Here is a 56,739-nt window from a genome sequence, read left to right as displayed (position 1 = left end):
GCCTATAACGGCGGCGAAGGCCGTGCCGACGGGCTGGTGGCAGGCTCGGGCGGGCTGGCGCGCGAAACCGTCGATTATGTGCGCATCATCACCGGACTGCCTGCCGAGATCTGGCGCGACGCCCCGCCCGAGGCGCCGGATTTTGCGCTGCAGCCCGATCTGCCCTTCGCGCAGGCCTGTCACGATCTGGCCCGCAACCGCCGCCTGACCGCCTATCCCGACGCGCCGCCACCGCGCAAGCCATGGGGCATCCAGATGGCGTTTGGCACCACGCAGGACCGCGCGCTGGCGCAGTTCCGCGAGCGCGCCCGCAGCTGTTCGGCGCTGGTGGGGTCAGAGGATCCGGATCTGATCTGGCAGAAAAGCCGCGCCAGCCCGGCGGGCGGCTACTGGATGGCCCGTCTGGGCCGCGACGGGCGCGACGAGGCATGGCGGCTCTGCACCCGGCTGAAGGCGCAGGGCTGCGTCTGCGCGGTCTATCGCAATGACTAGCCCGTCACCCTGCCTTAACCGGACCGGGCGCAGACTGTCAGCAGCCCCCGCCTGCAGGAGCCCCGCGCCATGATCCGCTTTGCCACGGCCACGCTGCTGGCGACCGCCCTGCTGGCGGCGGCGCTGATCCATGGCGGCGCCGCTCTGGCCGGTCTGGCGCTGGCCTATATCACCGTGCTGACATGGGCGCTGGATCATGTGGCAGCCCTCGCCGCCCCCGATCTGCCAGAGGCGGAGTTTCCCGCAGGCGACGGGCTGGCGCTGCTGCTGGGTCTTGCCCATCTGCCGCTGCTGTATGGCGGGGTCGCGGTGCTGGCCAGCCCCGAGACCCCGGCGCTGACCCGCGGGCTGCTGTTTCTGGCGCTGGGGCTCTATCTGGGGCAGGTCAGCAATTCCGTCGCCCATGAGCTGATCCACCGCCCCGGGCGCGGGCTGCGCCGTCTGGGCACGCTGGTCTTTGTCTCGCTGCTGTTCGGGCATCACGTCTCGGCGCATCTGCGGGTGCATCACGTCCATGCCGCAACGCCGCGTGATCCCAATTCCGCGCCGCTGGGACAAAGCTGGTATCGCTTCGCCCCGCGCGCCTGGATCGGGTCGTTCCGCGCGGGCTATCGCGCCGAACAGCGCCTGCGCGCCGGAGGCGCGGGCGGGCTGCATCCTTACGCGCTTTATCTGGGCGGCGGGCTGGCCTCGCTGGTCCTCGCGGCGGGGTTGGGCGGCGGCGGCGGGGTTCTGGCGCTGCTGGCGCTCTGCGCCTATGCGCAGGCGCAGCTGCTGCTGTCGGATTACGTGCAGCATTACGGGCTGCGGCGGCGGCAGCTTGCCCCGGGCCGCTACGCCCCGGTGGGGCCCGCACATAGCTGGAACGCGCCGCAGGGCTGGTCGGCAGCGCTCATGGTCAACGCACCGCGCCATTCGGACCACCACACCAGCCCCGCCCGCGCCTATCCCGGGCTGCGGCTCGACCGGCAGACCATGCCGGTCCTGCCCTATGCGCTGCCGGTGATGGCGGTGATTGCCCTGATCCCGCCGCTCTGGCGCCGCCTGATGGACCGCCGCGCCCGCGCCCTGCGCCCGGACGGGCCGCAGGGCGCGGGCCCCGGATCTGGCTGAAAGGCTGGCTGAAAGGCTGGCTGAAAGGCTGGCTGAAAGGCTGGCTGAAAGGCTGGCTGAAAGGCTGGCTGAAAGGCTGGCTGAAAGGCTGGCTGAAAGGCTGGCTGAAAGGCTGGCTGAAAGGCTGGCTGAAAGGCTGGCTTCCGGAGCGTCCAGTCATGGCTGGCGAGCTGGCGGCACCCGATCCGGGCGCTGGGCTTGCTTGCTGGCGTCTGACACCACTGCTAGACCTTCTCGCGCGGCAGGTCAATTTAATTCTTGCAAATCAAATAGTTGACTAAATTTGTCATCATCTCGCCCGACCACCTGCAGCGGAAACCGCCGCCACCGCCGCAACAGGGCTTTTCCCGCGCGCCAAGCTCTGCCATGGTCGCCGCATGCGCGCATTCCTGATCCCGGCCCTTCTGGCCCTCGCCGCCCTGCCCCTGGCCTCCCGCGCCGACGAACCGCTCGCGGCGCCGGAGTTCGAAGCCTATGTGCAGGGCAAGACGCTGTATTTCGGTCTGGGCGGCCAGCCCTACGGCGCCGAGGAATACCTGCCTGACCGCCATGTGCGCTGGTCCTTCCTTGACGGGCGCTGCAAGGACGGGCGCTGGTACGAAGAGGCGGGCATGATCTGTTTCGTCTACGAAGACACCTCCATCCCGCAATGCTGGAGCTTCTTCCGCGAAGGCAACGGGCTGCGCGCCGTCTTCGAAAACGACCCCGCCAGCACCGTGCTTTACGAAGCGCGGCAGAGCGACGAGCCCATGATCTGCATGGGCCCCGACGTCGGCGTCTGACCGGATCCTGCGCTTCCAGCGGCCCCAAATATCCCGGGGGAGTCCGCCTCCGGCGGACGGGGGCAGAGCCCCCTGCCTGCACTTCCCGGCCCGCCGTCACCCAGGCAGGCCTTCCGATGCACTCAGAACAGGCTGCCCTGTTCGGGGGGCTTTGCCGCCCTGCGCGCGGACTTGACCCCGACCGTGCCGCCGCCCGCCTTGACCCGGCCATCGGCAAATTCGATCTCGAGCGCCGCCGCCGCCTGCGCCTCGGCCTGACGGGTCAGCACCTGACCGTCCTCGCCGCGCACCACCGCATAGCCGCGCGCCAGCGTGCCCTTGTAGCTCAGCGTCTGCAGCAGCCGCTCCAGCCCCGCCAGCCGGTCACGCGGCATGGCGATGCGCCGCGCCCCCGCCTCGGCCAGCCGTTCTGCCAGCACCTCCAGCCGCGCGCGGCCCTGCGTCAGGTCGCGCTGGATCGGGCGCAGGCTCAGCCGGTCGGCCCGCCGCCCCAGCGCCTCGCCCCGCAGCGCCAGCAGCCGCGTCAGCAGCCCCGGACGCAGCGCCCCCGCCGGCCCAGAAAGCGCCAGACGCCGCCGGTCGACGCCACGGATCAGCGCCTGCGGCAGCCGGTCCGCCAGCAGGTCAAGACGCTGGCGCGGCCCCTCCAGCAGGGTCTCCGCCCGGGGCATCACCCGCACGAGATCGCGCAGGCGCTGGCCGCGCACCTCCAGCCGCTGGCCCTGCGCCCGGGTCAGGCGCGACTGCGCCTCCGCCACCCGCGCCAGCAGATCCATGCGCACCGGCACCGCCATTTCCGCCGCCGCTGTCGGCGTCGGCGCCCGGCGGTCCGACACGAAATCGATCAGCGTGGTGTCGGTCTCATGCCCCACCGCCGAAATCAGCGGGATCGCCGAAGCCGCGGCGGCCCGCGCCACGCTTTCCTCGTTGAACCCCCACAGATCCTCCACCGACCCGCCGCCGCGCGCGACGATCAGCAGGTCGGGCCGCGGCAGCGCGCCGCCCGGGCGCAGCCGGTTGAAGCCTTCGATGGCGCGCACCACCTCGGGGGCGCAGTTCTGCCCCTGCACCGCCACCGGCCAGATCAGCACCTTGCGCGGGAACCGGTCGCGCAGCCGGTGCAGGATGTCGCGGATCACCGCCCCCGTGGGCGAGGTGATGACCCCGATCACTTCGGGCAGAAACGGCAGCGGCCGCTTGCGGGACGGATCGAACAGCCCTTCGGCCTGCAGCAGCGCCTTGCGCTTTTCCAGCATGGCCATCAGCGCGCCCAGACCGGCGGGCCGCATGTCCTCGATGATGATCTGGTAACGGGACTGGCCGGGATAGGTGGTCAGCCGCCCAGTGACGATGACCTCCATCCCCTCCTCGGGCTGCACCTCCAGCCGCTGCGCCACGCCGCGCCAGATGATGCCGGACATGACGGCGCTGTCATCCTTCAGATCCAGATAGACATGGCCGGATTTGGGGCGCGAGATGCGGCCCAGCTCGCCCCGCACCCGGACAAAGGAAAATTCGCCCTCGATCACCTTCTTGACCGCCCCGGACAGCTCCGAGACGGTGAATTCCGGCGTGTTGCCCGTCTCTGCGGGCTCGAATAGATCGGACATGCGCGCTCGCTTGCTCTTGGCCTCGCCCGACCTTAGAACGCGCGGCAACAAAGGCCAAGGCGGGAGAGCCCTCATGAACATCCTCATCCTCGGCGGTGGCGGGCGCGAACACGCCCTCGCCTGGGCCGTGCTGCAGAATCCCAAATGCGGCAAACTGATCGTGGCGCCGGGCAATGCGGGCATCGCGCAGATCGCGGAATGCGCGCAGCTTGACATCGAGGATGGCGGCACAGTGGCGGAATTCGCCGAAAGCCAGTCCATCGATCTGGTCATCATCGGACCGGAGGCGCCGCTCGCCGCAGGGGTGGCCGACCGGCTGCGCGAGGCAGGGCTGCTGGTCTTCGGCCCCAGTCAGGCAGCGGCCCGGCTTGAAGCCTCCAAGGCCTTCACCAAGGAAATCTGCGCCGCCGTGGGCGCCCCCACCGCAGGCTATGGCCATTTCACCAAGGCCGAAGCCGCCCGCGCCCATGTGCGCCAGACCGGGGCGCCGATCGTCATCAAGGCGGACGGGCTGGCCGCAGGCAAGGGCGTGATCATCGCCGAAACCGTGGCCGAGGCCGAGGCCGCGATCGACGACATGTTCGGCGGCGCCTTTGGCGGCGCGGGCGCCGAGGTGGTGATCGAGGAATTCATGACCGGCGAGGAAGCCTCGTTCTTCGTGCTGGTCGATGGCGAGACGGTGCTGCCCATCGGCACGGCGCAGGATCACAAGCGGGTCGGCGACGGCGATACCGGCCCCAATACCGGCGGCATGGGCGCCTATTCCCCCGCCCCGGTGCTGAGCGACGCGGTGGCGCAGCGCGCGCTGGACGAGATCGTGAAACCCACCATGGCCGAGATGGCGCGCCGCGGCATGCCCTATCAGGGCGTGCTTTATGCCGGGCTGATGATCAAGGACGACGCGCCAAGGCTGGTGGAATACAACGTGCGCTTCGGCGATCCGGAATGTCAGGTGCTGATGATGCGGCTTGGCGGACAGGTGCTGGATCTGATCGTGGCCTGCGCCGAAGGACGGCTGGAGGAGGCCGGGGTCACATGGGCCGAAGATCATGCGCTGACCGTGGTGCTGGCCGCACGGGGCTATCCCGGGACTTACGCCAAGGGCACCGAGATCCGGGGGCTGGAAAGCCTGCCCGAGGACAGTTTCCAGCAGATGTTCCATGCGGGCACCGTGATGCGCGAGGGGCACATGCTGGCCAATGGCGGGCGGGTGCTGAACGCCACGGCCCGCGGGGCGACACTGGCCGAGGCACAGGACCGCGCCTATGCGCTGGCCGATGCGCTGGACTGGCCGGAGGGCTTCTGCCGCCGCGATATCGGCTGGCGCGCGCTCTGACCCAGACCATCCCCGCACGGCGCGGATGAGGCAGGACAGCGGGGCGCCAGACCCCGTTCCCGGGGGCGATGCGCGCATCGCCCCCCTGCTGACGTCACGCGGCGGGCGGGAGCAGCGGGGGCTCTGCCCCCGTCCGCTGACGCGGACTCCCCCGGGATATTTGGGGCCGCTGGAAGCGCATGTCTCGGCGCGGGAGCCGCGAAGCGCCACCTGCGGGCACAAAATGGGCGGCTTTCGTGTTCAAAAACCAAGCGGCCTCCGGAAGGGAGGCCGCTTTTTCTGTCTTGAGAGGCAGGTCAGGCGGATTTGGGGCTGTTCGAGCCGATGAACCATGCGTCCTTGTCGGCGGCGCGGATCACTTCGGTGAATAGATCGGCGGTACCTTCGTCGCCGGCCTCGTCGGCGGCCTCGATCGCTTCGCGCAGCTTGGTGCTGTAGGCGCCGAAGCGGTCCACAAGCGCTGCGATGTGATCGTCGATCTCGGTGATGTCGGTGGGATAGGGCTCCAGCCCGCTGGCCTTGGCGGCGACCTCCACGGTGCCCTGCGCCAGACCGCCGAGGATCGCGGCGCGTTCGGCCATCAGGTCGGCGCCGTCGCGCAGGTGGTCCGCCACATCGTCCAGCAGCTCATGCACCCCGATGAATCCGCGCCCCTTGAGGTTCCAATGCGCCTGCTTCACCGCGTTGGTCAGCGCGATGGTGTCGGCAAGGCGCGCGTTGAGCACCCCCACCATGTCCTTGCGGGCGTTTTCCTTGAGATAGGGGACAAAACTCTGCGGCATGAATCTCTCCTGTGATGCAATCCGGTCCCGGTCGGGACCGTTCTGCCCCCAAACGCAGCCAAGGCGGCGCGGGTTCCCTCAGCGCGGGGTCAGGATGCCGCTTTCCGTCACGATCAGATCCAGCGGCGCATCGGTGGGCTCCAGCGGCAGATGATCCGCCTCCTGCGCCGCATAGGCAAAGCCGAGCGCCAGCACCGGGCCGCTTTTGCGCAGCGCGTCCAGCGTGCGGTCGTAAAAGCCGCCGCCATAGCCCAGCCGGGCCCCCGCGCGGGTGAAGGCCAGAAGCGGCACGATGAGGATTTCCGGGGTCAGAACCTCGGGCCGGGCCGGGATGCGGGCGCCATAGGGGCCCTCGACCAGCGGCATGTCGGGCTCCCACCGGGCAAAGCGCAGCGGCTGGCCGGGGGCCTCGATCACCGGGATGGCGACGGGGCCATGGGCTGCGGCCTCCGCCATGGCGGGCAGCGGGTCAATCTCCGTCCGGATCGGCACGTAGCCCGCCAGCGGCACGCCGCGATAGCCCGCGAGGAGCGACGAGAGCATTCCCGCCGCCTGCCCCGCATCGGCGGCATGGGCCGCCGCACGGCGGGCGGCGGCGGCGCGGCGGGCTTCCGCCTTGATCGCGGCCAGATCGGTCACAGCAGCACCAGCACGGCGAGGCCCAGAAAGGCGAAGAAGCCCACCACATCGGTCACCGTGGTCACGAAGGCCCCCGAGGCCAGCGCCGGATCGACGCGCAGCTTGTCGAGCACGACCGGCACCACGATCCCCGCCAGCCCCGCCACCACAAGGTTGATGACCATGGCCGCCGCGATCACCCCCCCCAGCGCGGGCGAGCCGAACCAGAAGATGCCCACCAGCCCCATGACCAGCGCGAAGGCCAGCCCGTTGACCAGCCCCACCATCACCTCGCGCCCGATCACCCGCCAGACGTTCGATCCGGTCAGGTCGCGCGTGGCCAGCGCCCGCACCGCCACGGTCAGCGCCTGCGTCCCGGCATTCCCGCCCATGGAGGCCACGATGGGCATCAGCACCGCCAGCGCCACCACCTGCGTGATCGCCGCCTCGAACTGCGCGATGACCAGCGAGGCCAGCACCGCCGTCACCAGATTGACCGCCAGCCACGGAAAGCGCTGCCGGGTGGTTTCCAGCACGCTGTCCGACAGGCGGCTTTCCTCGCCCACCCCGGCCAGACGCAGGATGTCTTCCTCGTGTTCCTCGTCGAGCACCGCCATGGCGTCGTCGATGGTGATCACCCCCACCAGCCGGTCGTTCTCATCCACCACCGGGGCCGAGATCAGGTGATACTGGTTGAAGGCATAGGCCACTTCGGATTCGGGCCGGGTCACCGGGATGACATGGAAGGTCTCTTCCAGCAGCGAGGCCAGCGCCACCTCGCGGCGCGAGGACATGAGCTTGCCCAGCGTCACATTGCCCACCGGGCGCAGTTTCGGATCCACCAGCACGATGTGGTAGAACTGTTCGGGCAGATCCTCGGTGCGGCGCAGATAGTCGATGGCCTCGCCCACGGTCCAGTGCTCCGGGGCCATCACCACCTCGCGCTGCATCAGGCGGCCTGCGGAATATTCCGGATAGGTCAGCGACTGTTCGACGGCGACACGGTCGCTGTCTTCGAGCACATCCAGAATCGCTTCCTGCTGCGCCTCGTCCAGATCCTCCAGCAGGTCGACCACGTCATCCGAATCAAGCTCGCGCACCGCATCGGCCAGAACCTCGGGGTTCAGGGTGCGGATCACCTCTTCGCGGATCGACTCGTCGAGTTCGGTGAGGATCTCGCCGTCGAACTCCCGGTCATAAAGCTTGATCAGCCGCATCCGGTCGAAGGCGTTGATCTGTTCCAGAAGGTCGGCGATGTCGGCGGGGTGCAGCGGCTCCATCAGCTCGATCAGACGCAGGCGGTCGCCCACATCCACGGCATACAGGATCGCCGTCACCACCTTGCGTTCAAGCGGGTTGGTCATGTCCTCGCGCGCGTCGTCATCCGCCGTGGTGCCGGTGTGATCGGTCATGCCCTGCCCCGTTGCCTCTGGTTCCGGCCAAATCTAGGGGATCACGGGATAAAGCAACAGGGCGCATTGCGGTAGGCGGTGCGGCGCTGCATCTTCGGCACAGAAGAGGGACCATATATGACCGACATGCTGCATCTGGGACAGACGCTGAGCTTCGCAGGCTCGCCCTTCGATCTGGGGCCGGAGGCCGTGCGCCATGACCGCCATGGCGCGCTGCTGGTCTCGGGCGGGCGCATCGCCGCCATGGGCGCCGCCGATACCCTGCGCGCGGCGCATCCGCAGGTGCCCGTGGTGGATCACGGCACGGCGCTGATCGTGCCGGGGTTTGTCGATGCCCATACGCATTACCCGCAGACCGGCATGATCGCGAGCTGGGGCAAGCGGCTGATCGACTGGCTCAACGACTACACCTTCCCGACCGAGGCGCGGTTTGCCGATCCCGCCCATGCCGCCGAGGTGGCGGGGCGCTATCTGGATCTGCTGCTGGCGCATGGCACCACCTCGGTCTGTTCCTATTGCACGATCCACCCTGCCTCGGTGGAGGCGCTGTTTCAGGCCGCCGAGGCGCGCGGGATGCGGGTGTTTGCGGGCAAGACCTGCATGGACCGCGACACCGCCCCCGCCTTCCTGCGGGACAGCGCGCAGTCCGCCTATGACGACAGCGCGGCGCTGCTGGCGCGCTGGCACGGCAAGGGGCGGGCGGAATATGTCATAACGCCGCGATTCTCGCCCACCTCGACCCCGGCCCAGCTGGAGGCGCTGGGGGCGCTCTGGGCCGAACATCCCGGCTGCCTGATGCAGACGCATCTGTCGGAACAGACCGACGAAATTGTATGGGTGCGCGGGCTTTACCCGCAGGCGCGGGATTATCTGGATACTTACGAGGCGCATGGGCTGCTGGGGCCGCGCGGGCTATATGGTCATGCCATCCATCTGGAGCCGCGCGAACGCGACCGGCTGCGCGAGGTAGGCGCGGCGCTGGTGCACTGCCCCACCTCCAACACCTTCATCGGCTCGGGGCTTTTTGACATGGACGGGCTGACGCGTGCGGGTCTGCGGGTGGGGCTTGCCACCGATACCGGGGGCGGGTCGTCCTTTTCCATGCTGCGCACCATGGCCGCCGCCTATGAGGTGGCGCAGCTGCGCCACCGCGCGCTGCATCCAGCGGAACTGCTATGGCTTGCGACCCAAGGATCGGCGCGCGCGCTGGGGGCAGAGGACCGCATCGGCAATCTGGCCCCCGGGCTGGAGGCGGATTTCACCGTGCTTGATCTCGCCTCCACCCCCGCCATCGCGCAACGCGTGGCCGAGGCGGAAAGCCTGTGGGAGGTGCTGTTTCCGACCATCATGATGGGGGATGACCGCGCCATCCGCTCCACCTGGGTGGCGGGGCGGCAGGCGCGTTAGCGCGGCTTGCCCAGCACCAGCGTCCAGTATTGCCCCACCTGCGCCAGACCAAAATCGCGCAGGTCGGGCCGCAGCATCGCCTGCCGATGCGAGGGCGATTTTTCCCAAAGCTCCATGGCGCTGTCGATGCCGAATGGCGTCATGGCAAGGTTTTCGGCCACATGCGAATAGGTGTAGCCCGCGCGCTTCGCCCTGTCACCGACGCGGCTGCCATCGCTGCCCTGATGCGCCATGCGCCCGGTGCGGGCCATGTCGCGCGACTGCACCTCTGCCGCCTGCTGCAGACGCGGGTTGCGATGCAGGGGCGACAGGCCGCGCGCCTGACGCCAGCTGTTCAGCGCCTGTGCCGCGGCCTTGGGGCTGGTCTGGGTGATCCGGTCCGGCGCCGGGCGCAGTTCGGAAATGGAGGCGTCGCCCGACTGGGCCAGTCGGACATCGCCGCGCGTGTCGGCGCAGGCAGCCCCCGTCAGCAGCAGGGAACAGAGAACAAGAGCGGCTCGCATGGCATTTCTCCTTTGGCACCGCTCCCTAACCTGCACCGCGACGCGGCTTCGGCAAGGGGCGGCGCCCCGGATCAGCGGGTGCCCGCCACCACCATGGCCCAATAATTGCCCGACTGCGCCAGCCCGTATTCACGCACCCGGGGCATCAGCATGTTGGCGCGGTGCGGCGGCGAGTCGATCCAGATGCGCATCGCCGCGTCCAGCCCGCCCCGGGTGACGGCGATGTTTTCCGCCCCCGCCCGCAGCCGGTAGCCGCTGCGCTGGATGCGGTCGCCGATGCTGCTGCCATCACTGCCGGTATGGGTCATCTCGCCCCGCGCCGCCATGTCCCGCGCATGGGCGGCGGCCACCTCCTGCAGCACCGGCGAAAAGCTCAGCGGCGCCATGCCGTTTTCCGCGCGAAAGGCATTAAGCTGGGCGCCGCGTGCATCCTCCACAAAGGTCTCCGGCGCGGTGCTGCCCGAGGATGAGGGCAGCGGCACCGGCACGCAGGCGGGCGCAAGCAGCAGCAAAAGCGGCAGGCAGAGTCTGGCAACGAACATCAGGAATGACCTCCAATCTTCTGATTTACTTCAAAATTCCGAAAGCGTGCGCGCAAGGCGGTTCTGGCGCGCCACCACCGTGGGCAGATCCAGCGTCGTGATCTGCCCGTCGCGCACCACCTGCCGTCCCTCGACGAACAGGTGCCGCACCTTCTGCGGCCCCGCCAGCAGCAGCGCCGCCGGATCCCAGCTGCCCGCGCTTTCGATGCTGCTGACATCCCACAGCGCCAGATCGGCGCGCATCCCCACCGCCACCTGACCGCAATCATGGCGGCCCAGCACCTCGGCCCCGCCGCGCGTGGCCAGCCGCAGCGCCGCACGTGCGCTCATCGCATCCGCGCCCTGCGCCACGCGCTGCAGCAGCAGCGCCTGCCGCGCCTCGGCGATCAGGTTGCCCATGTCATTGCTGGCCGACCCGTCAACGCCCAGACCCACCGGCACCCCCGCCTCCAGCATGGCGGCCACAGGGGCGATGCCCGAGCCAAGTCGGCAGTTGGAACAGGGGCAATGCGCGACGCCGGTTCTGGATCGTGCAAAAAGATCAATCTCTTGCGCGTCAAGCTTCACGCAATGCGCGTGCCAGACATCCGGCCCGGTCCAGCCCAGATCCTCGGCATATTGCCCCGGAGTGCAGCCAAAATTCGCCAGCGAATAGGCCACGTCTTCGGCGTTTTCGGCCAGATGGGTGTGCAGCATCACGCCCTTGTCGCGGGCCAGCAGGGCCGCCTCGCGCATCAGGTCGCGCGACACCGAAAACGGCGAACAGGGCGCCACGCCGACGCGGATCATCGCGCCTTCGGACGGGTCGTGAAAGGCGTCGATGACGCGGATGCAGTCGGTGAGGATCGCCTCCTCGCGCTCCACCAGACTGTCGGGGGGCAGGCCGCCCTTCGAGGCGCCGATGCTCATGCTGCCGCGCGTGGCGTGAAAGCGCAGGCCGATATCCTCGGCGGCGGCGATGGCATCATCGAGCCGCGCGCCGTTGGGATAGAGATAAAGGTGATCCGAGGTCAGCGAACAGCCCGACAGCGCCAGTTCCGCCAGCCCCACCTGCGCGGAGGTATAGATCTCTTCGGGGCCGAACCGCGCCCAGATCGGATAAAGCGTTTTCAGCCAGCCGAATAGCAGCGCGTCCTGCCCGCCGGGCACGGCGCGGGTCAGCGTCTGGTAAAGATGGTGATGGGTGTTCACCAGCCCCGGCGTCACCACGCAATGCCGCGCCTCCACCACCTCGCCCGTGGCGGGCAGCCCCTCGCCCATGGCGGCGATCACCCCGTCGCGCAGCAGAATGTCGATGCCACCCGGTTCGGTGGCGTCGTCATCCATGGTCAGCACGGTGCGGGCGTTGCGGATCAGCGTCTCTGTCATGGGTCTCTCCGGCAGGTCTGGGACCAGACTGCCCCGGGAACCGGCCGAAGAAAACCCGTCTCAGCCGTTCAGACGCGCCAGAGCTGCGGCATGAACCTCGGCATTGGCGGCGGCCAGCACCTGCCCGCCCTCATGCGCGGGGCCGCCCTGCCAGTTGGTGACGATGCCCCCCGCCGCCTCGATCACCGCGATCGGAGCCATCACGTCATAGACATGCAGCCCCGCCTCGATCACCAGATCGATCTGCCCGGCGGCGAGCAGCGCATAGGCGTAGCAGTCCATGCCATAGCGCACCAGCCGCACCTCTTGCGCCACACGCGCAAAGGCCGCGCGTTCCGCAGCGCTGCCAATCTCGGGAAAGGTGGTGAACAGCGTCGCCTGATCCAAGGCGCGCGGCGCGCGGGCCGCCAGCGGGCCCGCACCGTGGGGCGAGCGCCACGTGGCGCGGCCCAGCCCGCCTTCGAACCGTTCGCCGGTAAAGGGCTGATCGATCAGGCCCAGCCTTGCGCCGCTCTCATCCGCCACGGCGATCAGCACGCCCCATGTGGGCGTGCCGCTCATGAAGCCGCGGGTGCCGTCGATGGGATCAAGCACCCATGTCAGACCGCTCTGCCCCGGCTGCGGGCCGTATTCCTCGCCCAGAATGCCGTCCTGCGGGCGGTGAACCGCCAGCAGGTCGCGCATGGCGCGTTCGGCGGCCCGGTCGGCCACCGTCACCGGATCAAACCCGGCCGCCCCCTTGGATTCGGTTTCCAGCCCCGCGCTGCGGAAATGCGGCAGAATGGCCGCACGCGCCGCATCCGCCAGCACTGTGGCGGTCTGCCACAGGTCGTCGGCCAGTTGTGGTGAAATTGCTGCCATCCCGGGCCCCCTGCCTGCGCCTGATCCAAAGATCAGCTATCGCAGCGGGCGTCCCGGCTCAAGCCACGTCGGACAGAACGCGGGCCAGTTCGAACAACCGGCGACGCTGGTTTTCGGGGATTGCATAATAGGAGCGGACCAGATCCAGCGCTTCCTTGTCGCCAAGGATGTCGGTGGGCATGGCGCTGGCTTCGCCTGCGGCCTGCTCCGTCTCGATCCCTTCGAAGAAAAAGCTGACCGGCACTTCCAGCGCATCCGCGATGTCCCAGAGCCGCGACGCGCTGACGCGGTTCGCGCCGGTCTCATATTTCTGAATCTGCTGGAACTTGATGCCGACACGCTCTGCAAGCTGCTGCTGGGTCATGCCCACCAGCCACCGGCGGTGGCGGATACGTTTTCCAACGTGAACGTCAACAGGATGCGTCATCGGGTGTTCCTTCATCACTCGCCCATAATGGAGCACAAAAACCGTCCGCAAAGGGGACGCACGGAAGATACCTCGCTCAAGTCGGACGGACGCTACATCGGAACTATGACCAAAATCAAGCTGTTTGCGCCCCTCACGCTGAACAGGGTTAAATGAATGCTCTTCATGGTTGTGCCAGGGAGCCCCACCTTTGCGATCATTGGAAAAATTCATTCAGCATCTGATATATTTGGCAAATCCGAAAGAATCGCCGCCCCTGAACAGTGAACTATGACCAAAATCAAGCTGTTTGCGCCCCTCACGCTGAACAGGGTTAAATGAATGCTCTTCATGGTTGTGCCAGGGAGCCCCACCTTTGCGATCATTGGAAAAATTCATTCAGCATCTGATATATTTGGCAAATCCGAAAGAATCGCCGCCCCTGAACAGTAAGGAAGACCCCCGATGCGCGCCTTTCATCTTCTGACCGGGGCAGAGGCTCCGGCCCTGCTGGATCTGCCCGTGCCTGCCCCGGCAGAGCATCAGATTCTGCTGCACATCGCCGCCTGCGGGCTCAACTTCGCCGACCTGCTGATGATCGAGGGGCGGTATCAGGACACGCCCGACCGGCCCTTCACGCTGGGGATGGAAGTGGCGGGCACCGTGGCCGCCCTGGGGGCTGGCGTGACCCATCTCGCGGTCGGTGACCGGGTGGCGGTGTTCGGAGGCTCGGGCGGGCTGGCCGAATGGGGCACCTTTGACGCCGCGCGTGCGGTGCCCCTGCCCGACAGCATGACCGAGGAGACGGCGGCGGGCTTCCAGATCGCCTATGGCACCAGCCATCTGGCACTGGATCACCGCGCCCGGCTCTGCCCCGGCGAGACGCTGCTGGTGCTGGGGGCGGCGGGCGGCGTGGGGCTGACGGCGGTGGAGATCGGCAAGCTGATGGGCGCGCGGGTGGTGGCCTGCGCGCGCGGTGCCGACCGGCTGGAGGCGGCGCGCGCCGCCGGGGCCGATCACCTGATCGATGCGGCCACGCAGGACATCCGCACCGAGATGAAGGCGCTTGGCGGGGCCGATGTGGTTTATGACCCCGTGGGCGGCGACCAGTTCGAGGCCGCTTTTCGCGCCTGCCGTCCCGAGGCGCGGATCCTGACCATCGGCTTTGCCAGCGGCAGCGTGCCGCAGATCAAGGCCAATCACCTGCTGGTCAAGAACATGACGGTGATGGGTCTTTACTGGGGCGGCTATCTGGGCTTCCGCCCCGAGGTGCTGACCCGGTCGCTGGCCACGCTTTTCGACTGGCACGCGGCGGGGCGGCTGCGCCCGCATGTCAGCCATGTGCTGCCGCTGGAGCGCGCCGCCGAAGGGCTCGACCTGCTGCGCCGCCGGGCCGCCACCGGCAAGGTGGTGATCCGGATCTGACCGCTATTGCGCGGCCATCTCTGTCCCGCGCGTGCCAAGCGCGCGGAATTCGGCGCGCAGCATCTCCAGCACCGGGGCGAGGATCTGCGGCTTGGCGGCAGAGCCGTAAAGGCAGATTTTCTGCACCCCCAGATCGGGCAGCACCCCGCGCGGGATCAGGTCGTAATGCGCGGGCGCGTGGCCTTCCAGCACCGGGGTCACCGCCAGATCCGCCGTGACCGACACTTCGATGATGCGGTCGCTTTCGGAGTCCACCGCCAGTTCCCAGTCGATGTCATGCTGTTCCATCATCGCCGCCGCCACCGGGCGGAAGCCGCAGCGCCGTGAAAAGGCGATGCGCAGCGGCCGGGATTTCCACGCGCTGCCCCCCGCCGCGCCATACCAGCGCAGCGGCACGTCCAGCAGCGGCTCGCCGCCCTCGGCGGGATCGGCCTCGGTGGTCAGGATCACGTCCACGGCGCCCCGGGCGAACTGCTCTTTCAGCTCGGCGGTGTAAGAGCTGATGAGCTGCACCCGCACCCGCGGCATGTCGCGCCCCATGCGTTTGATGATCCGGGGGATCACCGGATAGACGATGTCATGCGGCACCCCCAGCACGATCTCGCCCTCCCAGTCCTGCCGGGTCAGGCGGGCATAGATCTCGTCATTCAGGTCAACCATGCGGCGGGCGTATTTCAGCAGCTGTTCCCCCGCCGGGGTCAGCGCCACGCCGCGCCCCGATCGGTCCAGCAGCGCAAGGCCAAGACCATCCTCCAGCCGCTTGAGCTGCATCGACACCGCCGACTGCGTGAGATTGAGAAACCCCGCCGCGCGGGTCACGCCGCCCGCATCGGCCACCGCGACGAAAGAGCGCAGCGTGGTCAGGTCAAGATTGCGCATGGATCACGTCCCGTGATGGAGCCCGTCAAGAACATTCGTTTTACAGATCAGTCCCGCAGCAGCATATCCATCACCAAGGCCCATGGAAATGGGGAAACACATCAACCTTTGTGAAGGAGACCGTCATGATCCGTGATCTCGTCCTGAGCCGCCGCCACAGGGCCCGTCCGCCGCTTCTGGCAAGGCTTTTCGCCATGGCCGCCCTCGCCCGCCAGCGCCGCAAACTGGCGGAACTGGACGAGGCGGCGCTGAGCGACCTTGGCATCTCCCGCGCGGATGCGCTGGCCGAGGCGCGGCGCAGGCCGTGGGACGCCCCCCAGCACTGGCGCGGCTGACCTGCGGCGGGCCCGTCCCGAGGTTTTCGTGCCGAAACAGCGCGTTTCGCGGTTTCGTGTTCTTGAAATGTGGCGCCACTCTGCCAATATCGGAAGCGAGGGGAAATAACTCCCGAACCTGTACAACTTGGAGGACTCGATGGCTCAATACAGAACAATCCGGACCGCTGGCGCAGCCGGCGCCCGCTCGGCCCAGATTGATGAAGGTCTGCGCGCACATATGAACAAGGTCTACGGGACCATGTCCGTGGGCATGCTCCTGACCTTCGCTGTGGCTTGGGCGGTCGGCACCAGCCCCGAGCTTCTGGCCGTGTTCCGCGACCCCGCGACCCTGCGGCCCAACATTCTGGGCTGGATCGTGATGTTCGCCCCGCTGGGCATGGCCTTCGCCTTTGGCGCGGCCATCAACCGCCTGTCCGCCGCTGGCGCGCAGCTGTTCTTCTACGCCTTCGCGGCGGTGATGGGCCTGTCGCTCTCGTGGATCTTCGTGGCCTTCACCGGCATGTCCATCGCGCAGGTCTTCCTTGTGACCGCGATCTCCTTCGCGGGCCTGTCGCTCTGGGGCTACACCACGAAGAAGGACATCTCCGGCTGGGGATCGTTCCTGATCATGGGCGTGATCGGCATTCTGGTCGCCTCGATCGTCAACATCTTCCTTGGCTCGCCGGCGATCCAGTTCGCCATCTCGATCCTCGGGGTGCTGATCTTCGCGGGCCTGACCGCCTATGACACCCAGAACATCAAGAACACCTATATCGAACATGCCGCCCATGGCGACAGCGAGTGGCTGGGCAAGGCCGCCATCATGGGCGCGCTGAACCTCTATCTCGACTTCATCAACATGTTCATGTTCCTGCTGCAGCTTTTCGGCAACCGCGAATAAGCGGCCGCTCCGGACAGCAGAAGGCCCCGCTTCGGCGGGGCCTTTTTTATGGGCGCGGATCGGGCAGCGCGCCGGGGCGCAGATCCGCTGCCATCAGCCCGCGCAAGGCATTGCCGATCCAGATCCGCCGTGCCGCCAGCAGATCGGCGCGGGTCACCACCGCCTCGGCGAACCTGTCCAGCAGGCTTGCGCGCAGCACGCCCGGAAGCAGGCCGCAGATTGCGGCGGGGGTGACGCAGCGCCCGTCGGCCCGTTCCAGAAACACGTTGGTATAGGCGCCCTCGCACAGCTCGTCGCGGCTGTTGAAAAACAGCACCTCCGCCAGATCGGCGGGCTTGTGGCGCAGCGCCGCATCATAGAGCGCGCGGCGGGTGGTCTTGATCCGCAGGAACGGATCGCCGGGGTCAAGCCGTACCTCCGACAGCGCCACCACCACCCGCGCGGGCACCGAGGCGGGATCAAAAGGCGCATGGGTCAGATCCGGCACCCCGTCCCGCCCGAGGGTCAGGCGCAGCCGTGCGGGCCCCGCTGCGGCAAAGCCGTCCAGCGCCGCGTCAACCGCCCCCGCCTCAAAGCCAAAACCCAAGCGCGCGCAGGTCGCCCGCGCCCGTGCCAGATGTGCGTCGCGCCGGGCAACGCCGCCCCCCGGCTGCCAGAGCATCGTTTCGATCACGCGCAGGGCGGGATCAGTCCGGTCACGAAACGGGATTTCCACAGCGCCTCCTGATATTCCGCGTCCGCCTCGCTGTCCATGACGATGCCGCCGCCCACCCCCATGCGGGCGGTGCCGGGGCCGGTGACGGTCAGCGTGCGGATGGCGACGTTGAACGAAGCCCGCCCGTCCGGGGCCATCCAGCCCATGCTCCCGCAATACATGCCGCGCCGCCAGCCCTCCAGCCGGTGGATCGCGCGCATGGCGGCAATCTTCGGCGCGCCGGTGATGGACCCGCAGGGAAACAGCGCCCGCATCAGATCGGGCAGCGCTGCAGCTCCGGCCAACTGGCCTTCGACGCGCGAGATCATCTGATGCAGCGTGGCGTAAGTTTCGACTTTCAGAAGCTCCGGCACCCGGACCGAGCCCACGCGGCAGATCCGCGACAGGTCGTTGCGCATCAGATCGACGATCATGATGTTTTCGGCGCGGTTCTTGATGTCGCGCCCCAAGGTTTCGCGCAGCGTGGCATCCCGCTGCGGGTCGGCATCCCGCGGGGCGGTGCCCTTCATCGGCGCCACTTCGGCTCGGCCCTGCGCATCCAGCCGGAAGAACAGCTCTGGCGAGCGCGACAGCACGGTCTGCCCGCCAAGGTTCAGCAGCCCGCCATGCCCCACCGGCTGCAGCGCGCGCATCGCCCCCCACAGCCCCAGCGGCGTGCCGTCAAACCCCACCTCCACCGGCAGGGTCAGATTGACCTGATACAGATCGCCCGCCGCCAGCATCTCCTTGATGACATGGAACCGCGCGGCGTGATCGGCAGGCGACCAGAGCGGCGTGACATGGCGCAGCCGCACCTGCGCCGCCTCCTGCGCGGCCTGCGCCAGCAGCGGCGCGGGATCGGCGGGGCCGTCAAAAATGCCGAACCTCAGCAGCGGCTCGGGTCCGGGGGTCAGCAGATCCGCCACCGCCGGGTCCAGCGCGAATCCCAGCTCATAGGCGGCAGCCCCGGCGATCCATGCGCCCGCGCGCCGCGCCTGCTCCAGCCGGTCAAGCGCCGCCAGCGCCTCGGGGCCGGTATGGGCCACCACCCGCTCGCGCGGCTCGGCGAACAGGACCGGCCCGCGGTCGGGGCCCTCTTCCAGCAGCACATGATCTCCGGTCACGCCCGTTCCCCGCCGCAGCCCCCGCTTCGCGCCGTCTTAGCAGCATCAAAAGCCGGGCTCCAGACAGCGCAAGGGCCGCCCCCTGCGGGACGGCCCTGCCTTGGCATCATGGACAGGTCAGTTCAGCGCCAGATCGGTGCTGGTGCGCGCAGAGGTCACCGAGACCCCCTCGCCCGCCCGTTCGAAGCGGTAGACGGTGCCGGTGACGCCGGGCAGGCCAAAGGTGACCTGCTCGCCCTCAGCCAGACGCAGCGCCAGCCGCGCCGGGGTGGCATCGGGGCGGTCGGTGTAGAACGCGACCACCTCGGCGGCGCCGTCGACCGGGGTCCAGTAGACGGACAGGTCGACGCTGTCGGCATGCAGCGTGCCGCCCGACAGCGGCTTCGGCAGCAGCAGCGTGTCGGCATGGGCAGTGACGGGGGCAGCGGCCAGCGCCGCCAGCAAAGCAAGGGTTTTCATGGGTGTCTCATCCGGTTGGGGCGCGGCATCAGCAACGCGCATCATTCTGCATTGCAGCATATGTCGCGGCAGGGTTCCCCGAAACTGCCGAAGCGGAATAGCCGTTATGCAGCAATATCAATGGCTTGTCGGCATACCACGGTAGACCGGGGCAGTATCCCGCCCCGCAACGCCTTTTCGCTGCTGCAGAAATCGCGGTCAGGCCAGCTCAAACCGGGTCCGCAGCCGCTCCGCCGTGTCCGCGATCTCGGTCCGGGGGGCGCGGGGCGGCAGCGCAAAGGGCACCTCGTCCAGCGGGATGTAGCGGCGCGAGGTGATGTCGGTCGGCTCCACCATGGGCACCAGATGGGCATGCACATGCGGCACGTCATGGCCGGTGATGACAAACCCAACGCGAGGCACGTCATATTCCGCCTTCAGCAGCCGCGCCATGGTCTGACCCAGCCGCATCAGCCCGCCCGCCAGCACCGGCGACAGATCCTCGAAACAGGCGCAGTGGTGACGCGGCAGCACCAGAAGATGGCCGGGACGGATGGGGGCGGGATCGGCCATCACCAGATGGCTGCGGGATCTGCAGATCACCTCGGCCGGGCTGCGGCCCGACAGGATGTCGCAGAACAGGCAATCGGGAAACATCGGGCGACTCCTCCGGCCCTCATCGGGGCGCGGGGTCTCCGGAGCTGTCCAGCAGGGATCCTGTCCATGCAAAAGGCCGCCCGGAGGTTCCGCGCGGCCCAGTCACTGTCCCAAGACAAGGAAGGCTTACTTGATCTTGCCTTCTTTGTATTCGACGTGCTTCCGCACAACCGGGTCATACTTTCGTACGGCCATCTTCTCGGTCATGGTGCGGGCGTTTTTCTTGGTCACGTAGAAATGGCCCGTCCCGGCGGTCGAGTTCAGGCGGATCTTGATGGTGGTCGGCTTCGCCATTCTTCTTCTCCTGCAACGGGGGACGTACGCCGCCCGCGAAATCCTTGAAGCCCGCCTTTTACCCACACCCGGCCCGAAGTCAACAGGCCAAAGCGACAGAATTTGCGTGGAGGGCCTGTAAGCCGGATTCTGTTGTCGGATGGGTCACCCCATCCTCAGACGACCATTCCTCTAGGCCACATGTTGCCATGTGGCTCAAGCTGCCAACCCGGACCCCTCGGGCTGAAGCGGCCCTGCGGCGATATCCCCGAAGGGATCATGCCCCGCGCGGGGTCCCTATGCGGCATTGCTCCCGGTGGGGCTTGCCATGCGGACGCTGTTGCCAGCCCCCCGGTGGGCTCTTACCCCACCGTTTCACCCTTACCGCCCGATGGGCGGCGGTCTGTTTTCTGTGGCGCTTTCCGTCAGGTTGCCCTGCCCGGGCGTTACCCGGCACCGATGCTTCAGTGAGTCCGGACTTTCCTCTCCGGCGGTTGCCCGCCGCAGCGGCCGTCCGGCCCTCCACGCAGCTTCCCAGTAGAAGCGTGCGCGCGCGGGGTCAAGCGCCGCTCAGCGCAGCGGCATCGGCCAGCGCATCCAGTCGCGGATCGCGTCGCTGACCGCGTCGGGATGTTCGAGCACAGGCAGATGGCCCGCCTCGGGGATCACCTGCAGCCGGGCGCCGGGAATGAGTTCGGCCATGAAGCTCTGGCGCTTCTCGGGGTAAAGCGTGTCATGCGCCCCGCAGAGCACCAGCACCGGCACCCGCAGCTTGCGCAGCGATCCCTGCTGATCGCGGCGACGCTGCAGCGCGCGGATCTGGCGCACATAGGTTTCCACCCCCAGCCCCTGCGCCATGTCCTGCACCAGCGCCAGCACGTCGCGCCGCCACGGACCGGGCGCCAGACAGTCGGCGGGGAAAAGCGCGCTGACCGCCGCATCGAGCCGCCCGGCGCGGGCCTTGATGATGGCGGGGTCACGTTCGGCGGCCTGCTGCGGCGTGTCCGCCAAGGGCGAGGTGCCCATCAGCAAGAGGCGGCTGACCCGGTCGGGGGCGCGGCGCTGCACCTCCATCGCGACCATGCCGCCAAAGCCCAGACCTGCCAGCGCGAACCGCCGGGGCAGCACGTCCAGCAGGCTGGAGGCGATTTCCTCGATCCGTTCCCCCAGATGCACGGGCGCCACCATCACCGCCATGTCGCGCGACAGATCGGCGATCTGCGGCCCGTAAAGCCGCGCGTCACACAGCATCTCGGGCAACAGGACCAGCGGTTCAGCCATGCCCCGGATCCCTGCCCTTGCGGGCCTGCCTGCGGTTTCTGCGATGCACCCCGCGCCCTCTGCCTGCTCTTGCGTTGCGCCCTGCCCGCATGGTGCCAGCACTGCCTGCACGCGGGTCTTTCCCGCAAGGGATGCGGTCCGGGGGCCTTTGGCCAAAGCCTAGCCCCCGCAGCGCGCAAGGGAAAGCGGGAAACCGCCCGCGCGCCCTACTCTGCCGCCATCAGGCGCGGCGCTGCCGCCTGAGCGGCACCAAGCCCGGTGGCGCAGTGGATCTGCATCCAGACCGCCGCCTCGTCATAAAGCGTCCATTCCCGGCGCAGGCCTGCGGGGCCGAATTCGGCGTGGCTCATGCCCATCACATGCACCTCCGCCCCGCTGGGCCGCCCGAAGGGGCCCCAGCCGTCATGCCGCCCCGTCAGCGACCAGCGCAGCGCGGCACGCGGCGGCATCAGCCGGTCCTCCACCCCGATCTGGTGATGGATGACGAACTGCGCCGACGGAAAGGCAGCGCGCAGCCCCAGCCAGAACCGCTCTGCCCCGCCATGGCCATGCGCCGGATCGCCGCCGGGATAGGCCATGCGCGCGGCGGCATCATATTGCGCGGGGATCACCGAAAATTCCGAGGTCATGAGCGTGCTCAGCAGCGCGGCAAAGGCCTGCCCCCACTGAGTGCCATTGCCGCGCCCGGTATAGGGGCCGGGCTGGTCGATGGCGGGGCGGAACGGTTCGGTTTCGGCATCGCGCCCGCTGATGCGGTAGCGCGCCCAGTCCGAGACAGAGATGCCAAGCTGGCGCAGGATCGCGCCGGTGTCACGGATCCACCACGCATCGCTGATGCGGTTGTCCTTGGCGTAAAGCTCCGCCATCATGCGAAAGGCGACGCGCCGCCCGCTGGCGGTGCCAAAGACGCCGGTGCCGTCATGCCGCGCCCGCGCCCAAAGCCGCTGCGCCCCCAGCATGCCGACCTGCGGCGCCCCGCACCAGATCACATCCTCGGTCAGGGCGGCATGGTCGGGCAGCGCTGCGGTCAGTTCCAGCACCTCCGCCCGCAGCGCCTCGGGGCCGAAGCCAAGCCCGGCGGGACGGCGCAGCAGCACATGCGGGTGCCACAGCGCCGCCAGCCCCGGCCCCAGCCCGCGCCGGTTCCACACGGTCTGCGCCACCTCGCGCAGGTAATGGGGGTAATCCCTGAACTGTGGATCGAATCCGCGCATGTCGCCTCCGTTGCTGGGGGCAGGTTGCGCGGAGTTGGTAAACAAAGTGCTGCCAAAGCCCGGACAAAGATCCGGAGCTGCGGAAAACCTCAGCCACCCACCGCAAGGATCGCCTGTTCGATCTGCGCAAGGTTCGCCGGGTCGGAAAAGCGGTGATCGGCGCCCTTGACCAGCGTCAGCCGCAGATTGGGGCTGTCGATGTGATCCAGCAGCCGCAGCGCGGTGTCGCGGCTCACCGCCTCGTCCTCGGTGCCCTGCAGCAGCCGCACCGGCCATGGCATCCGCAGCGGCGTGCGCAGCACCAGATGGTCGCGCCCGTCTTCGATCAGGCGCCGCGTCACCACATAGGGATCGCCATAGGCAGAGGGCAGATGCACCGCGCCCTGCTCCATCACCTGCCGCCGCTGCTCTTCGGTGAAGGAGGCCCAGAAGCTGTCCTCGGTGAAATCCGGGGCGGCGGCGATGCCGACAAACCCCGCCACCCGCGGCAGGCGCTGGCTGAGCAGGCAGCCGATCCAGCCGCCCATGGACGAGCCGACAAGGATCACCGGCCCCTTGGCGACATGACGGATGACCGCCTCCGCATCGCGGGCCCAGTCCCCGATGCAGCCATCCTCGAACGCGCCGCTGGACCGGCCATGCCCGGAATAGTCCAGCCGCAGGTAATCGCGCCCCTGCATCCGCGCCCAGGCCTGCAGATGCACGGCCTTGGTGCCGTCCATGTCGGATTTGTAGCCCGACAGGAACACGATGGTCGGCCCCACCCCCGGGCTGCGGGCATAGGCAAGGCGGGCGGTGGGGGTTTCAAGATAGCGGATGTCGGTCATGAGCGGGGCCTAATGTTGGAACGCGCCCAGACTGTCCCGCCCCCGCCCGAAGGACAAGCCCTGCCCCCCGCGCCGTGACGCAGCGGAACAACGATGAAGACCCCCGTACAACCCGTTGAACCCAAAGAAAAAGGCGGAAGGTTTCCCCTCCGCCTCACGGGCCTGCAACCCAGCCTTGCGCGCGGATCAGAGCTGCGCCATGACCTCGTCGGAGGCTTCGAAATTGGTGGTGACGCGCTGCACGTCATCGTCGTCTTCCAGCGCATCCACCAGCTTCATCAGCGAGCGCATGGCGTCCAGATCAAGCTCGGTGGTGTTGCCGGGCTTCCACACCAGCTTGGTGCTGTCGCTTTCGCCCAGCACCTCTTCCAGCGCGGCAGACACTTCGCCCAGATCGCTGTCGGCGCAATAGACCACATGGCCCTCGTCCGAGCTTTCCACATCCTCGGCGCCCGCCTCGATGGCGGCCATCATCACCGTGTCGGCATCGCCCACGGAGGCGGGATAGACGATCTCGCCCTTGCGTTCGAACATGAACGCGACCGAGCCGGTTTCCCCAAGGTTGCCGCCGTTCTTGGTGAAGGTGGAGCGCACGTTGGAGGCGGTGCGGTTGCGGTTGTCGGTCATCGCCTCGACGATCACGGCAACCCCGTTGGGGCCGTAACCTTCGTAGCGGATTTCCTCGTAATTGTCGCCGTCGCCGCCGATGGCTTTCTTGATGGCGCGTTCGATGTTGTCCTTGGGCATGGACTGGCTCTTGGCTTCCTTGATGGCCAGCCGCAGGCGGGGGTTCTTGTCGGGATCAGGGTCGCCCATCTTGGCGGCGACGGTGATCTCCTTGGAGAATTTGGAAAACAGCTTCGCGCGCACCGCGTCCTGACGGCCCTTGCGGTGCTGGATGTTTGCCCATTTGGAATGGCCGGCCATGGGTGCCTCTTGCCTTGTCTTGCGTGGTGAAGGATCGGGGTCTCTTACCCCAGAGCAGCCCCGCCCCGCAAGAGCGCGGCACGGGGTTTCAGCCGGTCACAGCGGGAAGAAGAACGGGATCAGCGCCGAGGCCAGCAGCCCGATGCTGAGGTTCAGCGGCACGCCCACCCGCAGGAAGTCGGAAAAGCGGTAGCCGCCGGGGCCGTAGATCAGCGTATTGGTCTGGTAGCCGATGGGGGTGGCAAAGCTGCAGGAGGCCGCGATCATCACCGCCACCACCAGCGCGCGCGCGTCGATGCCCAGATGCTCCGCCAGCCCGATGGCGATCGGCGTGACCACCACCGCCACCGCATTGTTGCTGACCGCCTCGGTCAGCACAGAGGTCAGCAGGAAAATCGCCCAGATCAGCAGCGGCCCCGGCAGCAGCGCCAGATAGGGCGCGATCGCCTCGACGATCAGCTGCACCGCGCCAGACGCCTCGAGCGCGGCGCCGATGGCCAGCATGGCAAAGATCAGCGCCAGAAGCTGGCCCTCGACAAAGGAAAACGCCTCGTCGCTGTCGATGCAGCCGGTGAAGAACACCACCGCCACCGCCATCACCGCCAGCGCGAGGATCGGCGCCACGCCAAGTGCCGCCAGCACCACGATGGCCCCCATGGCCCCGATGGCCACCGGCGCATGGCCCCGGCGGAAGGCCCGCGCGGTGGGATGGGACACGTCCACCAGTTCCATCTCGTCGGCCAGCCGCTTGATGTCCTCGGGCGCGCCTTCCAGCAGCAGCGTGTCGCCGACGCGCACCACCAGTTCCTCGATCTTGCTGCCGATGTTCTGGTTCCGCCGGTGCACCGCCAGCGGATAGACCCCGTAGCGGCGGCGCAGGCGCAGCGCGCCAAGGCTGCGCCCGACCATCTTGCACCCCGGAGAGATCAGCACCTCCACCGTGGTGGTTTCCTTCGCCGAGACCTGATCGACCCGCTTCAGCGACCGGTCGCGCTGCAGCGACAGCAGTTCGGTCATCTGGGTGCGCAGCACCACGCGGTCGCCGACCTGCAGGCGCACGCTGTCCATCTGGCGGCGCAGCGACTCGTCGCCGCGCACCACGTCGATCAGCCGCACGCCCTCGCGCTTGAAAAGCTGCACGCCCAGCACCTCGCGCCCGATCAGGTTGCTGTCGGGGGGCACCACCGCTTCGGTGAAGAATTTCATGCGCGACCGGTCCGACAGCATCCCCGCCATGGAGGTCCGGTCCGGCAGCAGGAAGCGCCCCACCAGCGCCAGATACAGCATCCCCCACGCCACAAGGATCAGCGCCAGCGGCGTCACCTCGAAGATGGAGAACGGCGCCATGCCCTGCGCCCGGGCCACCCCGTCCACCAGCAGGTTGGTGGAGGTGCCGATCAGCGTGGTGGTGCCGCCAAGGATCGCCGCATAGCTGAGCGGGATCAGCAGTTTCGAGGGCTGCACGCCCAAGGATTTGGAGATCTGCACGAAGACCGGCAGCATCAGCACCACGACCGGCGTGTTGTTCATGAAGGCCGAGGCGACGATCACCACCAGCATGATGCTGGCCATGGCCTGACGCGGGCGCCGTGCCACCTGCGTCTGCGCGAAGGTGGCAAAGGTGTCCAGCGCCCCGGTGCGCACCAGCGCGCCCATCACCACGAACATGGCGGCAATGGTCCAAGGCGCGGGGTTGGCCAGCACCGCCAGCGCATCGGCATAGGGCAGCACCCCAAGCGCCAGCAGCAGCGCGGTGCCGCCGATGGCCACCACCTCGGTGGGATAGGATTCGCGGATGAAGAGAACGAACATACCCACCACGGTGGCCAGAGTGACATAGGCCTGCGTGTTCTGGCTCAGTTCAATAAAATTCATCTGGGGCAATGGCCTGTCTGTGGATCGACCGGGGCATTCTGACTGCCGCCGCGCAGGGTGGCAAGCGCGGCACGCGGACGCGGCTGCACAAGCGCCACACCCGACATCATGACCAGCAGCGCAAGCCAGATGCCGCCGCTGTAGCTTTCACCCAGAAACAGCATGGCCCAGGCAAGGCCGAACAGCGTGACCAGATAGCTGACCTGCACCGCAAAGACTGCCCCCGCCGCAGTCACCACCGCCACATAGCCCGCATAGGCCACGGCATGCAGCGCGGAGGCCGCAAGGATCGCCAGATCCGGCCCGCCCCATGGCGGGCGCGGGTCGATGAACTGCCCCGTGGCCAGCGCCAGCGGCAGCGTGACCGCCGCCCCCAGCGCCGAGGCCCCGGCCAGAAGCTGCAGCGGATCAAGCCCTCCGGTGCCATAGCGCGCGACCCAGTTGCCCTCCAGCGCGTAGAAGGCCGAGGCGATCAGCGCGACCGGGATCCAGCCTGCCAGCGTGGGATCGGGCAGGCTTGTCCCCGGCAGCACCAGCAGCAGCACGCCCGCAAAGCCAAGGCCCAGCCCGGCCAGACGCCCCCATGCGAAGCGGTCGTTTCCCAGCGCCAGCGCCAGCGGAAAGGCGAACATCGGCACCGAAGACAGCAGGATCGACAGCACCCCCGCCGGCAGATGGATCGCGGCAGTATAGGACGCCATGCCCGGCAGCACCGTGCCGGTCAGCGCCACCACGACAAGCGCGGGCAGATGAGAGCGGCCAAACCGCAGCGGCCGCCCGCGCAGCCGGGTGACGATCCCCAGCAGCAGCGCGCCAAGCGCCAGCTGCCAGAACAGGATGCCGAAATGCCGGTAGCCTTCGGACACGGCGACCTTGGCCAGCGGCTGACCGGCCCCCCACAGCGCGCCGACCCCGATCAGCGCCAGAAAGGGCCAGAGGCGGCTCAAGGTCCGGCCTGCTCCAGCCGCCCTCCCTGCCGCACCATGCGGATGGACGTGGCGCGACCGGTGCGGTCATCGCTGTCCACCAGCACGCCCGACAGGGTCGGATCACCAAGCGCGGGCTGGAACCGGCCCTTGGGCATGCCGGTGATGAAGCGCCGCATCGGCTCGGTCTTGTCCATGCCGATCACCGACAGGTAATCGCCGCACATGCCCGCATCGGTCAGATAGCCGGTGCCGCCGGGCAGGATCTGCGCGTCGCCGGTGGGCACATGGGTGTGGGTGCCCACCACAAGGCTGGCGCGCCCGTCGCAGAAATGCCCCATCGCCATCTTTTCCGAGGTCGCCTCGCAATGCATGTCGACCAGCACCATCTGCGCCTGCCCGCCCAGCGGATGGCGACGCAGCACGTCGTCCACCGCCGAGAAGGGATCGTCGAACGGGCGCTTCATGAAGACCTGCCCCAGCACCTGCGTCACCAGCACCTTGCGCCCGCGCCGGTCGGTGAACAGCCCCGCCCCGCGCCCCGGCGCCTGTTTGGAGAAGTTGAGCGGACGGATGATGCGCGGCTCGCTTTCGATATAGCTCAGCATGTCCTTCTGGTCGAAGGCATGATCGCCCAGCGTCACCACATCGGCGCCCGCGTCCAGCAGCAGCTTGGCATGGGGGCCGGTCAGGCCCACGCCGCTGGAGGCGTTTTCGCCGTTGATCACCACAAAATCAATTTTCCACGCCTCGCGGAGTCCGGGAAGCGTATCGCGGATTGCGGCGCGCCCCGCGCGCCCCATCACATCGCCAAGAAAAAGCGTTCTCATGGCGATATGGGTAAGCTGCGGCGGCGCGAAAGCAAAGCCCCTTTCGGCGCGTCGCGCGCCTAGCCCGCCAAGAGCGCCCGTGCTGCGGCCCGCGCCTCGGGGGTGACGGTGTCCCCGGCCAGCATCCGGGCGATCTCATCCTCGCGCGCGGGCAGATCCAGCGGCGTGACGGTGGAGGTGGTGACATCCGCCCGCACCCGCTTTTCCACCCGCCAGTGATGCGCGCCAAGGGCCGCCACCTGCGGCGAATGGGTCACGACCAGCACCTGCCCGCCTTCTGCAAGGGCTGCCAGCCTGCGGCCCACCGCATCCGCCGTGGCCCCGCCAACGCCGCGGTCGATCTCGTCAAAGATCATGGTCACGTCGCCGCCCTGCTCTTCGGACAGGCACACCTTCAGCGCCAGCAGAAAGCGCGAGAGTTCCCCGCCCGAGGCGATCTTGTTGAGCGGCCCGGCGGGCGCGCCCGGATTGGTGGCGACGGTGAAGGCCACGCCATCGCGCCCCTCGGGGCCTTCGGGCGCCTGCGACAGATCGGTGCGGAAGACCGCGCGCTCCATCTTCAGCGGCGCGAGTTCAGAGGCCACCGCCGCGTCAAGCCGCGCCGCCGCCTCGGTCCGCGCCGTGCTCAGCGCCTGCGCCGCGTGGTCATAGCCCGCCTCGGCCTCGCGCAGCGCGGCGCGCAGCGCGTCCATTTCCTCGGCGGAATGATCCAGCGCGTTCAGCCGCCCCGACAGCGCCTGCTGCAGCGCGGGCAGCTCGTCGGGCAGCACCTGATGCTTGCGGGCCAGCCCGCGGATGGCAAACAGCCGCTCTTCGGTATCTTCCAGCACGCGCGGATCGAACTCCAGCGCCTCCAGACAGTCGGCCACCTCGCGCCCGGCCTCGTCCAGTTCGGCCATGGCGCGCGCGAGTGCCGCCACCGCCCCGTCAAGCCGCCCTTCGGCGCCTTCGGAGGCACCTTCCAGCCAGCGCAGCGCATCGGCCATGGCGCCTTCGGCGCCCTCATATCCCAGCGCCTGACTGGCGCGGGCGATGTCGTCGCGCACCTTTTCGGCGCCCTGCATCATGCGGCGCTTGCGGTCAAGATCGGCATCCTCGCCCGGCTCGGGGGCAAGCTTGTCCAGTTCGGCTACGGCATGGCGCAGGAAATCTTCCTCGGCACGCACTGCCTCCAGCGCGGCCTCGGCCTCGGCCAGCCGCTTGCGGGCCACGCGCTGTGCGGACCATGCGGCCCGGGTCTCGGCCATCAGCGGCTCGGTTCCGGCATAGGTGTCAAGGATGGCGCGATGGCCCGTCGGATTGAGCAGGCCGCGGTCGTCATGCTGGCCATGCAGTTCCACCAGCGTTTCCGACAGGCGGCGCAGCACCTCGCCGCTGACGCGGCGGTCATTGACCCAGCCGGTCTTGCGCCCGTCGGCGGTATTGACCCGGCGCAGGATCAGTTCCTGCGACACCGGCAGCCCCGCCTCGTCCAGCACCGCACGGGCGGCATGGCCGGAATGCAGGTCGAACACCGCCGTCACCTCGCCCTGCGCCGCCCCTGCGCGCACCAGTTCGGCACGGCCCCGCCAGCCCAGCACGAAGCCCAGACTGTCGAGCAGGATCGACTTGCCCGCCCCGGTTTCGCCGGTCAGCACGTTGAGGCCCGGCTGGAAGCTTAGATCCAGCCGGTCAATGATGAGCATGTCGCGGATTTCAAGCGCCCGGAGCATGGGATGCCCTGCCTGATGTTACAGCCACTGGCCCCTGACCATCTGGCGATAGACTTGCGCCAGCCAGCTGTCGCCCGCAGCTTCCAGTTCCAGCCCGCGCCCGGTCAGCAGCTTGTAGCTGTCCTGATACCAGTCGGTGCTCTGGTAGTTGTAGCCAAGGATGGCACCCGCCGTCTGCGCCTCTTGGGTCAGGCCCAGCGACAGATAGGCTTCGACCAGACGGTGCAGCGCCTCGGGGGTGTGGGTCGTGGTCTGGAAGTCCTCCACCACCACGCGGAACCGGCTGATGGCCGCGCCATAGTTCTGCCGTTTCAGGTAGTAGCGCCCGATTTCCATTTCCTTGCCGGCCAGATGGTCGAAGGCAAGATCGAATTTCAGGATCGACGACCGGGCATATTCGCTGTCGGGATAGCGTTCGATCACGGTGCGCAGCGCCTGCAGCGCCTGAAAGGTCAGCCCCTGATCGCGGCCCACTTCCTCGATCTGGTCGTAATAGCTGAGCGCCAGCAGATACTGCGCATAGGCCGCATCTTCATCGGTCGGGTAGAAGTCGATATAGCGCTGCGCCGCCCCGCGCGAGTTTTCGTAGTCCCTGTCCTGATGATAGGCAAAGGCCTGCATGATCAGCGCGCGTTTGGCCCATTCCGAATAGGGGTAAAGCCGTTCGACCTCGCCGAAATAATAGGCGGCCTCCTCGGCGTCGCTCGCGTCGAGTTCGTATTCGCCACGCTCAAAAATCTGCTGGGCGGAATATGTCTCCATCGGGACGCCGCCCGGACCGAATCCGGGGCGTTCCTGTGCCGAGCACCCGACCAGTAGAATCGCGGAAAAAGCCGCTCCGATCACACCCTTTCGCGATCTGCCGCCTGCCATGCCCGACTTCCTCACATTTCCTGAACGGGGCCCCTGTCGGACCCTTGGGTCGGTCCTAGCACAGAAAATTCCGGTGCAAAATGCCTTGACGGCGTTTTGAACGGCATCCCGGCTCAGGCGACAGCCGGGATTTCCTCGCGCTCGACGCCGACACCGGGAAGCTGCGCGGCAAGCCGCTCATCGCAGAGCGTCAGGCGCCATGCCTCGGGGGTGGCGAAAAGTTCGCGCAGCAGCAGGTTGGTCAGCGCGTGACCTGCCTTGAACCCGGTGTAATGGCCAAGGATCGGCGCGCCTGCGGTGTAAAGGTCACCCAGCGCATCCAGCATCTTGTGGCGCACCGCCTCGTCGGCATGGCGCAGGCCGCCGGGCGACAGCACCCGGTCGCCATCCACCACCACGGCGTTCTCGTAGGTGCCGCCAAGCGCCAGACCGTTCTTCTGCATGCTGTCCACATCGGACTGGCGGCAGAAGGTGCGGCTGTCGCACAGCTCGCGCACGAAGGCGCCATTGGCCAGATCCAGCCGCTTGTCCTGCGTGCCGATGGCGGCATCGGGGAAGTCGATGTGGAAATTCATGGTCAGGCCCTGCCCCGGCTCCAGCCGGGCCCAGCCTGCCTTGGTCTGCACCTCGACGGGGGCCAGCACCTCGATGGCGCGGACGGAGGCGGCCAGATGGCGCACGCCGCGCGCCATGATGCCGCGCACAAAGGGGGCGGCGGAGCCGTCGAGGATCGGAACCTCGGGGCCGTCAAGATCGATCAGCGCGTTATGGATGCCGCAGCCCGACAGCGCCGCCATGACATGTTCGATGGTCGACACGGACACGCCGGCCGCGTTGACGATGCGCGTGCAAAGCGGGGTGATTTCCACCGCGTCCCAGAGGGCGGGCACGACGCGGTTGCCCAGCCGGATGTCGGTCCGCTTGAAGCGGATGCCATGATCGGCGGGAGCCGGACGAATGGTCATGCGGGCGGGTGCGCCCGAGTGAAGGCCCACACCGTCGAAGATTGCTGCGCTGCGAATGGTCGTCTGCACGGTCTCACCTCTTCTCCGGCACGGCCTCGCCCTACGCGGGCCATGTCTTGATGAGGGAGATACGGACGAGGGGCCCATTCCTCAAATCAAAGATTGCAACGGAGTGAAACATCCCGCCCCCGGTCTGGGCAGGTCCGCGCCGCCGCGCGGAACCATCCCGGCAAGCGCTTGATTGCAAAAGAAAACGCCCCCGGATTTCGGGGGCGTTCGCGGCCGGAGCCGGTGATCTTGTCATGTCATGACGTAAGGTTCAGTTCGCCTGACGCCGCAGGAAGGCCGGGATTTCGATCCGGTCCTGATCCTGTGCCTCCTCGGCATCCTGCACCGGAGCGGGTTTGTGAGAGCCATGCACCGGCGGCTGACGGCGCGGCGCGGGGGCTGCGGGGGCGGCAGGCGCTTCGGGAGCGGCATGACCGGTCATGCGGTTGATCAGCGAGTTGATGCCAAAGCGCGGCTTGTCGGCCCCGGCGGCATGGCCGTGCTGCGGCTGATGTGCCTGCGGTGCGGGAGCGGGCTGGCCGCCCCGGTTGCGCGCGGCTGCCGCCTGCAGGCGGGCCATGGTGTCGGGCGAGGCCTGCCCCGGGGCCGGAGCGCGCGGTGCCACAAAAGCCTCGGGCCGGGTGTCGAGCGCGTCGGACTGCGGCTGGAACTGCGCCACCTGCGGACGGTAGGCGGGCGGCGGCAGACCGTCATCGGACTGCGGCTCTTCGGCGTGATCGTCATAGCCGTGATCCAGATGCGTGTCGGCACCGTGATCCGCTTCGGAGGCATAGCGCGCGGGCGCTTCATCCTCGTAGCGCGGCTCCTGACGGGGTTCGGCCACGCGGGCGGCGGCGGGCTGCTGCTGCGGGGCCGGACGCTGCTGCGGTGCGGCAGCGGGGCGCTGCTGCGGCGCGGGGCGCGCGGCGACCGGCTGCGGTGCGGGCTCTTCGCCCTGCGGCAGCGGACGGGCCAGCGAGCGGCGCGGCACCGGCACTTCCTGATGGTCGGTGGAGGCGTCGATGCCGGTCGCCACGACGGAGACGCGCATCATGCCTTCCATGCCGTCATCCAGCGTGGAGCCCACGATGATGTTGGCATCGGCGTCCACTTCCTCGCGGATGCGGTTGGCGGCCTCGTCCAGTTCGAACAGCGTCAGGTCATGCCCGCCGGTGATGTTGATGAGCACGCCCTTGGCACCGCGCAGGCTGATTTCGTCCAGCAGCGGGTTGGCGATGGCCTTCTCGGCGGCCTGGATGGCGCGATCTTCGCCCTCGGCCTCGCCGGTGCCCATCATGGCCTTGCCCATCTCGTCCATCACCGCGCGCACGTCGGCGAAATCGAGGTTGATGAGACCCGGACGCACCATCAGGTCGGTCACGCCTTTGACGCCCTGATAGAGCACGTCATCGGCCATGGAGAAGGCTTCGGTGAAGGTGGTCTTTTCGTTGGCCAGCCGGAACAGGTTCTGGTTGGGAATGATGATCAGCGTGTCGACCATCTTCTGCAGGGTTTCCACGCCCTCTTCCGCCTGACGCATCCGCTTGGCGCCTTCGAACTGGAAGGGCTTGGTCACCACGCCCACGGTCAGCACGCCCAGTTCCCGCGCGGCCTGCGCGATGATCGGGGCCGCTCCGGTGCCGGTGCCGCCGCCCATGCCCGCGGTGATGAAGCACATGTGTGCGCCCGCAAGGTGGTCGACGATCTGTTCGATGCTTTCCTCGGCGGCGGCGGCGCCCACGGACGGACGGGCGCCCGCGCCCAGACCCTCGGTCACCTTGACCCCAAGCTGGACCTTGTTGCCGGCGCGGCTTTGCTGCAGAGCCTGCGCATCGGTGTTGGCAACGACAAAGTCGACGCCTTCAAGCTGCTTCTCGATCATGTTGTTGACCGCGTTGCCGCCCGCTCCACCGACACCGAACACCGTGATCCGGGGCTTGAGCTCTTCTTGTCCGGGCATGGAAAGATTGAGTGCCATGTCTGTTCCGCCTGCTTTGACTTGTTGCACGCCTGTCCTGCGTATTTGGTTCAAACATTATCGGGATCTTGCCAAGCCGTCACGCGAAAAAGGTGAAAAAGCCACTGAATATGGCTTAAAACCTGCTGTTTCTCGCGAGATCTCGCCGATACCGCCAGATATGGCGGACGGCGCCCTGAAAGACACAACAAAGCGGAGAGGGCGCGGAAAACCACGCCATCGGAGCTTCGGAATTTCAAGGGGGTCTGCTCGACCCTGATGCCGCCTCTGACGGGCGGTCTGTCATTTCTACCATGTGCCCCCAAGGCTGTCACGCCCTGCGGACCCGTTGTTTTGCTGGAGTTTACCGCCCGTGACCGGGGATCGGCAAAGCTCCGCCGGTGGCGATCACCAGTTGTCGCGGAACCACTTCACTGCGCGCTTCAGCGACCGGGCCGGGTATTTGTCCACCGGGATCTCGAAATCCCACCATTCGTCCTGCGGATGCGCCGCGAAGAGGCACATGCCCACGGCAGAGGCAAAGCCCGGCCCGGTGGCGGCCTGCGGCAGCCCGTGCACGCGCAGCGGACGCCCCAGCCGGACCTGACTGCCCAGAATGCGGCTTGCGAGCCCGTCAAGCCCGGGGATCTGGCTTGCCGCCCCCGTCAGCACGATCTGCTGGCTCGGCAGATGCTCGAACCCTGCGGCATCCAGACTGGCGCGCACCTCTTCGAGGATCTCCTCGACACGGGGGCGCATGATGCCGATCAGTTCGGCGCGGCTGACCTGCCGCCGGTCGTGGTGCCAGTCGCCGGTATCGCCCGAGATCTCGATCATCTCGCGGTCATCCATGCCGGTGGCCACGACGCCGCCGTAAAAGGTCTTGATGCGTTCGGCCATGGCCATGGGGATCTGCAGCCCCATGGAAATGTCGCCGGTGACGTGGTCGCCGCCCATGGGCACCGCATCGGCATAGATCATGTGTTTCTTCATGAAGATCGACACGCCGGTGGCGCCGCCCCCCATGTCGATGCAGGCCGCGCCCAGCTCCTGCTCGTCCTCGACCAGCGCCGCCACGCCCGACACATAGGCAGAGCTTGCGATCCCGGCCAGTTCCAGATCGCAGCGCTTGACGCAATGGGCAAGGTTCTGGATCGCCTGCGCGTTGACGGTCAGCATGTGCATGTCGCAGGCCAGATCGCGCCCGATCTGCCCGCGCGGATCGCTGAGCCCCGAGCGGTGATCCAGCGCGAAGTTCACCGGCTGGGCATGCAGCACCTCGCGGCCCGGGCCAAAATCCGGCACGTCGCAGGCCGAAAGCACCCGCGCCACGTCCTGTTCGCTGACCACGGGCGCGTCGACCTCGACCTTGCCAGCCAGCCCGTAGCTGCGCGGCGTGGCGCCCGAGAAACAGGCGATGACGTGATCCACCCGGATCCCGGCCATTTTCTGCGCCGCCTGCACGGCGGTCCGGATGGCGCGTTCCGTCTCGCTCATCGCGGCGATCTCACCGAACCTGACCCCGCGCGACCGGGTGGTGGCGGCCCCGATCACCCGGAACCCCGCCTGCCCTGCCAGCGAGCCCACGCCGCTGTCGGTCTGGCGGTCGGTGCCGTCAAAGCGCAGCACCAGACAGGCGATCTTGGAACTGCCCACGTCAAGCACGGCCACCACACCCCGCTGCATCGCCGCGCGCCGCATGTTGCGCATCGCGCGCTGGGATTCGTAGAGCTCGATCATTGTCGTTGGTCTCCGGTCTCCATGGCCTTGATCCGCCAGTATTCCTGCGATGCCATGGCGCTCAGCCGCAGGGTGGGCCGCTGTGCCAGCCGCAAATCGACCGCCGCGATGTCCCGCGACAGCATGTCCACCGCGCCATCCATGGCCATGGCACGTTCCAGCGCCTGCACCGCGTCTGTTTCGGGCAGCAGGATGCGCTGGCCGCGATCCAGCACCACATCCCAGCGCCGTTCGCCGATGCGCTCCAGCCCGCGCAGCCGCCCCTCCAGCGGGGCCGCCGCCGTCAGCAGGGCCAGCGCCTCGGACACGTGGTCGCGCGCGCCGGTGCCTGCGATCACCGGCAGGTCGGGCCGGTCGGTGCGGCTTGCCGCCGGGCCGACGCGGGCGCCGCTGTCATCCAGCATCTCGAGCCCCGTCCCGCTGCGCCACAGCACCACCGGCACCCGTTCCACCACATCTACCTGCAGCACCCCGCCCTGCCGGATGCGCAGGGCCACGGATTTCACCGCGTCCAGGGTGCCGATGCGGGCGCGCAGCGCGTCCAGATCCAGATCAAAGGAACTCAGCGGCAGCTGCAGCGCCATCGCCTCGCGCACGGCGGCGGTGACCCCGGGCCCCGCACCGTCGATCGACATCTGGCTCACGGCAAATTCGGGGCGGGACTGGACCTGCTCCTGCAGCCCCAGCAGCGCGTCCATGACGGCGGCGCGGTTGGCCTCGACCGAGAAATACCAGCTGGCCCCGCCCAGCCCCAGCGCAAAGGGCAGACCCACGCGCAGCGCGAAGCGGAAAAGCGGCGTCAGCATCAGCCGTTCCATGCGGTATTTCAGCCGGGACGGCGCGGGATCGGGCCGGAACACCTGTGTCACCTGTTGCATGAGGCATCCTCCACCATCCAGCGGCAGACCTCGCCGAAGCTCATCCCGCAGGCCAGCGCCTGTTCGGGTGCCAGCGAGGTGGGGGTCATGCCGGGCTGGGTGTTGGTTTCCAGCAGCACCAGCCCCGCCAGCCCCTGCGCCTCGTCCCAGCGGAAATCGGTCCGGCTGAGCCCGCGGCAGCCAAGCGCGCGATGCGCGCGCAGGGCATAGTCCAGACAGGCGTCAAAAATCTCGGCGGGCACCTCGGCGGGCAGCACATGGCGCGATCCGCCCGCCTTGTACTTGGCGTCGTAATCATACCAGCCGTCGGTGAGGATGTCGGTGACGGTCAGCGCCCGGTCGCCCATGACCGTGGTGGTCAGCTCGCGCCCCGGCGCATAAGCCTCGACCATCACCGTCTCGGGCATGTCTTCGGAAAGCTGCGGCGGCGTGTTCGCCCCGTCCATCACCAGATAGACGCCGACCGAACTGCCTTCGTTATAGGGTTTGACCACATAGGGCGGCGCCATCAGATGGCGGCGGCGCACCTCGTCTCGCAGGGCCAGAAGGCTGGGCACCACCGGCAGACCCGCCTCGCGGTAAACCTGCTTGGTGCGTTCCTTGTCCATGGCCAGCGCCGAGGCCAGCACCCCGGAATGGGTGTAAGGCAGGCGGAGCCATTCCAGCAGCCCCTGCACGCAGCCGTCTTCGCCCCAGCGGCCATGCAATGCGTTGAACACCACATCCGGCGCTTCGGCGGCCAGCCGCGCGGGCAGATCGTCGCCTGCGTCAAGCTCGACGACCTGAAAACCCTGATCCCTCAAAGCGGCGGCACATTCCCGCCCGGAACTGAGAGACACCTCGCGCTCTGACGAGGGCCCGCCCAATAACACCGCCACCTTGGGGCTTGTCCTGCTCGACATCCCCAAACCGCCTCGATCTGCGGGGCTCTGCGCCCCTTTTTTGACGGGGTTGACCCCGCTTTTGTTGCAGGGGCTGCCCCCCGCAAATAGAACCACGACGCATCGCGGGCCGGCTGATGGCGTGCCTGTCGCCTCCGGGGTCAGACCCCGGTCCTGTCCAGTGGATCACCGACCCTCATGATTTCCCAATGTAGCTGCAATCCGCTGTGTTGGAAAACCTTTTTTCGCACTTCTTCCCCCAATCCTTCCAGATCGGCGGCGGTTGCCCCGCCGGTGTTCACCAGAAAGTTGGGATGTTTGGGGCTCATCTGCGCAGCCCCGCGCGTGGCACCGCGCAGACCCGCCGCGTCGATGACTTTCCACGCCTTCAGCTCGTGGCTGTCATCCGCCTGCCCGGTGGAGCTGAAGCCCGCCGGATTGCGGAAGGTGGATCCGGCGCTGCGGTCCTTGACCGGCTGCGTTTCGTCGCGTTTGCGCAGTTGCGCGTCCATGCGCGCCTCCAGCTCCGCCGGATCGCCGGGGGCGCCTTCGAACACCGCCTCGACCACCACCCAGCCTTCGGGCAGATCGCTCTGCCGGTAGCGCAGGTTCAGATCGGCGGCGGGCAGCGTGACCAGCCGACCGTCGCGGCTGACCGCGCGGATCTCGATCAGGTGATCGGCGACATAGCTGCCGTAACAGCCCGCATTCATCCGCACCGCACCGCCGATGGATCCGGGGATGGTGCGCAGGAAGGTCAGATCGACCCCTGCCTCTGCCGCGCGCTTCGCCACATGCGCATCCAGCGCCGCCGCCCCGGCGGTGACGCGCGTCCCCTCCACCGTGATGGCGTTGAAGCCGCGCCCGAGCCGGATCACCACGGCGCGCAGCCCGCCATCCCGCACGATCAGGTTGGAGCCGACACCCATGGGAAAGACCGGCATCCCGGGCGGCAGGGCCGCCAGAAAATCGCACAGATCCTGCAGATCGGCGGGCTGGACCAGCGCATCGGCGGGCCCGCCCACCCGCAGCCAGGTCAGATCGGCCAGCGCGCGGTCGCGGGTCAGCCTGCCGCGCAGGGGGGGATAGCTGTCAGTCATGTCGTGCCTTCCATCGCAGGGTCCTGCCCCGCAGCCAGCGCCAGCCATGGCGCAGCGGCCAGCGCAGCACGCTTGCCGCGCCAAGCGCCACCACCAGCCCGACCAGCGGCCCGTTCTGCCAGACCACATAGACCAGCAGCGGCAGCCCGGTGGCGATCAGCGCATAGGCCAGCCGCCAGTGATTGTCGCGCGAGGGCAGCATCGCCAAGAGCCCGCCGAGGATCGCCCAGAGACAGGCCAGCGCCAGCGACAGGGTCATGGCCTGCCCCCCGCGCGCCGCTCAGCGGTCCAGCCGTCCGGGCAGGTTGTTGGCCCATGCCGAAATCGTGCCCGCGCCAAGGCAGACCACCATGTCGCCGGGCCGGGCCTGTTCGCGCACCAGCCGTTCCAGATCGTCCTCGGACAGGATCGCGCGGGCGTGGCGGTGGCCATGGCGGATCAGCCCCGCCACCAGATCATCGCGCGAGGCGCCGGGAATGGGATCCTCGCCCGCCGCATAGACATCGGAGATCGCGACCACATCCGCCTCGTTGAAGCAGGTGCAGAACTCCTCGAAAAGGTTCGACAGCCGGGAATAGCGGTGCGGCTGGTGCACGGCGATGACCCGCCCTTCGGAGGCCTGACGCGCGGCTTTCAGCACGGCGGCGATTTCCACCGGGTGATGGCCGTAATCGTCGATGATGGTCACGCCGTTGACCTCGCCCACGCGGGTGAAGCGGCGGTTGACGCCGCCAAAAGCCGCCAGTGCCGCGCGGATCTCGTCGCCGCTCATGCCCAGATGATGCGCCACCGCCGCCGCCGACAGCGCGTTGGACACGTTGTGATCGCCCGGCATCGGCAGCGAGCAGCCGTCGATGCGCGCGCCCTCGGCCTGCAGCAGGATGTCGAACTTCGCCACACCCTTTTCATAGCGCAGGTTGACCGCGCGCACATCGGCCTGCGCGTTGAAGCCATAGGTGACGACGCGGCGGTCGGTCACCCGGCCCACCAGCGCCTGCACCTCGGGATGATCGGTGCAGCAGATCGCCAGACCGTAAAAGGGAATGTTGGACACGAACTGATAGAAGCCGTCGCGCAGCGCCTCGATCGAGCCCCAGTGTTCCATATGCTCGGGGTCGATATTGGTGACGATGGCGATGGTGGCGGGCAGCCGGTTGAAGGTGCCGTCAGATTCGTCCGCCTCCACCACCATCCATTCGCCCAAGCCCACCCGCGCGTTGGATCCGTAAGCATGGATGATGCCGCCATTGACCACGGTGGGATCGAACTTGCCCGCATCCAGCAGCGTCGCCACCATGGTGGTGGTGGTCGTCTTGCCATGGGTGCCCGCGACGGCGACGTTGGATTTCAGCCGCATCAGTTCGGCCAGCATCTCGGCCCGGCGCACCACGGGCAGGCCACGGCGCCGCGCCTCGTCAAGCTCGGGATTGCCGGTCTTGATGGCGGAGGAAATCACCACCACCTGCGCCCGCTCCAGATTGTCGGCGCTCTGGCCTTCGAAGACATGCGCGCCCAGCGTTTCCAGCCGGTCGGTGATCTTGGACCGCTTCAGATCCGACCCCTGCACCACATAGCCGTGGTTCAGCAGCACCTCGGCAATGCCCGACATGCCGATGCCGCCAATGCCGACAAAATGGATGGGGCCGACATCGCCGGGCAGTTTCGTGGCGGGGCTCATGGCGGCTCCTTCGATGCGTTCCAGTTTCATCTGTCTTCCAAATCTTCGGCAAGTTCCGGGGCCGGGGCCATCCCGGCCAAGTCTTCCACCAGCGCCGCCAGATGCTCTGCGGCATCGGGCCGGGCCACCGACAGCGCGGCGCGCGACATCTGCAGCGCGCCTTGGGCATTGCCCAGCACCGCCTCCAGCGCGTCGCGCAGGCTGTCCACGGTCAGCTTGCTTTCGGGAATGCGGATCGCCGCCCCCGCCTCGACCAGCGCCTGCGCGTTGACGGTCTGGTGATCGCCCGCCGCCACCGCATAGGGGATCAGGATGGATGGCCGCCCGATGGTGGAAATATCGGCCACCGAAGAGGCGCCCGACCGGGAGACCACCACCTGCGCCTCGGTCATGCGGGCGGGCAGATCGTCGAAAAACGGCTTCACCTCGGCGTCGATGCCGTGTTCGTAGTAATATTTCGCCACCCGCGCGCCGTCCTCGTCGCGCGCCTGATGGCTGATCCGCAGATGGCGCAGGATCTCCATCGGCAGCGCCTCGATGGCGGGGGGCAGCACGTCCGACAGGATGCGCGCGCCCTGACTGCCGCCGATCATCAGCAGCGACATCGGGTAATCGCCGGGCGGGATATAGGCGGCCCCTGCCCGCTCCTTGACGGCGCGGCGCACCGGGTTGCCCACATGTACGCCCTCCACCCCGTCGGGCAGTTTCGTGGGCCATGTGCCGCAGGCCACCATGTCGACGCGGGAGGCGAAGATCTCGTTGACCCGGCCCAGCACGCCGTTCTGTTCATGGATCATGCGCGGCAGTTTCAGCAGCCATGCCGCCGCCAGCGCCGGGATCGAGGGATAGCCGCCAAAGCCCACCACCGCCGCAGGCCGGTCCTGCCGGAACCGCGCCGCCGTGGCGGCGACGCCCCGCGCCACGCGCAGCGGCACCAGCGCCTTGGACAGCAGCCCGCCCCGCGCGAAGGTCGCCGAGGCCACCTGTTCGATCCGGGTGGAATGCGGAAAGCCGCCCGTGTAGCGCGCACCGCGGGCATCGGTGGACAGGGTGACCCGCCAGCCGCGCCGCAGCATGATCTCGGCCAGCGCCTGCGCCGGGAACATGTGACCGCCAGTGCCGCCTGCCGCGATGACCAGAAGGGGCCGTTCCGCCATGGTGCCTGTCCTTGTCCCTGTGCGGGGGCTGTCCCCCGTCGCTTGCCTGTCGCCTGTGCGGCGCAGGGGGGCTTCGCCGCCCCCGCCCGTGCCTTCCGCCCTTAGCGCAGGGGGCCGGGCCGTAAAAGCCCGACCGCCTGCGGAACGGCTCAGCGGGTGCGGGCGCGCAGGATCTCGCCGATCTCGCCCTGCGGGCGCGAGCGGGTGAAGGCCAGCAGCATCCCCACCGCAATGCCGCCCGCGATCAGCGAGGAGCCGCCATAGCTGACAAACGGCAGGGTCATGCCCTTGGCGGGCAGCAGCCGCACCGCCACGCCCATGTTGATCATCGCCTGCACGCCGAACATGGCGGCAAGCCCGGTGCCCGCCAGCCGGATGAACGGATCGCGTTCGCGCATCAGCCGCAGCAGCGAGCGCACCACCACCGTGGCGTAAAGCGCGATGATGACCATGACCAGCACCATGCCGTATTCCTCGGCGGCGACGGCGATGATGAAATCGGTATGGGCATCGGGCAGCGACCATTTCACCTGCCCTTCGCCCACGCCGACGCCAAAGAACCCGCCTTCGCGGATGGCATTGGTGGCATAGCCAAGCTGGGTGGTCGGATCGACATCCGGCGTCAGGAAGCCGTCGATGCGGCGGGCGAAATGTTCGGAATTGTTATAGGCAAAGCTGCCGCCCAGCACCACGAGCCCGGCCATCCCCAGCAGCAGCAGCATCGGCGCGCCCGCCACGAACCACATCACCCCCCAGCCGAAGAGCACAAGGCTCGCCTGTCCAAAATCGGGCTGCAGCGCAAGCACGATGACGATGGCCAGCGTCAGCCCGAAGGACCATGTCTTGCCCGGAGGGCCGCCGATGTCCTGACTGGCGGCCATCATCCATGCGGTGACGATCACGAAGGCGGGTTTCAGGAATTCCGAAGGCTGCAGCGAGGCGAAGCCCAGCGAATACCAGCGCACCGCGCCCTTGCCGAAATCCGTGCCCAGAAAGGGCAGCGCCAGCAGCGACAGGAAGGTGATGAGAAAGCCCACCACCGCCATGCGCCGCACCATGACCGGGGTCATCAGTGAGGTCAGGAACATCGCCGTCAGCGCCAGCCCGCCAAAAAACGCCTGCCGCTGCACGTAGTAGAAGGGGGCAAAATTGTTGCGCTCGGCCAGCGGCGGCGAGGCGGCCAGCCCCAGCAGGATCCCCACCCCGAACAGCATCAGCACGCAGGACAGCGCCCATCTGTCCACCGTGCGCCACCATTTGGGCAAAACGGGTTCGCCATCGCGCACGGTGACCGTGCCGTAAACCATTTCCGTCATGGGAGTACCGCTCAATTTTGCCGAATGTGCCTGTCGTCCGGATGGATCCGGATCTTGCGCGGAGCGTAGCAAAGGCCGGACGGTTTGGGAAGGCTCGACACGGCAGGGGCGCTGCCCCTCTGCCCCGCCTGCGGCGGGTCATTCACCCCGGAGTTTTCCGGGCAAGATGAAGGGAGGGCTTGCGCGGGCCGGGGCGGCTGTGGTTCAGGGCGGCATGGATGTGACAACGCTGATCTTGGGCGCGGGCGCCGCGGGGCTGATGTGTGCGGGCATGGCAGGGCCGGGCACGCTGGTGGTGGATCATGCCCGCGCGCCGGGCGAGAAGATCCGCATCTCGGGCGGCGGGCGCTGCAACTTCACCAATCTGGAGGTGGAGCCCGCGCGCTTTCTGTCCGGCAATCCGCATTTCGCCAAATCGGCGCTGGCGCGCTATACGCAATGGGATTTTCTGGATCTGGTGTCGCAGGCCGGGATCGCGTGGCACGAAAAGACGCTGGGCCAGCTGTTCTGCGACGGCAAGGCGACGCAGATCGTGGCGCTGCTGCTGCGCCGGATGGAAGCGGCGGGGGCAACGCTGTGGCTGTCGACCTCGCTGCGCGATCTGGCGCATCGCGACGGCTGGTTCGTGGCCCGGCTGGAGCGCGAGGGCAATGTGACGGAGGTGCGCGCCCGGCATCTGGTGGTGGCGACGGGCGGCAAGTCGATCCCCAAGATGGGCGCCACCGGGCTTGCCTATGATCTGGCGCAGCAGTTCGGGCATGCGCTGGTGCCCCCCCGCCCCGGTCTGGTGCCGCTGACCTTTCCCGAGGGCCGCTTTGCCGGGCTTGCCGGGCTGGCGCTGCCGGTGCGGGCAAGCTGCGGCGCCACCAGTTTCGACGAGGCGCTGCTCTTTACCCATCGCGGCCTGTCGGGGCCTGCGGTGCTGCAGATTTCCAGCTACTGGCAGGAGGGCGAGGATCTGCGCATCGACCTGACCCCCGGCACCGATCTGGCGGGGGCGCTGCGCGCCGCGCGGAGCGAGACCGGGCGGCGCGGGCTCGGCACCGCGCTGCAGCAGCATCTGCCCGCGCGGCTGGTCGCGCATCTGGCGGAGGATCTGGATCTGGGCGGCACGCTCGGCGATCTGTCGGACCGGCGGATTGCCGCGCTGGCCTCGGATCTGGGCGGCTGGACGCTGCGCCCGCAGGGCACAGAGGGCTGGCGGACCGCCGAAGTGACGCTGGGCGGGGTGGACACCGCCGGGCTCGACAGCCGCAGCATGGCCTCGCGCCATGTGCGGGGGCTGCATTTCATCGGCGAGGCGGTGGACGTGACCGGCTGGCTCGGCGGCTACAATTTCCAGTGGGCGTGGTCCTCCGGGGCGGCGGCGGCCCGCGCCATCGCCGAAGCCGCACGCGCCGCTTGAAAGCTTCGTAAACTGGTTACATATTCGTCATGCTATCGTCACGAAAGGCGCGCGCATGGCTTTTGCGGACCACCCCACGCTCCACCCGGCCAACTGGCTGAGAGACCTGCACGCGCAGGTGCCGCGCAAGGCCGCGCGCGATCTGTGGAACCGGCTGCGCTATGGTCCCGAGGCGCCGCTGTCGGACGAGCTGATCCATGTGGATCCGGCCCGTATCGACTGGACCTATGACGCCAAGAGCGGACGCCGCGCGCTGCGGCGGCGGCAGAGCGGCATGATCCTTGGCGGCAGCTGGGATCAGTGCCGCATCCCTCTGGACGGTCAGATCAAGATCACCAGTTGCGAGGATCATTTCCTGCGTGGCGTGCCATGGGAAGACACCCCGCTGTTCCACCGCATGCTGCGCGAACTCGCCGAAGGCAAACAGCCCGACGGCTGCACCAGCCGCGCCGACCTGCACAACCGATACGAGACGCTGGACCGCATCTTCGAGGAAACGCAGCGCCGGGGCCGCCTGCTGACACAGGCCGAACTGCCGGATTTCTTCCGGCGCGAACATGGCGGCATCCTTGTGCATGTGGGCCGCGACGGCACGCTGCTGCGCGCCAGCGGCGGCATGCACCGCTTTGCCATCGCGCGCATCCTGAAGCTGCCGCGCATCCCGGCGCAGCTGGGGGTGGTCCATGCCGAGGCGATCGGCGCCGGGCATCTGCGCCCGCTGCGCGCCGCCTGATCCTCCCTGCCCCGCCTGCATGGCGGGGCGCGGCGCGAGTGTCTTCGGAACATCGGCGGCAGCACCCGGTTCATGGGGTCTTCAACGCAAGGAGACACCATGTTTCACCATTCCTCCAAGCTGCAGTACCGGGTTCGCGTCGACACGCCCAACCCGGCCTTCGCCAAGCATCTGCAGCAGGCCATCGGTGGTATCGAAGGCGAAATCCGCGTCGCCATGCAGTATTTCTTTCAGGCCATGGGCTGCCGCGGCGACGACAAGTATCGCGATCTTCTGATGATGACCGCGACCGAAGAACTGAGCCATATCGAATTTCTGGGCCATGCCGTCGCGCTGAACCTTGAGGGCGCGCCGGTCTCCATGCAGGACGAGGCGGCGCAGGATCCGGTGGTCCATGCCATCCTTGGCGGCATGAATCCGCGGCACATCCTGTCCTCGGGGCTGTCGGCCATGCCGGTCAATTCCAACGGCGTGCCCTTCGACATGAGCCATGTCTATGCCACCGGCAATATCGGCGCCGACATGCTGGCCAATGCCACCGCCGAAGCGGGCGGGCGCGTGCTGGCAAGCCGTCTTTACAACATGACCGACGATCCCGGCATGAAGGACATGCTGTCCTTCCTGATCGCGCGCGACACCATGCACCAGCAGCAGTGGCTGGCGGTGATCGAGGAACTGGGCGGCTGGGAAGCGCAGCTGCCGGTGCCCAATTCCACGCCGCAGGAACATGAGGCGGTGGAGCACAGCTATTACTTCCTCAACACCTCGCTGGACGAGCCCACCCCGGAAGGCCGCTGGAGCTCTGGCGCCTCGCTGGACGGGCGCGGCGAATTCACCGTGCGCGAAAAGGTGGAGCCTCTGGGCCAAAAGCCGAGCCTTGGCAAGGCCAAGCCCATGTCGGGCGCGCAGAAGGAACAGATCTGAGCCATGCAGCGCCCCTGCCCCCGGGGGCCTCTGCCAGACACAAAGAAGGCGGCCTTGCGAGGCCGCCTTCACGTGCTGGGCGCAGGCAGCTCTGCGCCAGTCAGATGTCCTGATCGCTGTTCTTGCGGGAAAAATGATCCTGAACGAACTCCACCACGGCGAAAAGAACCACAAGGCAGATCAGGATGTCGATGTAGCCGGTCATGGGGAGGCTCCTTCAGGGACACTCGTTAAACTTCAATAATTAATCTTATATTCCCGAGATTGCTTTGGCGCGAGCGCACGTCAGGATCAGCGGCGGGACCGCAGGATGGCCCCCCTGTTCAAAAGGATAGGCGCGGCTTCCCATCGACCTATCCCTTTCAGCCTGACGGTCACGCGGTCCTGCCGCGGGCCGGTCCCTTGCCCCTGCCGCGCGCAGCCGACATTATGGCGCCAGCCAGATGCCAAGGGAGGAACGCGGTGAGCGAGGCGACCGACACGCGCGGCGCGGTTCCGGTCCTGCGCCGGGGCTGGCTGCGGCTGGACCGGCGGGGCGCAGGCCTGCCCCGGCTGCTGCGGCGCCGCGGGCTTGCGCTTCTGCTGCTGGCGGCGGCGGCGCTGGTGCTGGTCATGGCGGGCAACAGCTGGCTGACCGGGCGCTACGTGGCGGCCACGATCCCGCAGGGCGAAAACATCCTGCGGCTGGCGGTGTCCGGCCTGCGCGGCGAACTGGCGCGCTACGAACGCCTGCCCGATCTGATGGACCGCAACCCGGTGCTGGTGCGGGCGCTGAAACCCGATGCCGACACGGTCGATCTGGCGGCGGCGAACCTTTATCTGCGGCATGTGGCGCAGCGCATGGGCCTGTCGGATGCCTATATCATGGCGCCGGACGGCACGACCCGCGCCGCCAGCAATTTCGACCAGCGCTTCAGCTTTGTCGGCGAACGCTTCGACTACCGCCCCTATTTCACCGAGGCGCTGGCGGGGGGTCAGGGCCGGTTTTCCGCGCTTGGCACCACTTCGGGCAAGCGCGGCTACTACTTTGGCCGGGCGTTGCGGGACCGGGGGCGCATCGTGGGCGTGCTGGTGCTGAAGATCGACATGGACGCGATCGAGGACAGCTGGCGCGCCGCCGAATACGAGATGATCGTCACCGACAGCGAAGGCATCGTGTTTCTGGCCAGCCGCCGCGACTGGCAGTTTCACGCGCTGGCCCCGCTGACCGCCGAGGCGCGCACCCGCATCGCCGCCACCCGGCGTTACGACGACGAGCCGCTGGAGGTGCTGCCGCTGTCGCCTGCGGGCCGGGTGGAGGGCCATCCGATCCTGCGGCTTGGCCTGCCCGATCAGCGGCGCGACTTCCTCACCGTGTCCGAGGCGCTGCCCGAAGCCGACTGGACGGTGCATGTGCTGCTCGACACCGCGCCCGCCCGCCGTCAGGCGCTGACCGGAACGCTGGCCGGGCTGATGATCTTTGGCGTGGGGGCGGCGGGGCTGATGGCATGGGCGCAGCGCCGCGCCCGGCTGCGCGAACGCCTGTCGATTCAGGCCGAAGCGCAGGCCCAGCTTGAAGGCCGCGTGGCGGCGCGCACCGCCGAACTGGCCGAACTCAACGCCCGGCTGGGCGCCGAGGTTGACGAACGCCGCGCCACGGAGGCGGAACTGCGCCGCACCCAGCGCCATCTGGTGCAGTCCGCCAAGCTCGCCGCGCTGGGGCAGATGTCCGCCGCGCTGTCGCATGAGCTGAACCAGCCCTTAGGCGCCGTGCGCAACTTCGCCGCCAACGCCCTGACCTATCTGGAGCGCAACCGGGCCGAGGACGCGCGGCAGAACATCACGCGCATCCTGTCGCTGACCGACCGCATGACCGAGATCGGGCGCACCCTGCGCACCTTCGCCCGCAAACCCAATGCCCAGCTGTCAGAGGTGGCGCTGCAGGACGTGCTGCGCGACGCGATGGAGGTGATCGCCTTCCGGCTGGACCGGGTGCCGGTGACGCTGCGCCTTGATCTGCCCTCCGACCCGCTGCGGGTGCGGGCGGGGCCGGTGCGGTTCCAGCAGGTGGTGGTCAATCTGGTGTCGAACGCGCTTGACGCGCTGGAGGACCGGCCCGACGGCACCATCCATATCGAGGGCCGCCGCGACGGAGGCCGGGTGCTGCTGACCGTGCGCGACAACGGCCCCGGCATCCCTCAGGGGCTGGAGGACCGCATCTTCGATCCGTTCTTTTCCACCAAGGGCGTGGGCAGCGGGCTGGGGCTGGGGCTGTCGATCTCGTTCAACATCATCAAGGATTTTGGCGGCGAACTGCGCATCCTGCCCACGGAGCGCGGCGCGGCCTTCTGCATCGACCTGCCGGGAGTGGAGTCATGAGTCTTGGACGCATTCTGCTGGTGGATGACGAGCCCGACATGCGCCTGTCCACCGCACAGGCGCTGGATCTGGCGGGGTTCGACGTCGAAGAGGCGCCCGATGCGCAGGCGGCGCTGGACCGGGTGAGCTTCGGCTTTGCCGGGATCCTCGTGACCGACATCCGGATGCCCGGCATGGACGGGCTGAGCCTGATGTGCCGCATCCGCGAGATTGACGCCGACATCCCGGTGATCCTTGTCACCGGCCATGGCGACATCCAGCTGGCGGTGCGCGCCATGCGCGAAGGCGCCTATGATTTTGTGGAAAAGCCCTTTGACGCGGGGCAGCTGGCCGAGATTGCCGCCCGCGCCATGGGCTATCGCCGCGTGGTGCTGGAAAACCGCGTGCTGCGTGCGGCAGCGGGACAGGCCGATGATCTGGAAACCCGGCTGGTGGGGCGGTCCAATGCCATGATCGACCTGCGCCGCCGCCTGCGCACCATCGGGCCCACCGATGCCGATGTGCTGATCGTGGGCGAGACCGGCGTCGGCAAGGAGGTGGTGGCGCGCGCCCTGCATGACCTGTCACCGCGCGCGGGTCGGCCCTTCATCGCCATCGACTGCGCCGCCCTGCCCGCCGCACTGATCGAATCCGAGCTTTTCGGCCATGAGGCGGGCGCCTTTCCCGGCGCGCTGCGGGCGCGGTATGGCAAGTTCGAACATGCGCGCGGCGGCACCATCCTGCTGGACGAGATCGGCTCCATGCCATGGGACGTGCAGGGCAAGCTCTTGCGCGTGGTGCAGGACCGCATGATCTTTCCGCTGGGGGCCAACGAGGGCCGCGCGCTGGACGTGCGTTTCATGGCCACCTCGCGCCAGCCGCTGGAAGAAGAAGTCTCGGCGGGGCGGTTCCGCGCCGACCTGCTCTACCGGCTCAACGTGGTGACGCTGCATGTGCCGCCGCTTACCGCCCGGCGGGAGGACATCCAGCTGCTGTTCATCAAGCTGGTGCAGGAGGCCGCCGCCCGCCACCGCCGCCCGCCCGTCGCCGTGTCGCCGCAGCTGCTGGCGGCCATCTCGGAACGGCCATGGCCCGGCAACGTGCGGGAACTGCGCAACGCCGCCGACCGCCACGCGCTTGGCATCGCGCTGCAGCCGGCAGAGGATCGCGGCCCGGTGGCGCAGCGGCTGGCGCAGCGGGTCGCGGCCTTTGAACGGGATGTGATCGTGGCAGCACTGGCGGCCCATGGCGGACGGCTGAAACCCGTGTATGAATCGCTGGGCCTGTCGCGCAAATCGCTTTACGAAAAGATGCAGAAACATCTCATCGACAAGACGCATTACGTCGAAAGCGGCGAGGATGGCGAAGGCTGATGGGCGGATTTCCACCCACCTGTCACAGCCGATGTTACCGAATCCACCCACTCCCATAGCGTGGATGCAAATTTAACGGGCGGCTTTCGCATGGCGGCATTGCGCCAAAGGCATGGCGCGCCCTAGCTGGGGGCGCTTCACAGGACCGCGCTGCCCCGGCATGCGCGGCCACTTGGAAAATCTGGGAGGATTTCAATGCGTTTCCTGACCGCCGCCGCCGCCGTTGCGGCCACTTTCGGCCTGTCGCCCGCCTTTGCGCAGGATGACCGCGCCGACTGGCCTTCGAGCCTGACCGTCGGCACCGCCAGCCAGGGCGGCACCTATTTCATCTATGGCACCGGCCTTGCCGGGCTGATCAGCCAGAACCTGAACGTGAACGCCTCCGCCGAAGTCACCGGCGGCCCGGTGCAGAACGCCACGCTGGTGGAAACCGGCGATCACCAGATCGGCCTTGTCACCATGGGCCCGGCCTATGAGGCATGGACCGGCAACAGCGAACTGGCCCCCGGCGTGGAGCACAAGTCGCTGCGCGCGCTGTTCCCGATGTATCAGACCCCGTTCGAAGCGGTGGCGCTGCAGTCCTCGGGCATCGCCGATGTCACCGACATGGCCGGCAAGCGCGTGTCTGTCGGCCCCGCTGGCGGCACCGCCGCCACCTACTGGCCGCGTTTCTTCGAAGTGCTGGGGATCGAAGCCAATATCAGCTATTCGGGCGCCAATGACGCGACCGGGCAGGTCAAGGACGGCCTGATCGACGCCTTCGCCTTTGCGGCAGGCGTGCCGATTTCGGCCTTTGCGCAGATCGCGGCGGAAAACCCCGTCAACATCTTCGGCTTCACCGACGAACAGCTGGCCCAGATCCTCGAAGCCATGCCGGAAGTCGCGGAATTCGAAGTGCCGGGCGGTCTGTATCAGGGCTTCCCCGACAGCCACAAGACCGTGGCGATGTGGAACTTTGCCGTGGCGCATCAGGACATGCCGGAAAGCCTTGCCTATGAAATCACCAAGCTGGTGATGGACGGCAACGAGGCGATGATGCAGATCCACGCCACCGCCGCCGAGACCATCCCGGAAAACGCCGACAAGAACTCCTTCATGACCTATCATCCCGGCGCCCTGCGCTATTTTGATGAAAAGGGCATCGAGATCCCGGCAGAGCTGCGCGACTGACGCCGCCTGCCTTCCGGGGGCCCGCGTGGCCCCCGGTTGCTGACCTGCTTTCCCGTTCACCTTGATCGGACCGGCCTTCGGCGCTGACCGGACGGACCGCGCCGACGGAGATTCCTCATGTCTGTTGATGCTGCTGCCGCGGCAGGGGCGGGCCCCGTCATCGCGCAAGACGTGGATGACGAGCCGATGGCCCCCAACCAGCGCGACCCGCAGGCGCGGGCCGGGCTGATGATCGCGGCCCTCTGCGCCGCCTATACCCTGTTCCATCTGGTCGTCATGGTGCTCTACCCGCTGGAGACATGGACCTATCGCATGATGCACCTCTGCGGCGGTCTCATCATCGGTTACCTGACCTATTCCGCCCTGACCCAGAGCGACGACGCCGCCGACCCCACCTCCTCCCGCCGTGGCCCGATGGAAATCGCGCTGCTGCTCGCGGCTGCCGCGGGCGTGATCTACGGGCTGGCCGTGGTGGCCTATGCCTGGGGCGCGTGGTGGCTGGCCGGGGTCGCCATGCCCCCCGCCTTCGGCTTCAGCACCTATGGCCTGCCGCTGGCGCTTGGCACCACCGCCGCCATCGTCGCGGGCTGGATCTGGTCGCCGCGTGACCGCGCGCGGGTCTATCCGGGGGATCTGCTGCTCTGCCTCGCCTCCATCGCGGTGCTGGGCTACATCCTGTTCGTCGTGGGCGCGCTGCGGATGCGCGCAGGCACGGCGCTGGCGCAGCCCGGCGATCTGTGGGCGGCGGTGACCGGCGTCCTGCTGATCCTCGAACTGACCCGCCGCCTGACCGGGCTTGCGCTCGTCGTCATCGTCGGCGTGTTCATCGCCTACAGCTTCCTCGGGCCGTGGCTGCCCGGCTTCCTGAACCACCGCGGCTATACCGCGACGCGGTTCTTCACCTATATCTTCACCGATCAGGGCGTGCTGGGCGATCCCATCGCGGTCTCGTCGACCTACATCATCCTGTTCATCGTCTTTGCCGCCTTCCTGCAGGCGTCCAAGGTCGGCGATTACTTCGTGAACTTCGCCTTTGCCTGCGCCGGTCAGGCCCGCGGCGGCCCCGCCAAGGTGGCGGTCTTCGCCTCCGGCCTCATGGGCATGATCAACGGCACCTCGGCGGGCAACGTGGTCTCCACCGGCTCGCTGACCATCCCGCTGATGAAGCGCGTGGGCTATTCGGCAAAATCCTCCGCCGCGATCGAGGCCACCGCCTCCTCCGGCGGGCAGATCCTGCCGCCGATCATGGGCGCGGGCGCCTTCATCATGGCCGAGGTGACGGGCATTCCCTATACCGACATCGTGGTGGCGGCGATCATTCCGGCCCTGCTCTATTTCGTGTCGGTCTATTTCATGGTCGACCTGCAGGCGCTGAAGCTTGACATGAAGGGCCTGCCCCGGTCGGAACTGCCGCGCTTTGACGTGCTGATCAAGCAGGTCTACCTGTTCCTGCCGATCATCATCCTGATCTACACGCTGTTCGCCGGCTATTCGGTGATCCGCGCCGGCGCCATGGGCATGGCTGCCGCCGCGGTGGTCAGCTGGCTGACCCCCTACAAGATGGGGCCGCGCCAGATCTTCAAGGCGCTGGACATGGGCGCGCGCATGTCCATCCAGATGGTCGCGGTCTGTGCGGCGGCGGGCGTCATCGTCGGCGTGATCGCGCTGACCGGCGTGGGGGCGCGCTTCTCCTCGCTGCTGCTGACCATCGCCGACCAGAACCAGTATCTGGCGATGTTCTTCGCCATGTGCATCTCGATCATCCTCGGCATGGGCATGCCCACCACGGCGGCCTATGCGGTGGCGGCAGCGGTCGTGGCGCCGGGGCTCATCGCGCTTGGCGTGCCGGTGCTGGTCGCGCATTTCTTCGTGTTCTACTACGCGGTGATGTCGGCCATCACGCCCCCGGTGGCGCTGGCCGCCTATGCGGGCGCGGCCCTGTCGGGATCCGATCCGATGAAAACCAGCGTCGAGGCCTTCAAGCTTGGCCTTGCCGCCTTCATCGTGCCCTTCATGTTCTTTGGCGCGCATGAACTGCTGATGCAGGGCGAACCGCTGGACATCGTCCATGCCACGGCCACGGCGCTTCTGGGCATGTTCCTGCTCTCCGCAGGGGTGATCGGCTATTACTTCGGCCATGCCTCGCTGCTGGTGCGGCTGGTGCTGGTCGGGGCGGCGCTGTCGATGATCTCGGTGGGCTGGATCACCGACCTGATCGGTCTCGCCTGCGCCGTGGCGCTGTTCCTGTGGCAGCGCCGCGTGGTCACTGCCGCGACCCTGACGCATGGCAAGACCGACTGAGCACACGACACCAGATGACACCGGTAGAGGCCCCCGCAGCGCGGGGGCCTTTTGCCATGCGCCGCCGCAGGGCGCCTGTGCCGCAGCGACAGGCCCGCACCGCGCGCTATCTTGGCCGGATCAGCCCTCCCCAGCCCCGGATGCCGCCATGCCCGCAGACCCGCCCAAGCCGCCGCCCCTGCCCCTGCCCGCCTCGCGCCTGTCGCGGATGACCCGGCTCGGCGGGCTCGCCACGCGCCTCGCGGGCGGGGTCGCGGCGGGTGGGGCGCGCGAGCTGGCGCAGGGACGGCGCCCGCGATGGAACGACCTGCTGCTGACCCCCGCCAATGCCCGCAGGCTGGCGGATGAACTCTCGCGGATGCGCGGCGCCGCCATGAAGATGGGGCAGCTGCTGTCGATGGATGCAGGCGAGCTGCTGCCGCCCGAGCTTGCGCAGATCCTGTCGCGCCTGCGCGCCGAGGCCAATCCGATGCCGCCCCAGCAGCTGAAGACGGTGCTGACCGCCGCATGGGGGCCGGACTGGCTGCGGCGCTTCCAGCGGTTCGAGGTGCGGCCGCTCGCGGCGGCGTCCATCGGGCAGGTGCATCGCGCGCTGACCCGCGACGGGCGCGACCTTGCGATCAAGGTGCAGTATCCCGGCGTGCGTCGCAGCATCGACAGCGACGTGACCAATGTGGGCGCCCTGCTGCGGCTGTCGGGTCTGATGCCGCGCGGGCTCGATCTGGACGCCCTTCTGGCCGAGGCCAGACGGCAGCTGCATGAAGAGGCCGACTATCCCCGCGAAGGGGCCTGCCTCCGCCGCTTTGGCGCGCTGCTGGAGGAGGCGCCCGACTTCCGCGTGCCCGCCCTTGCGCCCGACCTGACCACAGACTGCGTGCTCGCCATGAGCCACGAGCCGGGCCACCCGGTGGAGGATCTGGTCACTGCCCCGCAGGAGGAGCGCGACCGGGTCGCCACGCTGCTGCTGGGGCTGGCGCTGCGCGAGCTTTTCGAGTTCGGCCTGATGCAGACCGACCCCAATTTCGCCAATTACCGCTACCAGCCCGAAACCGGCCGGATCGTGCTGCTGGATTTTGGCGCGACGCGCAGCTTTCCCGCGCCGTTCCGCGCGCTCTGCCGCGAGATGCTGCGCGCCGGGCAGAGCGGCGAGCGGGAGGCGCTGCGGGCCGCCGCACAGGGCTTCGGCCTGCTGGAGGCCCGCACCCCGCCCGGACTGGAGAAAACGCTGCTCGATCTGCTGACACTGGCGCTGTCGCCGCTCCGCACCACGGGCGAGTTCGACTTCGGCCGCTCGGATCTGGCGCAGCGGCTCAATGCGGCGGGGCTGGCGCTGGCCGAAGAGCGCGCAGAGCTGCCCCTGCCGCCGGTGGACGCGCTTTACGTGCAGCGCAAATTCGGCGGCCTCTATCTGCTCGCCACCCGCCTGCGCGCCCGGGTGGATCTGCAAGCCCTGACCGCCCCCTACCTGACACCCCCCGCCCCCGCCGAAGACAGTCAGTGAAGCGTCTTGCCCCATAGCTTTCGGCGCCAGAACCTAAATTCAGCGAAAATCCAGATATTTCAATGGAATTAGCCCAAAAGTTTCGCAGGACAAACCGGAAACGAATCAGCAACCTGCGAAACACAATTTTACTCTTTCAGAGAATCGCTCTGTCCCCGATCTCACCGCGAGCCCAACTTGACGCCTTCAGTGTGAACGGCCCCAGCTAGACACACACGCCGCACAGGCCGATTCGCCGCTTCCGGCCCATTGCTGCCGTTCGCCAGGCTGGCCATCGCTGCAGCGCAGCTTCACCAGACCGGCCATTCGTCCAACGTGCAGCATTTTCGGAGGGTGAAGGTCGGCAGTGCGGACGAAGCGGCAGTTCGCCGCGTAGCACTCAATAACAGCTAACGGCGCGAAGAAGACAATAACATGACATTGCGCACCTCTACACCGCCTTGATAGCTTCAATCACTCAGACAATCTCAGCGGTGTGACAAATGGAATTCCACTTTTCAGAGCCTCAGACCGATGCTGAACGGCTATTCGGCGGCTTCTATTGCATCAACGCGATTGGAAGGATTGAGACGGGCGACGACGCCCGGTTTCGCGAATTTCTCAACAAGACAACGCCCCCGCCACGCTTGACAGTCTATATCGACTCTGTGGGGGGCGATGTTGAGGCGGCGATTGGCATCGGTCGCCTTATTCGCGACCATTGGTTTGCAACGTCGGTGGGTTCGTATGTCCTAGATCACAACCAAGACCCATTCCATATTTTGCCACGCAAGCACATCACCGGCATCTGTGCTAGCGCAGCTACGCTTGTATATCTCGGTGGGCGACTACGCTACCTACCAAATGGATCTACATTCGGAGTGCATCAATTCTCTTTTCGAAACCCTTCGCCTGATGACTTGGGGCGGTCGCAAGTGCTCTCGGCACGGATCGCGAGTTATGTACACGACATGGGGGTATCGACAGGCTTCCTTGAGCTTTCATCCGCTACCGCCAGTACGGAAATTGACGCGGTAGACGAGGAAAAGCTGCGCGCTCTAAAGGTCATCACCGACGGTGTGACCGAGGCGGAATGGACCGTTCAGGCCCGCAATCACATCATGTACGTCCGGGGTGAACGTGACTCTCTGTTTGGGCATCATAAAGTCATGCTCTGCTATGCGAAAGGGACGGGCTTTATGTTCTGGGCCGTTATCGAGTCTCAGGGACGAGAGCATGAACTAACTAACTTTGGACTGGTCGAGATTGTTGTAAATGGCGAGGATACTAGAATAGACATTTCGCATCGATGCGAGCGCCAAGTGAGCGGCATTTACACAAACGTGCTTGCGCGAATTACTGAGGAAGAGGCTCGTGCAATCGCCTTTTCCGAAAGCTTCGGTGTGCAGATCAGATTTTGGAACGAGTCACCTGTGTTCCTCGGAATCTCGGCTGTTTCGACTGAGGGCGGCAAAGAGCAGTTGCAGACCTTCTTCAACACGCTTTGCATGAGTTGAACAGAGTTGCACCACTAGACGTGCCCGTGGACATTGCGGTGCCATGTCAGGTAAGCGCGCTTAGACGATCTCTGTGCATCATGCAGCATCGGTGACTTTGGGCTCATAGCTGTCATTCGTGCCCTGCGCAGCATCTGTCGATTTGGGCTCGAAGCAGACCTGAGGCGGCGCGGCAGGCCCCACGACCTGGCGCGCCAGGTCTGTGGGCGCTGACGGCCCCGAACAGACATTCGCTGGCCTGATGGGCGCTGCGGTGCGGCTTCACGGAAGCGGCCGTTCCAGCCTCGGCGCAGCATTTCCGACGATCTGAGGCCGGCAGTGCGGACGGAGCCGCCATCCGGCTCAGCATTCGTCGACAGAAAGATCTACCTCTGCTGCTGTCGTTCCTCGAAGCTTCTCAGCAGGGTCAGCATCTTCGAAACCTCGTCCGCCGTGAAGATGCCCGATGACGGATCGACGTCGATTTCCTTCAGCATGTAGTACTGCTTCTCGGTTGTGATCCTGCCACTCTCGAGCACCGCCTTCCCGACCTTGAGCACTGCGCCGCTTTCGGATTGTAGACTGTAACCGACCTCGGCCTGAAACCGTAGTAGGAAGTTGTCCACTGCGACGCGTGCCTCGCTACTTGACCGCCCAATTTGGAAAAGCTCCGCGAGGGTATGAGAGTGCCATTGTCGCACCTCATCAGTCACCTGAGTGCAGCGGGAACCCTTGGCGCTATCGAAGACGGCCAGCCACACCGCTGCAGGCATCACAACTTGGTTCTCGATCTCTTCCTCTGGGACCTCAGGGTGAGCCTCCCTAAGCATGAGAATTCGCCACTCTCGGTAATAAGTCAGGCCCTTCAAAAGCCGCTCCAGGTCGCGTCTTGCTTCTTCGCGATCAAAAGACTTCGGCATACGAAACACCTTTAGGAATTGAAAATGCGCTGCAATGGATCGTTCGGGCGACCGACAAATGGAACGGGTATCAAAAACGTTATCATGCCGCAGGATCTGACGACAGAGCTTTATCAATGTCCGCATTGGGCTTATTCCGTTGAAAAACTCGGCTCGGCGATCGCGTTGACCCTCGCCCAGGATTTGAGGTGCCTGTGCCTATCCTACCTCAACAGGAGACCGGTGGGGTCGGAAGGAGCTTTGCGAGCTTCCGGAGGTTCTGTGCGGTGGCTGCGAGGTGGAATTCATCTCGTGCGCCGCTCGGGCCTCGCAATCGGAGACGGTTGAGGCCCAGAATTCGCTTCAAATGCGCGAAGAGCATCTCCACCTTCTTCCGGAGCTTGCAGGAGATCGCGTAGTCGGGCGTCTGAGCAATCGCACGCGCCCGATCCCGGGAGGGCTCGAAGATCGAACGGAGGATTTTCCGCGAGGGCGT

Annotated in this window: 53 protein-coding genes and 1 other RNA gene (1 of these 54 only partly in view); 17 read left to right on the top strand and 37 right to left on the bottom strand. The window is 67.4% G+C overall.

Annotated elements, in window-relative coordinates:
* From BLR51_RS11785 to BLR51_RS11770, 3 genes are all read left to right on the top strand, one after another.
* Positions 1-492, top strand: the 3' portion of a protein-coding gene (locus tag BLR51_RS11785) for a lytic transglycosylase domain-containing protein (RefSeq protein WP_089847139.1). It extends 417 nt beyond the left edge of the window; 492 of the gene's 909 nt are visible here — the last part of the coding sequence; its start codon lies beyond the left edge, outside the window; its stop codon occupies positions 490-492.
* A gap of 69 nt (positions 493-561) precedes the next feature.
* Complete coding sequence (locus BLR51_RS11780; RefSeq protein ID WP_089847137.1) at positions 562-1,605, top strand: alkane 1-monooxygenase; 1,044 nt, start codon at positions 562-564, stop codon at positions 1,603-1,605.
* Between the two features lie 377 nt (positions 1,606-1,982).
* Positions 1,983-2,387, top strand: a complete 405-nt coding sequence (locus BLR51_RS11770; RefSeq protein ID WP_089847135.1) for a hypothetical protein — start codon at positions 1,983-1,985, stop codon at positions 2,385-2,387.
* 122 nt (positions 2,388-2,509) lie between these two features.
* Here the strand turns inward: BLR51_RS11770 and xseA are convergent, their stop codons facing one another.
* Complete coding sequence (gene xseA / locus BLR51_RS11765; protein WP_089847133.1) at positions 2,510-3,997, bottom strand: exodeoxyribonuclease VII large subunit; 1,488 nt, start codon at positions 3,995-3,997, stop codon at positions 2,510-2,512.
* Positions 3,998-4,070: 73 nt separating this feature from the next.
* On the opposite strand from xseA, the gene purD reads away from it, so the two are divergent.
* Positions 4,071-5,333, top strand: coding sequence for a phosphoribosylamine--glycine ligase (gene purD, locus BLR51_RS11760; protein WP_089847132.1), 1,263 nt, complete (start codon positions 4,071-4,073; stop codon positions 5,331-5,333).
* Positions 5,334-5,629: 296 nt separating this feature from the next.
* Here purD and dps read toward each other — a convergent pair whose 3' ends face one another.
* The 3 genes from dps to mgtE all read right to left on the bottom strand — a co-directional run bounded on the left by dps (position 5,630) and on the right by mgtE (position 8,097).
* Positions 5,630-6,115 carry a DNA starvation/stationary phase protection protein Dps gene (gene dps, locus BLR51_RS11755; RefSeq protein ID WP_089847130.1) on the bottom strand — a complete coding sequence of 162 codons (486 nt, stop codon included), beginning with the start codon at positions 6,113-6,115 and terminating at the stop codon, positions 5,630-5,632.
* A 78-nt stretch (positions 6,116-6,193) separates the two neighbouring features.
* Positions 6,194-6,754, bottom strand: a complete 561-nt coding sequence (locus BLR51_RS11750; protein ID WP_089847128.1) for a 5-formyltetrahydrofolate cyclo-ligase — start codon at positions 6,752-6,754, stop codon at positions 6,194-6,196.
* Complete coding sequence (gene mgtE / locus BLR51_RS11745) at positions 6,751-8,097, bottom strand: magnesium transporter (protein ID WP_375342685.1); 1,347 nt, start codon at positions 8,095-8,097, stop codon at positions 6,751-6,753. Before mgtE ends, BLR51_RS11750 begins: the two co-directional genes overlap by 4 nt.
* A gap of 165 nt (positions 8,098-8,262) precedes the next feature.
* Here mgtE and guaD point away from each other — a divergent pair, with 165 nt between their 5' ends.
* Positions 8,263-9,552 carry a guanine deaminase gene (gene guaD, locus BLR51_RS11740; RefSeq protein ID WP_089847124.1) on the top strand — a complete coding sequence of 430 codons (1,290 nt, stop codon included), beginning with the start codon at positions 8,263-8,265 and terminating at the stop codon, positions 9,550-9,552.
* Here the strand turns inward: guaD and BLR51_RS11735 are convergent.
* From BLR51_RS11735 to BLR51_RS11715, 5 genes are all read right to left on the bottom strand, one after another.
* Complete coding sequence (locus BLR51_RS11735; RefSeq protein ID WP_089847122.1) at positions 9,549-10,055, bottom strand: CAP domain-containing protein; 507 nt, start codon at positions 10,053-10,055, stop codon at positions 9,549-9,551. The two genes, guaD and BLR51_RS11735, sit on opposite strands and share 4 nt — an antisense overlap.
* 71 nt (positions 10,056-10,126) lie before the next feature.
* A complete protein-coding gene (locus BLR51_RS11730) occupies positions 10,127-10,597 on the bottom strand; it encodes a CAP domain-containing protein (protein ID WP_089847120.1) in 471 nt (156 codons plus the stop codon).
* A gap of 30 nt (positions 10,598-10,627) precedes the next feature.
* A complete protein-coding gene (locus BLR51_RS11725) occupies positions 10,628-11,965 on the bottom strand; it encodes an 8-oxoguanine deaminase (protein ID WP_089847118.1) in 1,338 nt (445 codons plus the stop codon).
* Positions 11,966-12,025: 60 nt separating this feature from the next.
* Positions 12,026-12,826 carry an inositol monophosphatase family protein gene (locus BLR51_RS11720; protein ID WP_089847116.1) on the bottom strand — a complete coding sequence of 267 codons (801 nt, stop codon included), beginning with the start codon at positions 12,824-12,826 and terminating at the stop codon, positions 12,026-12,028.
* A 58-nt stretch (positions 12,827-12,884) separates the two neighbouring features.
* On the bottom strand, positions 12,885-13,253 hold the full coding sequence (locus BLR51_RS11715) for a helix-turn-helix domain-containing protein (RefSeq protein ID WP_089847114.1): 369 nt from the start codon (positions 13,251-13,253) through the stop codon (positions 12,885-12,887).
* A 444-nt stretch (positions 13,254-13,697) separates the two neighbouring features.
* Here BLR51_RS11715 and BLR51_RS11710 point away from each other — a divergent pair, with 444 nt between their 5' ends.
* Complete coding sequence (locus BLR51_RS11710; RefSeq protein ID WP_089847112.1) at positions 13,698-14,657, top strand: NADPH:quinone oxidoreductase family protein; 960 nt, start codon at positions 13,698-13,700, stop codon at positions 14,655-14,657.
* A 3-nt stretch (positions 14,658-14,660) separates the two neighbouring features.
* On the opposite strand, the gene BLR51_RS11705 is transcribed toward BLR51_RS11710, so the two are convergent.
* The gene (locus BLR51_RS11705) at positions 14,661-15,536 is read right to left on the bottom strand and encodes a LysR family transcriptional regulator (protein ID WP_089847111.1); all 876 of its coding nucleotides are present in this window, start codon (positions 15,534-15,536) and stop codon (positions 14,661-14,663) included.
* 125 nt (positions 15,537-15,661) lie between these two features.
* Between BLR51_RS11705 and BLR51_RS11700 the strand changes: the two genes are divergently transcribed.
* A complete protein-coding gene (locus BLR51_RS11700; RefSeq protein WP_089847109.1) occupies positions 15,662-15,871 on the top strand; it encodes a DUF1127 domain-containing protein in 210 nt (69 codons plus the stop codon).
* 139 nt (positions 15,872-16,010) lie between these two features.
* On the top strand, positions 16,011-16,754 hold the full coding sequence (locus tag BLR51_RS11695; RefSeq protein ID WP_089847108.1) for a Bax inhibitor-1/YccA family protein: 744 nt from the start codon (positions 16,011-16,013) through the stop codon (positions 16,752-16,754).
* 46 nt (positions 16,755-16,800) lie between these two features.
* On the opposite strand, the gene BLR51_RS11690 is transcribed toward BLR51_RS11695, so the two are convergent.
* The 25 genes from BLR51_RS11690 to ftsW form a co-directional block, all read right to left on the bottom strand.
* Positions 16,801-17,469 (bottom strand): aminotransferase class IV, encoded by a 669-nt coding sequence (locus BLR51_RS11690; RefSeq protein WP_089847106.1) that lies wholly within the window; start codon positions 17,467-17,469, stop codon positions 16,801-16,803.
* Positions 17,424-18,572, bottom strand: coding sequence for an aminodeoxychorismate synthase component I (locus tag BLR51_RS11685; protein ID WP_089847104.1), 1,149 nt, complete (start codon positions 18,570-18,572; stop codon positions 17,424-17,426). Before BLR51_RS11685 ends, BLR51_RS11690 begins: the two co-directional genes overlap by 46 nt.
* 117 nt (positions 18,573-18,689) lie before the next feature.
* Complete coding sequence (locus BLR51_RS11680; protein WP_089847103.1) at positions 18,690-19,031, bottom strand: hypothetical protein; 342 nt, start codon at positions 19,029-19,031, stop codon at positions 18,690-18,692.
* A 198-nt stretch (positions 19,032-19,229) separates the two neighbouring features.
* Positions 19,230-19,667 (bottom strand): HIT family protein, encoded by a 438-nt coding sequence (locus BLR51_RS11675; protein WP_089847101.1) that lies wholly within the window; start codon positions 19,665-19,667, stop codon positions 19,230-19,232.
* Between the two features lie 126 nt (positions 19,668-19,793).
* A complete protein-coding gene (gene rpmG, locus BLR51_RS11670) occupies positions 19,794-19,961 on the bottom strand; it encodes a 50S ribosomal protein L33 (protein ID WP_084353547.1) in 168 nt (55 codons plus the stop codon).
* Between the two features lie 102 nt (positions 19,962-20,063).
* Positions 20,064-20,466, bottom strand: an RNA gene (rnpB, locus tag BLR51_RS11665) — RNase P RNA component class A.
* Positions 20,467-20,510: 44 nt separating this feature from the next.
* Positions 20,511-21,221, bottom strand: coding sequence for an alpha/beta fold hydrolase (locus tag BLR51_RS11660; RefSeq protein ID WP_089847100.1), 711 nt, complete (start codon positions 21,219-21,221; stop codon positions 20,511-20,513).
* 206 nt (positions 21,222-21,427) lie between these two features.
* Positions 21,428-22,435, bottom strand: a complete 1,008-nt coding sequence (locus tag BLR51_RS11655; protein ID WP_089847098.1) for a nuclear transport factor 2 family protein — start codon at positions 22,433-22,435, stop codon at positions 21,428-21,430.
* 89 nt (positions 22,436-22,524) lie between these two features.
* A complete protein-coding gene (locus BLR51_RS11650) occupies positions 22,525-23,262 on the bottom strand; it encodes an alpha/beta hydrolase (RefSeq protein ID WP_089847096.1) in 738 nt (245 codons plus the stop codon).
* A 186-nt stretch (positions 23,263-23,448) separates the two neighbouring features.
* Positions 23,449-24,189, bottom strand: coding sequence for a YebC/PmpR family DNA-binding transcriptional regulator (locus tag BLR51_RS11645; RefSeq protein WP_089847094.1), 741 nt, complete (start codon positions 24,187-24,189; stop codon positions 23,449-23,451).
* A gap of 96 nt (positions 24,190-24,285) precedes the next feature.
* Positions 24,286-26,064: an SLC13 family permease gene (locus tag BLR51_RS11640; protein WP_089847092.1), complete on the bottom strand. Its 1,779-nt coding sequence runs from the start codon at positions 26,062-26,064 to the stop codon at positions 24,286-24,288.
* Positions 26,061-27,011 carry a DMT family transporter gene (locus tag BLR51_RS11635; protein WP_089847090.1) on the bottom strand — a complete coding sequence of 317 codons (951 nt, stop codon included), beginning with the start codon at positions 27,009-27,011 and terminating at the stop codon, positions 26,061-26,063. The genes BLR51_RS11640 and BLR51_RS11635 overlap by 4 nt, the downstream gene beginning before the upstream one ends.
* The gene (locus BLR51_RS11630) at positions 27,008-27,820 is read right to left on the bottom strand and encodes a TIGR00282 family metallophosphoesterase (protein WP_089847088.1); all 813 of its coding nucleotides are present in this window, start codon (positions 27,818-27,820) and stop codon (positions 27,008-27,010) included. Before BLR51_RS11630 ends, BLR51_RS11635 begins: the two co-directional genes overlap by 4 nt.
* A 59-nt stretch (positions 27,821-27,879) precedes the next feature.
* Complete coding sequence (gene recN / locus BLR51_RS11625; RefSeq protein WP_089847086.1) at positions 27,880-29,532, bottom strand: DNA repair protein RecN; 1,653 nt, start codon at positions 29,530-29,532, stop codon at positions 27,880-27,882.
* 18 nt (positions 29,533-29,550) lie between these two features.
* A complete protein-coding gene (locus BLR51_RS11620; protein ID WP_089847084.1) occupies positions 29,551-30,405 on the bottom strand; it encodes an outer membrane protein assembly factor BamD in 855 nt (284 codons plus the stop codon).
* 113 nt (positions 30,406-30,518) lie between these two features.
* Positions 30,519-31,439, bottom strand: coding sequence for a UDP-3-O-acyl-N-acetylglucosamine deacetylase (gene lpxC, locus BLR51_RS11615; RefSeq protein WP_089847083.1), 921 nt, complete (start codon positions 31,437-31,439; stop codon positions 30,519-30,521).
* 250 nt (positions 31,440-31,689) lie between these two features.
* On the bottom strand, positions 31,690-33,396 hold the full coding sequence (gene ftsZ, locus BLR51_RS11610) for a cell division protein FtsZ (protein ID WP_089847081.1): 1,707 nt from the start codon (positions 33,394-33,396) through the stop codon (positions 31,690-31,692).
* Between the two features lie 387 nt (positions 33,397-33,783).
* Positions 33,784-35,115, bottom strand: coding sequence for a cell division protein FtsA (gene ftsA, locus BLR51_RS11605; protein ID WP_089847079.1), 1,332 nt, complete (start codon positions 35,113-35,115; stop codon positions 33,784-33,786).
* Positions 35,112-35,993, bottom strand: coding sequence for a cell division protein FtsQ/DivIB (locus tag BLR51_RS11600; protein ID WP_089847077.1), 882 nt, complete (start codon positions 35,991-35,993; stop codon positions 35,112-35,114). Before BLR51_RS11600 ends, ftsA begins: the two co-directional genes overlap by 4 nt.
* Positions 35,981-36,895, bottom strand: coding sequence for a D-alanine--D-alanine ligase (locus tag BLR51_RS11595; RefSeq protein WP_207543622.1), 915 nt, complete (start codon positions 36,893-36,895; stop codon positions 35,981-35,983). The genes BLR51_RS11600 and BLR51_RS11595 overlap by 13 nt, the downstream gene beginning before the upstream one ends.
* A gap of 140 nt (positions 36,896-37,035) precedes the next feature.
* Positions 37,036-37,974 carry a UDP-N-acetylmuramate dehydrogenase gene (gene murB, locus BLR51_RS11590; protein WP_089847072.1) on the bottom strand — a complete coding sequence of 313 codons (939 nt, stop codon included), beginning with the start codon at positions 37,972-37,974 and terminating at the stop codon, positions 37,036-37,038.
* On the bottom strand, positions 37,967-38,233 hold the full coding sequence (locus BLR51_RS11585; RefSeq protein WP_089847070.1) for a DUF2484 family protein: 267 nt from the start codon (positions 38,231-38,233) through the stop codon (positions 37,967-37,969). The genes murB and BLR51_RS11585 overlap by 8 nt, the downstream gene beginning before the upstream one ends.
* Before the next feature lie 21 nt (positions 38,234-38,254).
* A complete protein-coding gene (murC, locus tag BLR51_RS11580) occupies positions 38,255-39,652 on the bottom strand; it encodes a UDP-N-acetylmuramate--L-alanine ligase (RefSeq protein ID WP_089847418.1) in 1,398 nt (465 codons plus the stop codon).
* Between the two features lie 26 nt (positions 39,653-39,678).
* Entirely contained in the window at positions 39,679-40,809 is a 1,131-nt protein-coding gene (locus BLR51_RS11575; RefSeq protein ID WP_089847069.1) for a UDP-N-acetylglucosamine--N-acetylmuramyl-(pentapeptide) pyrophosphoryl-undecaprenol N-acetylglucosamine transferase, read from the bottom strand.
* Between the two features lie 149 nt (positions 40,810-40,958).
* On the bottom strand, positions 40,959-42,125 hold the full coding sequence (gene ftsW / locus BLR51_RS11570; RefSeq protein ID WP_089847067.1) for a putative lipid II flippase FtsW: 1,167 nt from the start codon (positions 42,123-42,125) through the stop codon (positions 40,959-40,961).
* Positions 42,126-42,291: 166 nt separating this feature from the next.
* Here ftsW and BLR51_RS11565 point away from each other — a divergent pair, with 166 nt between their 5' ends.
* The 9 genes from BLR51_RS11565 (at position 42,292) to BLR51_RS11525 (ending at position 55,365) form a co-directional block, all read left to right on the top strand.
* Positions 42,292-43,530 carry a BaiN/RdsA family NAD(P)/FAD-dependent oxidoreductase gene (locus tag BLR51_RS11565; RefSeq protein WP_375342684.1) on the top strand — a complete coding sequence of 413 codons (1,239 nt, stop codon included), beginning with the start codon at positions 42,292-42,294 and terminating at the stop codon, positions 43,528-43,530.
* Between the two features lie 55 nt (positions 43,531-43,585).
* Positions 43,586-44,263, top strand: coding sequence for a hypothetical protein (locus BLR51_RS11560; protein WP_089847064.1), 678 nt, complete (start codon positions 43,586-43,588; stop codon positions 44,261-44,263).
* Positions 44,264-44,362: 99 nt separating this feature from the next.
* Positions 44,363-45,187 (top strand): manganese catalase family protein, encoded by an 825-nt coding sequence (locus tag BLR51_RS11555; protein ID WP_089847062.1) that lies wholly within the window; start codon positions 44,363-44,365, stop codon positions 45,185-45,187.
* Between the two features lie 462 nt (positions 45,188-45,649).
* Positions 45,650-47,545, top strand: a complete 1,896-nt coding sequence (locus BLR51_RS11550; RefSeq protein ID WP_207543621.1) for a sensor histidine kinase — start codon at positions 45,650-45,652, stop codon at positions 47,543-47,545.
* Positions 47,542-48,897, top strand: a complete 1,356-nt coding sequence (locus BLR51_RS11545; protein WP_089847058.1) for a sigma-54-dependent transcriptional regulator — start codon at positions 47,542-47,544, stop codon at positions 48,895-48,897. The genes BLR51_RS11550 and BLR51_RS11545 overlap by 4 nt, the downstream gene beginning before the upstream one ends.
* A gap of 195 nt (positions 48,898-49,092) precedes the next feature.
* Positions 49,093-50,067: a TAXI family TRAP transporter solute-binding subunit gene (locus BLR51_RS11540; protein ID WP_089847056.1), complete on the top strand. Its 975-nt coding sequence runs from the start codon at positions 49,093-49,095 to the stop codon at positions 50,065-50,067.
* A 117-nt stretch (positions 50,068-50,184) separates the two neighbouring features.
* Entirely contained in the window at positions 50,185-52,368 is a 2,184-nt protein-coding gene (locus BLR51_RS11535) for a TRAP transporter permease (RefSeq protein WP_089847054.1), read from the top strand.
* Positions 52,369-52,516: 148 nt separating this feature from the next.
* Entirely contained in the window at positions 52,517-53,869 is a 1,353-nt protein-coding gene (locus BLR51_RS11530) for an ABC1 kinase family protein (RefSeq protein ID WP_089847052.1), read from the top strand.
* Positions 53,870-54,351: 482 nt separating this feature from the next.
* A complete protein-coding gene (locus BLR51_RS11525) occupies positions 54,352-55,365 on the top strand; it encodes a COG3904 family protein (protein WP_089847051.1) in 1,014 nt (337 codons plus the stop codon).
* Positions 55,366-55,730: 365 nt separating this feature from the next.
* Here BLR51_RS11525 and BLR51_RS11520 read toward each other — a convergent pair whose 3' ends face one another.
* Complete coding sequence (locus BLR51_RS11520; RefSeq protein WP_165616811.1) at positions 55,731-56,390, bottom strand: hypothetical protein; 660 nt, start codon at positions 56,388-56,390, stop codon at positions 55,731-55,733.
* An 82-nt stretch (positions 56,391-56,472) separates the two neighbouring features.
* The coding region (locus BLR51_RS11515) for a transposase (protein ID WP_165616810.1) at positions 56,473-56,739 on the bottom strand (267 nt) is incomplete at its 5' end.

Origin of the sequence: Salipiger marinus, assembly GCF_900100085.1 — a bacterium.
Taxonomy (GTDB): domain Bacteria; phylum Pseudomonadota; class Alphaproteobacteria; order Rhodobacterales; family Rhodobacteraceae; genus Salipiger; species Salipiger marinus.
The sequence above is the reverse complement of the archived record's forward strand: the minus strand, read 5'-3'. Positions and strand labels throughout refer to the sequence as shown.

Coding starts and splice junctions, on each gene's coding strand:
- BLR51_RS11780 (WP_089847137.1), top strand. CDS start 562: ATGATCCGCTTTGCCACGGCCACGCTGCTGGCGACCGCCCTGCTGGCG.
- BLR51_RS11770 (WP_089847135.1), top strand. CDS start 1,983: ATGCGCGCATTCCTGATCCCGGCCCTTCTGGCCCTCGCCGCCCTGCCC.
- xseA (WP_089847133.1), bottom strand. CDS start 3,997: ATGTCCGATCTATTCGAGCCCGCAGAGACGGGCAACACGCCGGAATTC.
- purD (WP_089847132.1), top strand. CDS start 4,071: ATGAACATCCTCATCCTCGGCGGTGGCGGGCGCGAACACGCCCTCGCC.
- dps (WP_089847130.1), bottom strand. CDS start 6,115: ATGCCGCAGAGTTTTGTCCCCTATCTCAAGGAAAACGCCCGCAAGGAC.
- mgtE (WP_375342685.1), bottom strand. CDS start 8,097: ATGACCAACCCGCTTGAACGCAAGGTGGTGACGGCGATCCTGTATGCC.
- guaD (WP_089847124.1), top strand. CDS start 8,263: ATGACCGACATGCTGCATCTGGGACAGACGCTGAGCTTCGCAGGCTCG.
- BLR51_RS11735 (WP_089847122.1), bottom strand. CDS start 10,055: ATGCGAGCCGCTCTTGTTCTCTGTTCCCTGCTGCTGACGGGGGCTGCC.
- BLR51_RS11730 (WP_089847120.1), bottom strand. CDS start 10,597: ATGTTCGTTGCCAGACTCTGCCTGCCGCTTTTGCTGCTGCTTGCGCCC.
- BLR51_RS11725 (WP_089847118.1), bottom strand. CDS start 11,965: ATGACAGAGACGCTGATCCGCAACGCCCGCACCGTGCTGACCATGGAT.
- BLR51_RS11720 (WP_089847116.1), bottom strand. CDS start 12,826: ATGGCAGCAATTTCACCACAACTGGCCGACGACCTGTGGCAGACCGCC.
- BLR51_RS11715 (WP_089847114.1), bottom strand. CDS start 13,253: ATGACGCATCCTGTTGACGTTCACGTTGGAAAACGTATCCGCCACCGC.
- BLR51_RS11710 (WP_089847112.1), top strand. CDS start 13,698: ATGCGCGCCTTTCATCTTCTGACCGGGGCAGAGGCTCCGGCCCTGCTG.
- BLR51_RS11705 (WP_089847111.1), bottom strand. CDS start 15,536: ATGCGCAATCTTGACCTGACCACGCTGCGCTCTTTCGTCGCGGTGGCC.
- BLR51_RS11700 (WP_089847109.1), top strand. CDS start 15,662: ATGATCCGTGATCTCGTCCTGAGCCGCCGCCACAGGGCCCGTCCGCCG.
- BLR51_RS11695 (WP_089847108.1), top strand. CDS start 16,011: ATGGCTCAATACAGAACAATCCGGACCGCTGGCGCAGCCGGCGCCCGC.
- BLR51_RS11680 (WP_089847103.1), bottom strand. CDS start 19,031: ATGAAAACCCTTGCTTTGCTGGCGGCGCTGGCCGCTGCCCCCGTCACT.
- BLR51_RS11675 (WP_089847101.1), bottom strand. CDS start 19,667: ATGTTTCCCGATTGCCTGTTCTGCGACATCCTGTCGGGCCGCAGCCCG.
- rpmG (WP_084353547.1), bottom strand. CDS start 19,961: ATGGCGAAGCCGACCACCATCAAGATCCGCCTGAACTCGACCGCCGGG.
- BLR51_RS11660 (WP_089847100.1), bottom strand. CDS start 21,221: ATGGCTGAACCGCTGGTCCTGTTGCCCGAGATGCTGTGTGACGCGCGG.
- BLR51_RS11655 (WP_089847098.1), bottom strand. CDS start 22,435: ATGCGCGGATTCGATCCACAGTTCAGGGATTACCCCCATTACCTGCGC.
- BLR51_RS11650 (WP_089847096.1), bottom strand. CDS start 23,262: ATGACCGACATCCGCTATCTTGAAACCCCCACCGCCCGCCTTGCCTAT.
- BLR51_RS11645 (WP_089847094.1), bottom strand. CDS start 24,189: ATGGCCGGCCATTCCAAATGGGCAAACATCCAGCACCGCAAGGGCCGT.
- BLR51_RS11640 (WP_089847092.1), bottom strand. CDS start 26,064: ATGAATTTTATTGAACTGAGCCAGAACACGCAGGCCTATGTCACTCTG.
- BLR51_RS11630 (WP_089847088.1), bottom strand. CDS start 27,820: ATGAGAACGCTTTTTCTTGGCGATGTGATGGGGCGCGCGGGGCGCGCC.
- recN (WP_089847086.1), bottom strand. CDS start 29,532: ATGCTCCGGGCGCTTGAAATCCGCGACATGCTCATCATTGACCGGCTG.
- BLR51_RS11620 (WP_089847084.1), bottom strand. CDS start 30,405: ATGGCAGGCGGCAGATCGCGAAAGGGTGTGATCGGAGCGGCTTTTTCC.
- ftsZ (WP_089847081.1), bottom strand. CDS start 33,396: ATGGCACTCAATCTTTCCATGCCCGGACAAGAAGAGCTCAAGCCCCGG.
- ftsA (WP_089847079.1), bottom strand. CDS start 35,115: ATGATCGAGCTCTACGAATCCCAGCGCGCGATGCGCAACATGCGGCGC.
- BLR51_RS11600 (WP_089847077.1), bottom strand. CDS start 35,993: ATGCAACAGGTGACACAGGTGTTCCGGCCCGATCCCGCGCCGTCCCGG.
- BLR51_RS11595 (WP_207543622.1), bottom strand. CDS start 36,895: ATGTCGAGCAGGACAAGCCCCAAGGTGGCGGTGTTATTGGGCGGGCCC.
- murB (WP_089847072.1), bottom strand. CDS start 37,974: ATGACTGACAGCTATCCCCCCCTGCGCGGCAGGCTGACCCGCGACCGC.
- BLR51_RS11585 (WP_089847070.1), bottom strand. CDS start 38,233: ATGACCCTGTCGCTGGCGCTGGCCTGTCTCTGGGCGATCCTCGGCGGG.
- murC (WP_089847418.1), bottom strand. CDS start 39,652: ATGAGCCCCGCCACGAAACTGCCCGGCGATGTCGGCCCCATCCATTTT.
- BLR51_RS11575 (WP_089847069.1), bottom strand. CDS start 40,809: ATGGCGGAACGGCCCCTTCTGGTCATCGCGGCAGGCGGCACTGGCGGT.
- ftsW (WP_089847067.1), bottom strand. CDS start 42,125: ATGACGGAAATGGTTTACGGCACGGTCACCGTGCGCGATGGCGAACCC.
- BLR51_RS11565 (WP_375342684.1), top strand. CDS start 42,292: ATGAAGGGAGGGCTTGCGCGGGCCGGGGCGGCTGTGGTTCAGGGCGGC.
- BLR51_RS11560 (WP_089847064.1), top strand. CDS start 43,586: ATGGCTTTTGCGGACCACCCCACGCTCCACCCGGCCAACTGGCTGAGA.
- BLR51_RS11555 (WP_089847062.1), top strand. CDS start 44,363: ATGTTTCACCATTCCTCCAAGCTGCAGTACCGGGTTCGCGTCGACACG.
- BLR51_RS11545 (WP_089847058.1), top strand. CDS start 47,542: ATGAGTCTTGGACGCATTCTGCTGGTGGATGACGAGCCCGACATGCGC.
- BLR51_RS11540 (WP_089847056.1), top strand. CDS start 49,093: ATGCGTTTCCTGACCGCCGCCGCCGCCGTTGCGGCCACTTTCGGCCTG.
- BLR51_RS11535 (WP_089847054.1), top strand. CDS start 50,185: ATGTCTGTTGATGCTGCTGCCGCGGCAGGGGCGGGCCCCGTCATCGCG.
- BLR51_RS11530 (WP_089847052.1), top strand. CDS start 52,517: ATGCCCGCAGACCCGCCCAAGCCGCCGCCCCTGCCCCTGCCCGCCTCG.
- BLR51_RS11525 (WP_089847051.1), top strand. CDS start 54,352: ATGGAATTCCACTTTTCAGAGCCTCAGACCGATGCTGAACGGCTATTC.
- BLR51_RS11520 (WP_165616811.1), bottom strand. CDS start 56,390: ATGCGGACATTGATAAAGCTCTGTCGTCAGATCCTGCGGCATGATAAC.